Here is a 57,671-nt window from a genome sequence, read left to right on the forward strand (position 1 = left end):
ATGTCCACCCCCGGGACCTTTGTGGAGTTCAGCCGTCAGCGCGGGCTGGCGCCGGACGGCCGGTGCAAGCCGTTCGCGGCGGCCGCCGATGGCACGGGCTGGGGTGAGGGTGTGGGCATGCTGCTGCTGGAGCGGCTGTCGGACGCGCGCCGCAACGGCCACCCGGTGCTGGCGGTGGTACGCGGCTCCGCCATCAACCAGGACGGTGCGAGCAACGGCCTCACCGCGCCGAACGGACCGTCCCAGCAGCGGGTCATCCGCCAGGCCCTGGCCGACGCCAAACTCTCCGCCAAGCAGGTGGACGTCGTCGAGGCGCATGGCACGGGTACGACGCTGGGCGACCCGATCGAGGCGCAGGCGCTGCTGGCCACGTACGGGCAGGACCGGCCCGACGAGCGGCCGCTGTGGCTGGGCTCCATCAAGTCCAACATCGGCCATACGCAGGCGGCGGCGGGCGTGGCCGGAGTGATCAAGATGGTGCAGGCGATGCGGCACGGGCTGCTGCCGCGGACGCTGCACGTCGACGAGCCATCGCCCCATGTGGACTGGTCGGCGGGCGGGGTGAGGCTGCTCACCGAGGCCACGCCGTGGCCGGAGGGCGCCGAGCCCCGTCGGGCGGGTGTCTCGTCTTTCGGGATCAGCGGCACCAACGCACACATCATCCTGGAGCAGGAGCCTCCGGCCGACCCGGAGGGCGAAGCGCCGGAGGAGACGGGGCACCTGCCTTCCGGCATCGTGCCGTGGCTGGTCTCGGCGAAGTCCGAGAGCGCTCTGCGTGCCCAGGCCGAAGGGCTGCTCGCCCACCTCGGTGCTCGGGCGGAGGCAACCGCCACCGATGTCGGGTTCTCTTTGGCGACGACGCGTAGTGCCTTCGAGCATCGTGCGGTGGTGTTGGGGTCCGACCGTGCGGCTCTGGCCGAGGGCTTGGGTGCGGTGGCGGAGGGCCGGGATGTCTCCGGGCTGGTGCGGGGTGTGGTTGCGGGTGGTGATGGTCGTGCGGTGTTGGTGTTTCCGGGGCAGGGGTCGCAGTGGGTGGGGATGGCGGTGGGGCTGCTGGAGTCGTCTGCGGTGTTCGCGGAGCGGTTGGGTGAGTGTGCGGCGGCGTTGGGGCCGTTGGTGGAGTGGTCGTTGGTGGATGTGCTCGGCGATCCGGTGGCGTTGGAGCGGGTGGATGTGGTGCAGCCGGTGTTGTGGGCGGTGATGGTGTCGTTGGCTGAGCTGTGGCGTTCGTACGGTGTGGTGCCTGCGGCGGTGGTGGGGCATTCGCAGGGTGAGATTGCGGCGGCGTGTGTGGCGGGTGCGTTGTCGTTGGAGGATGCGGCGCGGGTGGTGGCGTTGCGGAGTAAGGCGCTGCGGGCGTTGTCGGGGCGTGGGGGCATGGTGTCGGTGTCGCTGCCGGTGGCGGAGGTACGGGATCGGCTTGGGGCATGGGGTGAGCGGTTGTCGGTGGCCGCGGTGAACGGGCCTTCGGCGGTTGTGGTCTCCGGCGATGCGGGCGCGTTGGACGAGCTGCTGGCCGAGTGTGAGGCGGAGGAGATCCGGGCGCGGCGCGTTCCGGTGGACTACGCCTCGCATTGTGCTCATGTGGAGGCCATTGAGGGCGAGTTGTCGCGGGAGCTTGCCGGGATCAGGCCTCGGCCGTCGTCGGTGCCGTTCTATTCGACGGTGACTGGTGGGGTGCTGGATGCGGCTGGGCTGGATGCCGGGTACTGGTATCGCAATCTTCGTCAGACGGTGCGTTTCGAGGAGACCGTCCGCGCTCTGCTGGCCGACGGTTTCCAGGTGTTTGTCGAGGCCAGTGCCCATCCGGTGCTCACGATGGGTGTCGAGGAGACGGCTGAGGAGCACGGCACCCGTGTCACCGCCGTCGGTTCGCTGCGCCGTGACGAGGGTGGCCTGAATCGCTTCCTGGCCTCCGTGGCCGAGGCGTATGTGGGTGGGGCCTCTGTCGACTGGGCTCGGACTTTCGCGGGGACGGGTGCGCGTCGCGTTGAGCTGCCCACGTATGCCTTCCAGCGGGAGCGGTACTGGCTGGAGTCCGCGGGTGCGGCCGTCAGCGAGGGTGCGGCGGCTGGGCTTGGTTTGGGTTCGGCTGATCATCCGTTGTTGGGTGCGGTGGTGGGGTTGGCGGGTGTGGATGGGGTGTTGTTGACGGGGCGGTTGTCGTTGGTTTCGCATGGTTGGTTGGCTGATCATGCGGTGTGGGGTGTGGTGGTGGTGCCGGGGGCGGCGTTGGTGGAGTTGGTGTTGCGTGCGGGTGATGGGGTGGGGTGTGGGTGGTTGGAGGAGTTGACGTTGGAGGCGCCGTTGGTGGTGCCGGAGCGTGGTGGGGTGCGGGTGCAGTTGTCGGTGGGTGTGCCGGATGGGGTGGGCCGGCGTGTGGTGGGTGTGTTTTCTCAGGTGGAGGATGAGGAGGAGGGGTCGTGGACGCGGCATGCGAGGGGGGTGTTGTCGGCTGATGTTCCGGTGGTGGTGGATGGGTTGAGTGTGTGGCCGCCTGTTGGTGCGGTGGCGGTGGATGTGGGTGGGGTGTATGAGCGGTTGGCTGGGGTGGGTTTGGAGTATGGGCCGGTGTTCCAGGGGGTGCGGGCCGCGTGGCGTCGTGGTGATGAGGTGTTCGCTGAGGTGGCGCTTGCGGAGGAACAGCGTGCTGAGGCGGGCCGCTTCGGTCTGCACCCGGCACTCCTCGACGCCGCCCTGCACACCGCGGCATTGGGAGGGGACGACTCGGAGCACGATTCCTCCCGTCCGGGCCCCGGACTACCGTTCGTCTGGAGCGGTGTGTCCCTGTACGCAACGGGCGCGGACACCCTGCGCGTACGGCTCGCTCCGGCCGGACCGGATGCCATCTCGCTCCTCGCCGCGGACACCACCGGGACGCCGGTGGCCTCGGTGGCATCGCTGGTGACCCGTGCGGTGACCCCCGAGCAGCTCCGCGCCGCGCGGAACGTGACGCATGACGCGCTGTTCCACACCACATGGCGTGAGGTTCCCGCCCAGCGTGAAGCCCCCGCGGCCACCGGGCAGTGGGCCTTGCTCGGGAGCGCGGCACCGCACCTTGACGCCTTGAGCGGCGCGGATGGCACCAGGTACTCGGAACTGGCGGATCTGATCCAGGCCATGGACGACGGCGCGGCCACCCCCGACACCGTTCTGGTCTCCTTCGAGGCCGACTCCGGAGCCCGGGCCGGCGATCCGAGCGAGGCACGGGGGATGGCCCATCGTGTCCTGGGTGTGGTGCAGGGGTGGTTGGGGGAGGAGCGGTTTGCCGGTTCGCGGTTGGTGGTGGTGACGCGGGGTGCGGTGGCGGCTGTGGAGGGTGAGGATGTGCTGGATGTGGCGGCGGCTGTGGTGTGGGGTTTGGTGCGGTCGGCGCAGGCTGAGCATCCGGATCGGTTCGTCTTGGTGGACGTGGATGAGGTACCGGTGTCGGCCGGTGTGCTTCAGGCGGTGCTGGGGTGGGGGGAGCCTCAGGTGGCCGTGCGGTCCGGGGAGGCTTTGGTGCCTCGGCTGTCGCGTGCTGTTGTTCCTGTTGGTTCTGTTGGGCGAGTTGGGTCGGGGTTTGTGTGGGATTCCGGGGGCACGGTGTTGGTGACCGGTGCCACGGGCACGCTGGGTGGTTTGGTGGTGCGGCATTTGGTGGCTGAGGGTGGGGTGCGGCATCTGGTGTTGGTCTCTCGGCGGGGCCGGGAGGCTGTTGGCGCGGTGGAGTTGGAGGCCGAGCTGGTGGGGCTGGGTGCGTCGGTGACCATGGTGGCCTGCGATGTGGCCGATCGTGAAGCGTTGGCGGGGGTGCTGGCGCGTATTCCGGCGGATCGTCCATTGCGTGGTGTGGTGCACGCGGCCGGTGTGCTGGACGACGGCGTCATCGAAACCCTGACTCCCGAGCGTCTCGACACGGTGCTCCGCCCCAAGGTCGATGCCGCCTTCCACCTGCACGAGCTGACCCGGGACCTGGACCTGGCGGCGTTCGCGATGTTCTCCTCAGCGGCCGGCACATTCGGCGGCGCCGGACAGGGCAACTACGCCGCGGCGAACGCCTACGTCGACGCCCTGGCGGCACACCGACGCGCGCTCGGACTGCCAGCCGTCTCGCTGGCCTGGGGGTTCTGGGCAGAGCGCAGTGGAATGACGGGCCACCTGGCCGACGAGGACGTACGGCGCATGCGGCGCGGCGGCATCGCCCCGCTGACGTCGGAAGAGGGCCTTGAACTGTTCGACGTTTCCGGGACCATGGCGCAGCCCGTCCTGCTGCCCATACGCCTGGACCTCCCGGCGCTCCGCGCCCAGGCGGCGTCCGGTGCGGTGCCCGCCCTCCTCCGCGATCTGCTGTCGGTTCCCGCGCGTCGTACCGTACGGCCGTCCAGCGGTGGCGCGGGGCAGTCGGAACTGTGGCGGCGGCTTGCGCCCCTGCCAACCGACGAACAGGACGAGGTCCTGCTGAACCTGGTGTGCACCCACGTCGCCGAGGTGCTCGGACACGCGGGGGCGGGCTCCATCGAGGTGGAGCGTGCGTTCAAGGAGCTCGGGTTCGACTCGCTGACCGCCGTTGAGCTGCGCAATCGGCTGAACACGGCCACCGGATTGCGCCTGCCCGCCACTCTCGTCTTCGACTACCCCACGCCCGTGGTGATCGCCCGCCATCTGCGCTCCGAGCTGGTCGAGGCGCATCCGGGCGCCACCCTGTCGGCCTCTCCGTCCGGCGCCGCCGGTACGAGCACACTCGCCACCCAGGACGAGCCCATCGCGATCGTGGCGATGAGCTGCCGCTTCCCTGGTGGAGTGCGGACGCCGGAGCAGCTGTGGCAGCTCCTGGAGCGCGGCACGGACGCCATCTCCGCCTTCCCGGAAGACCGCGGCTGGGATGTGGAGGGCCTGTACGACCCGGACCCGGACGCCGCGGGGAAGAGCTACGCCCGCGAGGGCGGCTTCCTCTACGACGCGGGTGACTTCGATCCGGCGTTCTTCGGGATTTCACCGCGTGAGGCGCTGGCGATGGATCCGCAGCAGCGGCTGTTGCTGGAGACGTCGTGGGAGGCGCTGGAGCGGGCCGGTATCGACCCGGCGACCCTGCGTGGCAGCCAGACCGGGGTCTTCGCCGGTGTGATGCACCACGACTACGGGCTGTTGCAGGGCCCGGGCGGTGGCCCCGGCTCCCCCAGCGCGGGCAGCATCGTCTCCGGGCGGATCTCCTACACCTTCGGTTTCGAGGGCCCGGCGGTCACGGTGGACACCGCGTGTTCCTCGTCGCTGGTGGCGTTGCATCTGGCGACGCAGGCGCTGCGTCGGGGCGAGTGCTCGCTCGCGCTCGCGGGCGGTGTGACGGTGATGTCGACACCGGGTCTGTTCGTGGAGTTCAGCTGGCAGCGCGGGCTGTCGGCGGACGGGCGGTGCCGGCCCTTCGCGGGCGCGGCGGACGGCACCGGGTTCTCCGAGGGCGCGGGGGTGCTGCTGCTGGAGCGGCTGTCGGATGCGCGGCGAAACGGGCACCGGGTGCTGGCGGTGGTGCGTGGTTCCGCGGTGAACCAGGACGGTGCGAGCAATGGGCTGTCGGCGCCGAATGGTCCGTCGCAGCAGCGGGTGATCCGGGCGGCGTTGGAAAGCGCTCGGCTGTCGGCCGCTGAGGTGGACGTGGTGGAGGCGCACGGTACGGGTACCAGGCTCGGTGACCCGATCGAGGCGCAGGCGTTGCTCGCGACATACGGCCAGGAGCGGGTGGCCGAGGAGCGGCCGCTGTGGCTTGGCGCGATCAAGTCGAACATCGGCCATACGCAGGCGGCCGCGGGTGTCGCGGGTGTGATGAAGATGGTGCTGGCGATGCGGCACGGCCTACTGCCGAAGACGCTGCATGTCGATGAGCCGTCGCCGCATGTGGATTGGTCGGCGGGTGCGGTGGAGCTGCTGACGGATGCGGTGGAGTGGCCGGAGACGGACCGTCCCCGGCGTGCGGGTGTGTCGTCGTTCGGCATCAGTGGCACCAACGCACACGTCATCCTGGAGCAGGCGCCGGTGGTGCCGCCCGTCGCCGAATCCCCCGACGAGCCGGGAACGTCGACGCGATCGGTGGTGCCGTGGGTGGTCTCGGGACGGTCCGAACCCGCGCTGCGAGCGCAGGCGAGTCGGCTGGCGTCGTTCGCGGGGGAGCGGCCGGAGCTGCCGCTCATGGATGTGGCGCTGTCGTTGGCGACGACGCGTAGCGCGTTTGAGCGTCGTGCCGTGGTGCTGGCCGCCGACCGGGCTGGTCTTGTCGATGGCTTGGAGGCGCTGTCGATCGGCGATCCGGCGCCGGGTGTGGTTCAGGGTTCGGTGGTGCCGGGCAAGTTGGCGGTGTTGTTCTCGGGTCAGGGCAGTCAGCGGGTCGGGATGGGTCAGGGGCTGTATGAGGCGTTCCCGGTGTTCGCGGAGGCCTTCGATGAGGTGTGTGCGCGGTTCGATGGGGTGTTGGGGCGTTCGCTGGGGGAGGTGGTCCGTGGGGATGCGGAGGGGCTGGATGGGACCGGGTTTACGCAGTGTGGGTTGTTTGCGGTGGAGGTGGCGCTGTTCCGGTTGGTGGAGTCGTGGGGTGTGCGGCCGGACTTTGTGGCGGGGCATTCGATTGGTGAGTTGGTGGCGGCGTATGTGGCGGGTGTGTTGTCGCTCGAGGACGCGTGTGCTCTGGTGGCGGCTCGTGGGCGGTTGATGCAGGCGTTGCCCCCGGGTGGGGTGATGGTGTCGGTTCAGGCCGGCGAGGCGGATGTGCTGCCGCTGCTGGCCGGTCGTGAGGCCGAGGTGAGTGTGGCGGCGGTCAACGGTCCGCGCTCGACCGTGATTTCCGGTGTGGAGGAGGCGGTGACGGAGATTGTGGGGCTGCTGGAGGCCGAGGGGGTCAAGACGAAGCGGCTGCGGGTCTCGCATGCGTTCCACTCGCCGTTGATGGAGCCGATGCTGGCGGAGTTCCGGCGGGTGGCCGAGGGGCTGTCGTACGCGCCTCCGCGCATCCCCGTCGTGTCGAATGTGACGGGTCTGGTCGCGGATGCCGAGGCGCTGTGCTCGGCCGAGTACTGGGTACGGCACGTCCGCGAGACCGTGCGCTTCGCCGACGGCGTGAAGAGCCTGGCGGACCAGGGTGCCACCACCCATCTGGAGCTGGGCCCGGACGGAGTGCTGTCCGGGATGGGGCAGGAGTGCGCTCCTGACGCCACCTTCGCCCCGGCCCTGCGCACCGGTCGTGATGAGGCCGCCTCGCTGCTCGAAGCGCTGGCTCAGATCCATGTCCGGGGCCGCTTCGTGGACTGGGCGGCACTGCTCGCGCCGGCGCGCCCCCGGACCGTCGAGCTGCCCACGTATGCCTTCCAGCGGGAGCGGTACTGGCTGGAGTCGGCCGTGTCCACGGCGGATGTGGCCTCGGCGGGGCTCGGTTCAGCGGAGCATCCGCTGCTCGGCGCCGCGGTGACGCTGCCCGACTCCGACGGATGCCTGTTCACCGGCCGGCTGTCCGCGCGTACGCACGCCTGGCTGGCCGATCATGAGGTGCTGGGGGCGGTGATGCTGCCGGGCACGGCGTTCGTCGAGCTGGCGCTGCACGTGGGCGACCGCGTCGGATGCGCCCGGCTGGAGGAGCTGACGCTCGAGGCACCGCTGGTCCTGCCCGAGCACGGTGGCGTACAGGTGCGGGTGACCGTCTCGGACGCCGATGACTCGGGGCGCCGGGCGCTGACCGTGCACTCGCGCGAGGACGGCGGGGAGGGGCCGTGGCTCCGGCATGCGACGGGCAGTGTCGCGCCCGAGCCGCCCACCTCCGCTCGCGCCGCCCTCCCCGCCTCCGTATGGCCGCCACAGGACGCCGAACCCGTGGCGCTGGACGGGCACTACGAGCGGCTTGCCGAGACGGGGCTGCGGTACGGGCCGGTGTTCCAGGGGCTGCGTGGCGTGTGGCGGCGCGGGACAGAGGTGTTCGCCGAGGTCGCGCTGCCCGACGAGGCGGAGCAGGACCCGCGCCGCTTCGGCCTCCACCCGGCCTTGCTGGACGCCGCCCTGCACGCCGTGGGCGCCGCGGCCACCGGTGTGTCGCGGGCCATCGGAGCCTCGGACGCCACCGCCGCGTCGGAGGAGATCCGGCTGCCGTTCTCATGGAGCGGGGTGTCGGTGTACGCGGCGGGCGCCGCCACGCTGCGCGTACGCCTCACCCGCACCGGACCCGATGGCATGGCGCTGTCGATGGAGGTGACGGACGGGACCGGTGCGCCGGTGGCCACGGTGGACTCGCTGGCGACGCGCCCCGTCTCCCCGGAGCAGGTCAACGCGGCGCGCGGGGCGGTGCACCAGTCCCTCTTCCGGCTGAACTGGAGCGTTCTGCCGGGCGCCGAGGCTTCGGTGAACAGCTCCGTGGCCGAGGTGGCGCCGCTGGACGGCGCCGACTGGCCCGACATCGCGGCGTTCGGTGAGGCGGTCGGCGCCGAAGGGGCCGTGCCTCCGGTGGTGGCGTGTGTGGTCCCATCCGTGACCGCCGCCGACGCCGATGGGATACGGGACGTGATCCATCGGGCGCTGGAGCTGGTGCGGGGATGGCTGGCCGAGGAGCGGTTCGCCGGATCGCGACTGGTGATCGCCACGCATGGCGCTGTGACCGTCGAGGACGATGAGGGCGGCCAGAACGACAAGGCCGTGGTGGATCCCGTGGTGGATCTCGCGGCGGCCGCCGTATGGGGTCTGGTACGGACCGCGCAGACCGAGCACCCGGATCGGTTCGTCCTGGTCGACCTGGACGGTGGGGATCGGGCACCGGAGCACGAGTCCGGGCGTCGGCCACTGCCCGCCAAGACCCTCTCCCTGCTGTCCGCGGCGGTGGCGAGTGGCGAACCCCAGGTGGCCGTGCGCGGCGGGCGGCTGCTGGCACCCCGCCTGGGCCGGGTACGAACCCCGGGGACCACCCCGACCACCCCGACCCCCGAGACCGCCCCGACCACCCGAGCTGCCACTCACTCGGCGCTGTGGGACGTGGCGGGCACGGTCCTGGTGACCGGCGCCACCGGCACGCTGGGCGGGCTGGTCGCCCGCCATCTCGTGGCCGAGCGCGGCGTACGCCATCTGCTGCTGGTGAGCCGTCGCGGCGCGGATGCCCCCGGCGCCCGCGCGCTGGAGGACGAGCTGGTGGCGGCGGGCGCGTCGGTCAGCTGGGCCGCCTGCGACGTGGCCGACCGGGACGCCCTGACCGCCGCCGTGAAGGGCGTCTCCGATCCACATCCGCTGCGCGGAGTGGTCCACACGGCCGGGGTGCTCGACGACGGCGTCATCGCATCGCTGACACCGGAGCGCGTGGACGCGGTGCTGCGCCCGAAGATGGACGCGGCCCTTGCCCTGCACGAAGTGACCGAGGCGATGGGCCTGTCGGCGTTCGTCGTGTTCTCCTCGGCCGCCGGGACCTTCGGCACCGCCGGACAGGCCAACTACGCGGCAGCCAACGCCTTCCTCGACGCCCTGATACGGCGCCGTCGAGCCTTGGGGCTGCCCGGCCTGTCCCTCGCCTGGGGCTTGTGGGACGAGCGCGACGGAATGGCCGGCGGGCTGGCCGAGGCGGATCTGCGGCGTATGGGCCGGGCCGGAGTGGACGGCCTGTCGCCGGAGGAGGGCCTGGCCCTGTTCGACGCGGGATGTGCCGGGGAACCGCCCGTGGTCATCCCGATGCGGCTGGACCCGGCCAAGGCGCGTGACGCCGACGGCGAAGTGCCCCACATCATGCGGGAGTTGGTGCGGCCTATGGCGCGCCGGGCTGCGGCGGAGGGCACCGAGGCCGCGGGTGACCTGCGGGAACGGCTCGCCGCAGCGTCGTCGGAGGACGGCGAACGCCTGGTGCTGGACCTGGTGCGGCGGTGCGTGGCCACCGTGCTCGGACACGGTGGGGCGGCCGCGGTGGAGCCGAGCCGTGCCTTCAAGGACTTCGGCTTCGACTCGCTGACGGCGGTGGAGCTGCGCAACCGCCTGGGCTCGGCCACCGGACTGCGCCTCACGGCCACGCTGGTGTTCGACTATCCGAACCCGATCGCCCTGGCCCGCCATCTCCACCAGGAGCTGACCGGTGGGGACGACGACGTACGTCCCGCCCAGCCAGCCCTGCCCACCGGCAAGGCGGACACGGGTGACGACCTGGTGGCGATCGTCGGCATGGCCTGCCGATTCCCCGGTGGCGCCCGGTCCCCGGAAGAGCTGTGGCGGCTGCTCGCGGCGGGCGACGAAGCCATTTCCGGCTTCCCCGGCAACCGTGGCTGGGATGTGGCGGGGCTGTACGACCCCGACCCGGAGGCGGACGGCAAGAGCTATGCGCGTGAGGGCGGCTTCCTGCACACCGCCGGCGAGTTCGACCCGGCGTTCTTCGGTATCTCGCCACGTGAGGCCCTGGCGATGGACCCGCAGCAGAGGCTGCTGCTGGAGACGTCATGGGAGGCGTTCGAGCGGGCCGGAATCGACGCGACGACCCTTCGGGGCAGCGCGACCGGTGTCTTCGCGGGTCTGATGTACCACGACTACGGCTCCCAGCTCCGGAGTGTCCCCGAGGGCGCCGAGGGCTACCTCGCCACGGGCGGCTCCGGAAGCATCGCATCGGGACGGGTCGCCTACACCTTCGGTCTCGAGGGCCCGGCCGTGACCATCGACACCGCATGCTCGTCGTCGCTGGTGGCCCTGCACTTGGCGGCGCAGGCGCTGCGCCAGGGCGAGTGCTCGCTGGCGCTGGCGGGCGGAGTGGCGGTGATGTCCACCCCCGCCACCTTCGTGGAGTTCAGCCGTCAGCGCGGGCTGGCGCCGGACGGCCGGTGCAAGCCGTTCGCGGCGGCCGCCGACGGCACGGGCTGGGGTGAGGGTGTGGGCATGCTGCTGCTGGAGCGGCTGTCGGACGCGCGCCGCAACGGCCACCAGGTGCTGGCGGTGGTACGCGGCTCCGCCGTCAACCAGGACGGTGCGAGCAACGGCCTCACCGCGCCCAACGGCCCCTCGCAGCAGCGGGTGATCCGGGCGGCGCTGGCGAACGCGCGGCTGTCGGCGGCCGAGGTGGACGCGGTGGAGGCGCACGGTACGGGTACGACGCTGGGCGATCCGATCGAGGCGCAGGCGCTGTTGGCCACGTACGGCCGTGAACGCACCGATGACCAGCCCCTGTGGCTCGGCTCGATCAAGTCCAACATCGGACACACCCAGGCCGCGGCCGGTGTCGCGGGCATCATGAAGATGGTGCTCGCCATGCGGCACGGTCTGCTGCCACAGACGCTGGGCGTGGACGCACCGTCGACACACATCGACTGGACGGCGGGAGCCGTCGAACTGCTCACCGAGGCCAGGCCCTGGCCCGAGACCGGCCGCCCACGCCGGGCGGGCGTCTCCTCCTTCGGCCTCAGCGGCACCAACGCGCACATCATCCTCGAGCAGGCGCCATCGGCCGAGAGCGAAAACTCCGAGAAGAGCGGGGAGTCGCCGCTCGCTGTGGTGCCATGGGTGCTGTCGGCGAAGTCCAATGCCGGTGTGCGTGAACAGGGCGGGCGACTGCTCTCGCTCGTGGCCGGGGAGACCGGCCCGGCGGTGACGGACATCGGCCTGTCACTGGTCACCACGCGCGCGGCGTTCGAGCGGCGGGCGGTGGTGCTGGGCGGTGACCGTACCGCGCTCGTCAGCGGCCTGACCGCGCTGGCCGAGGGCCGCGAGGCGTCGGGTGTGGTGCGAGGGGCCGTGGTCGGCTCCGATGCCCGTGCGGCCTTTGTCTTCCCTGGTCAGGGGTCGCAGTGGGTGGGGATGGCGGCGGGGTTGTTGGAGTCGTCTCCGGTGTTCGCGGGGCGGGTCGGGGAGTGTGCGGCGGCGTTGGCGCCGTTTGTGGAGTGGTCGCTCGGGGATGTGTTGCGGGGTGGTGAGGGTGCTGCGGTGGCGTTGGAGCGGGTGGATGTGGTGCAGCCTGCTCTGTTCGCGGTGATGGTGTCGTTGGCGGAGCTGTGGCGTTCGTATGGGGTGGAGCCTGCGGCGGTCATCGGTCATTCGCAGGGTGAGATCGCGGCGGCGTGTGTGGCGGGTGCGTTGTCGTTGGAGGACGCGGCGCGGGTGGTGGCGTTGCGGAGTAGGGCGTTGCGGGCGTTGTCGGGGATGGGGGGGATGGTGTCGGTGTCGTTGCCGGTGGGGGAGGTGCGGGAGCGGCTGGGCCGGTGGGGTGAGCGGTTGGCGGTGGCGGCGGTGAACGGTCCGTCTGCGGTCGTGGTGTCCGGTGACGCGGACGCGCTGGACGAGCTGCTGGCGGCGTGCGAGGCGGACGGGGTCCGGGCGCGTCGCATCCCCGTGGACTACGCCTCGCACTGCGCCCATGTCGAGGCCATCGAAGGCGAGTTGCTGCGGGAACTCGCGGGGATCGCTCCCCGGGCCTCGTCGGTGCCGTTCTACTCCACGGTCACCGCGGGTGTGCTGGACACCACGGGGCTGGATGCCGGGTACTGGTACCGGAATCTGCGTCAGACGGTGCGCTTCGACGAGACCGTCCGCGCCCTGCTCGCCGATGGTCTCCAGGTATTCATCGAGGCCAGCGCCCATCCGGTGCTCACGATGGGTGTCGAGCAGACCGCTGAGGACCATGGCACCCGGGTCACCGCGGTCGGTTCGCTGCGCCGCGACGAAGGCGGTCCGGAGCGATTCCTGACCTCCCTGGCCGAGGCGTACGTGGGCGGCGCTTCCGTCGACTGGGCGGGGATGTTCGCGGGGACGGGCGCGCGGCGCGTCGATCTGCCGACGTACGCCTTCCAGCGTACCCACTTCTGGCTGGAGTCCGAGGCCATCGACGCCGGTGGTGATGTGGCGTCGGTGGGGCTGGACTCGGCGGGGCATCCGTTGCTGGGGGCCGCCGTGCCGCTGCCCGACTCCGATGGGTTCCTGCTGACCGGCCGGCTCTCGCTCCGTACCCACCCCTGGCTCGCCGACCACGCGGTGGCGGATGTCACGCTGCTGCCTGGCACGGCCTTCGTGGAGTTGCTGATGCGGGCCGGTGACGCGGTCGGCTGCGACCGGGTGGACGAACTGACCCTGGGAGCACCACTGGTGCTGCCAGAGCGGGACACGGTCCGGCTGCAGGTCGCCGTCGGCGGTCCCGACGAGGCGGGGCGGCGCTCGGTCGGTGTGTACGCACAGACGGAGGACGGCCCCTGGACACAGCACGCCACCGGTGTGCTCGGCAGCGGCGGCACCTCGGCGGCGGCCGATCGTGCCGCCGGGCCCGAGGCATGGCCTCCGACAGGTGCGGAGGCGGTGGATGTCGGCGGGCTTTATGAACGGTTCGCACGGACCGGGCTGGGCTACGGGCCGTCCTTCCAGGGGCTGCGCGCCGTCTGGCGCAGGGGCGACGAGGTCTTCGCCGAGGTCCGCTTGGCGGAGGAGGCACGGCAGGACGCCGAGCGCTTCGGCCTCCACCCGGCCCTGCTGGACGCCGCGTTGCACGCGATGGCGTTCGGCGGCTTCGTCCGCCTCCCCGAGCCCGATGGCAACGTCCGACGGGACGAGGGGTCCGGCACCGGACGGGTCCGGCTTCCCTTCGCCTGGAGCGGCGTGGCGCTGCAGGCCACCGGCGCGTCCGCGCTGCGGGTGCGGCTGGCCCCGGCCGGGCCGGACGCGGTGTCGCTGACCGCGCTCGACGAGTCGGGGCGGCCGGTGGCCTCGGTGGATTCGCTCGTCACCCGCGCGGTCGCCCGCGACCAGCTGGGTGCGGCGCATGGCGCCTTCCACGAGTCGCTCTTCGGCCTGGAGTGGACGGCGCCCGCGGTGGTGTCCCCGCCGGCCGGCGCTTCCGGCCGTTGGGCCATGCTCGCCGAGGGCGACACGGGGCTGTCGGCGGCGCTGAAGTCGGCGGGCACGGCCGGTGCCCTGGCCGAGACGTATGCGGATCTGTCCGCTCTGGGAGAGGCCATCGAGGAGGGGCGAACGGCGCCGGATCTGGTGTTCGTCTTCCTGATCTCCCCGTCCTCCCCGACCCACTTCTCCTCTCCGTCCTCGCCCTCTCCGACCGCCGAGGCGGTCCGTGCCGCGGCGCACCGGGCGCTCGCGCTGGTGCAGTCGTGGGCGGCCGATGAGCGGTTCGGACGGTCCCGGCTGGTGCTGGTCACCCGTGGGGCGGTCGGTGTCCGGCCCGGGGAGCCGGTGGCCGATCCGGCCTGCGCGGCGGTGTGGGGGCTGGTGAGGTCGGCGCAGTCGGAGAACCCCGACCGGTTCCTGCTGCTCGACCTGGACGACCAGGAGGCGTCGTACGCCGCCCTGCCACAGGCCCTGTCGGGCGACGAGCCGCAGATGGCGGTGCGCGGTGGCGCGGTGCTGGTGCCACGACTCGCCCGGGTCCCCGCGGCCGGCCCGGCCACGTCCACGTCGGCCGGGGAGCGGGAGGGGGAGCCTGCGGCCACCCCGCTGTGGGACCCGGAGGGGACGGTCCTCATCACCGGCGCCACGGGGGTGCTGGGCTCCCTGGTGGCGCGTCACCTGGTGGCTGAGCACGGCGTACGCCATCTGCTGCTGACCAGCCGCCGGGGCGGCGAGGCCACGGGCGCCGCCGAGCTGGTGGCCGAGCTGACCGCGTCGGGGGCTTCGGTGTCCATGGCCGCCTGCGACACGGCCGACCGCGCCGCGCTGGCGCGGCTGCTGGGCACCGTACCGGCCGAGCATCCGCTGACCGGGGTGGTGCACGCGGCCGGTGTGCTCGACGACGGAGTGATCGGGTCGCTGACCCCGGAGCGCGTCGATACGGTGCTGCGGCCCAAGGCCGATGCCGCCATCAACCTCCATGAGCTGACGGAGGGCCTGCCGCTGTCCACGTTTGTGCTGTTCTCCTCGGCGGCGGGCGTATTCGGTGGCAGTGGCCAGGCCAACTACGCCGCGGCCAACGCGTTCCTGGACGCGCTGGCGCAGCGGCGCAGGGCGCGGGGGCTGCCGGCCGTCTCCCTGGCCTGGGGGCTGTGGGCCGAACGCAGCGCCATGACGGGGCACATGGACGACAGCGACGTCGAACGGCTCAACCGCGCGGGAGTGACCGCACTGTCGTCCGAGGAGGGTCTGGCGCTCTTCGACGCGGCGACGGCGCGAGCGCATGCTCTCGCCCTGGCCGGGGACCCCGGCCAGGGCGAGAGCACCGATGCGAGCGGCGGCGGCCAGCCGGAAAGCGTCACTGACGTGCGCCCGGAAAGCACCACCGATGCGCACCCGCTCCTGGTACCCATGCGGCTCGACATCGCCGCCCTACGAGTCCAGGCCGCCTCCCTCGGTGTCCCGCATCTGCTGCGCGGACTGGTCCGGGTCCCGGCCCGCCGCGCCGCCCATAACGCCGCCTCCGGGTCCGGTTCCGGCTCCGGTTCCGGTTCCGGGGGAGTGGAGCCGATCGGGCAGCGCCTGAACGGGCTGTCGGCCAGGGAGCAGACCCAGCTCCTGACCGAACTGGTGCGCACCCATGCCGCCACCGTGCTCGGCCATGACTCACCGGACCTGGTGGAGGACGACCACGCCTTCCTCGAACTGGGCATCACCTCGCTCACCGCCGTGGAGATCCGCAACCGGCTCAACCTCGCCACGGGTCTCAACCTGCCCGCCACACTGCTCTTCGACCACACCACACCCGGGGCGCTCGCCGCCCACCTGCGCGCCCAACTGGTCCCCGGCGCCCCGGACTCCGCGCCCCAGAGCGAAGCGTCGGCCAAGGGAACCGCACATCAGGTCACGAGTGCCGGGGCGGCCAATGCCACGACCGGATCGACGATCGAGGCGCTGTACCGGCAGGCGTGCGCCGATGAACAGTACGTGGCGGGCACCCAGTTGCTCATGGCCGCGGCCCGGCTGCGCCCGTCGTTCCGTACGGCGGCGGAGCTGACCACACCCCCCAAGCTGGTGCGACTCTCCAAGGGCAGTACGGCGCCGGGGCTGGTGTGTTTCCCGTCGCTGGTCGCCATCTCGGGGCCGCGTGAGTACGCCCGCTTCGCGGCCGGGTTCCGGGGGCGCCGCGATGTCTCCGTGCTGCCCGAGCCGGGCTTCGGCAAGGGGGAGTTGCTTCCGGCGAGCGTCGACGCCGTCGTGGAGATGCAGGCGGAGGCGGTACTGCGCTGTGTCGGGGAGAAGCCGTTCGTGCTCGTCGGACGCTCGTCCGGCGGCTGGATCGCCCAGGCGGTGGCCGGGTGGCTGGAGGCGCGTGGCAGCGCGCCCGCGGCGGTCGTCCTGCTGGACACCTATCTGCCGCGCAGCGAGGCGTTGCCGTGGATCCAGACGAATCTTTCCGGCAAGATGTTCGACCGGGAAAAGATGTTCGGCGTGGTGGACGAGGGCAGGCTGACCGCGATGGGCGGCTATCTGCGCCTCTTCTCCGACTGGGGGCCGACGCCGATCGGCGCGCCGATTCTCACGGTGAAGGCGGAGGAATCCTTTCCGGGATCCGGGGAGGCGAACGACGAGGAATCCGCATGGGGCGCCACGCTCACTCGTATCGACGTTCCCGGCGACCACTTCACCATGATGGAGGATTTCGCCGGCGTGGCCGCCGAAGCAGTCCTCAACTGGCTTGCGGAGAACGTGTGATTCGCATTGCCTGACATCCTGATAGGCTCGCGTTCATTCGAAGCGCGAAAGAAAAACGGGGAAGGCGCTCGCGGATTTCTGATGTCGCCGAAGACCTTTCCACTACTGCGGGAGGAAACATCATGACGTCCAATGTCAGCGCGGTCGGTGAGCGGGTCGGCGAGTTCTACGACCAGCTGGTGGGCATGTTCGACGCCTCGCTGTACGGCCCGAACATCCATGTCGGCTACTGGAACAGCCAGGAGGACAGCACCACCCTGGCGGACGCCGCCGACCGGCTCACCGACATGATGATCGCGCGGCTGCGCATCGGTGCCGGCTCCCGGGTCCTGGACATCGGCTGCGGCTTCGGCGGGCCCGCGATCAGGCTCGCGCAGAAGACGGGTGCCGAGGTGGTGGGCATCAGCGTCAGCCGTAAGCAGGTCGAGAAGGCCAATGAGCTGGCCGAGGCCGCCGGGGTGAGCGGCAAGGTCACCTTCCAGTACGGCGACGCGATGGATCTGGCCTTCGACGACGCCTCATTCGACGCCATCTGGATGCTGGAATCCGTGATGCAGATGCCCGACCGCACGGCGGCGCTCGCGGAGGCCGCCCGGGTCCTGCGCCCCGGCGGGCGGCTGGCGCTCACCGACAACTACGAGCGCGAGGAGATATCCGAGGAGCGGCGGCCGGTCATCGAGAACATTCTCCAGCGGTACCTCACCCAGCCGCCCGCGTCGTTCGAGACATACCCGGCGATGCTGCGTCAGGCCGGGCTGCGCTGTACGGAACTGCTCGACGTCAGCGAAAGCACCACCAAGCAGTCGGTCCGGCGGCTCGGTGAGGCCATGGCCCAGAACATGGAGCAGCTGGCGTCCAAGGTCGACCCGGAGGTCTTCAACAAGTTGAAGCCCGCCGAGGGCGAGAACATGGAAATGCCCGAGCTGGGTTATCTGATCGCCACCGCGCGGCGGCCCGAATCCGCGTAAGTCCTCGGCGCCGGAATTTCCCGGTTCTCGTCAGGGAGTCATTCAGGGGCGGGGCGGCACATTCGACCCGCCCCTCGGCGCGGCAGGGCCGCGACGGACCGCCGGGGCCACGCGGGACGGACGTCGCGTCGCCCCTGGCGTCGCCTACCGTGGGAGGCAGCCGGAGAACCAGGAGGCGAGCAAGATGACCAGCGCACCGGACTCCGTCCCGCTGCCCTCGGGGGAGCGGATCCCGCTGCTCGGCCAGGGCACCTGGCGCATCGGTGACCACGCCCGGCGCCGCGCCGATGAGATCGCGGCGCTGCGGCGTGGTCTCGACCTCGGTATGACCGTCGTGGACACGGCCGAGATGTACGGCAGCGGCGCCTCCGAGGAACTCGTCGGAGAGGCGATCGCCGGCCGCCGCGATGAGGTGTTCCTGGTCAGCAAGGTGCTGCCCGGCCACGCCGACCGCAGTGGCACCATCGCGGCCTGCGAGGACAGCCTGCGGCGGCTCGGCACGGACCGGCTGGATCTGTATCTGCTGCACTGGCGGGGGCGGATCCCGCTGGAGGAGACCCTCGAAGCCTTCACCGAACTCACCGAGAGCGGCAAGATCCGCCACTGGGGTGTGAGCAACTTCGACACCTCTGACATGACGGATCTCGTCTCCTTCCCCGGTGGCGACGGCGCCGCCGTGAACCAGGTGCTCTACAACCTCACCCGGCGCGGTGTGGAGTACGACCTCATGCCCTGGTGCCACCGGCGCGACATCCCGCTGATGGCCTATTCGCCCATCGAGCAGGGACGCCTGCCGCGCACCGGCGCGCTGCGGGAGGTCGCACGGGCCCATGACGCGACCCCCGCGCAGGTGATGCTGGCGTGGGTGCTCCGACAGGGGGTGATGGCGATCCCCAAGGCCGGGCGGGTCGACCATGTCGAGGAGAACCGCGCCGCGCTGGATCTCGAGCTGACGTCGGAGGACCTGGCCGCGCTGGACCGCGCCTTCCCACCGCCCACGGGCGCCGTGCCCCTCGATGTCCTTTGAGGCAGTTGCCGGACGACTGAGTCCGTTGTCAGAGGCCCGCGCTACCTTGCCGCCATGACGGAATTCGTACTGGTGGCGGGTGCGTGGCTGGGGTCGTGGGCATGGGACGGGGTGGTGCCGGAGCTACGGGCGGCCGGACACGGCGCCCATGCCCTCACGCTGTCCGGACTCGCCGACAAGCAGGGTGTGCCGGCCGGACAGCAGACCCACGTCCAGGACATCGTCGGCGAGATCGAGCGGCTCGAGCTGCGCGATGTGGTCCTGGTCGGGCACAGCTATTCGGGCATCCCGGTCGGCCAGGCCGCCGAGCGCATCGGCGACCGGCTGGCCCATGTGGTGTTCGTGGACTCCAACGTTCCGGTGGACGGTGAGTCGTTCCTGTCGGCGGGGCCCAGCGGCCGGGCCACGGTGGAGGCGTCGATGGCCGCGAACGACGGCTTCTGGGCGCCCCTGACCGAGGCCGACTGCCAGGGCCAGGGGCTCACCGATGAGCAGATCGCGCGGATGGTGGCCGGTGCCACGCCGCATCCGGGCGCCACGCTCTCCGAGCCTGCCGTGCTGGCGCGCCCGCTCGGCGGGCTTCCGGCCACGTACATCAAGTGCCTGCTCGACGGCGACGAGCCGATGGGCGACGTGGCCGAGCTGCTGAAGAGCGAGCACTGGCGGCTGGTCGAGATGGACACCGGCCACTGGCCGATGTTCTCCCAGCCGTGTGAGCTCGCCCGGATACTGCTCGGCTGCGCTGGGGCATCGTGACCCCGCACCACGCCTGAGCGGCGATGGCACACGGCGGGCCACGCCGTGTGCCATCGCACCGCCGGAGCGGTCACTCGCAGCCGTACCGCCAGTTCCACCCCACGAAGGTGTGCCGCAGCTCCACATCGAAGCGGCAGCTCGCCGTCCCATCCGCCTTCAACTGGACATACGAGTGGTGGGTGTTGTCGTACCAGTCGCCGGTCGGGTCGAAGACCCCCTTGTACGCGAAGTCGGCGTGCGCCTCGGAGTTGACCTCGGCGCAGTCCGTGACGCAGTCGTCCTTCGCGTTCTGCGAGGTGAGAGACCAACCGGCGTCCCACGGCTCGCGGTTCCACTCCTGGGTGGCCGTGGTGGCGCCCGTGGTGATGCGCCCGTTCGCCGTATCCCATGAGGAGGCGGTGTACAGGCCCGTCATCCGGATGTTGCAGCAGTCGTACATCTCGTTCCAGCCACGCAGCTGATGGCCGGCGGCGGTGGCTGACGTGGTGGCGCTCCCGGCAGCGGTCGCGGTGCGGGCCGAGCGGGCCGACGCCGGGCCGTGCTGGACGGAGACCCGCTCCGGCTTGCAGTCGGCGCCAATGGTGATCTGTCCCGAAACGGCCTGGCCGGGAGCCGGAGCGGGGAGCTCGCCGGTCAGCCGGACACCGTCACAGGACTTCGGCGCCGGGTCGGACTCCTGTGCCGTCGCCACTGTCGTGCCGCCCAGGAGCGCCACCAGGGAGACGGCCGACACGGCCGCGATGCTTAACCGGCTGTTCACTTCTCACGCCCCTTGATCCGATGATCCATGCGATCCGAAACGGGCAGCGCGCCTCGGTGCGGACGCGCCGCCAGGTCACGCGGATGATCGTAACGGCGGCGGTACGCGGCAGCGGGGGAGTGGGAAAGGTTGGCAGGAAGGTGGCAGGGTGGCCGCCGCCCGGCCGCGTCCACGACACCACAGGCCACGGTTGGGGTAGACTGCCCGGGTCCTGTTGTCTCCGATAGAGGTGGACGTTGCGTATCTGAGGTTCGCGATCATCGCGCGGTACGGCACAAGCCGTAGCCCGTCACGCCGTAGTCGGCCTTCTTGCCGCCCGTGACCCGCGTGGATGCGACCTCGGTGCATACGCCGTCCCCCACCCTTCGGAGGGCCGCACCCCATTCCCCGGCTTGGTCGCCGCGTGGTGCTCGCATACGTAGCCCCTTGTTCACAGCGCTTACGAATGCGAGAACACCATGGCAGCATCCCCCACCCCCAGCGCCTCCGTGACCTGCTCGGCCGTGTCCTTCCAGTGGGCGGACGGCACGCCCGTCTTCGACGGACTCTCGCTCGGCATCGGGCGGGGCCGTACCGGCCTCGTGGGCACCAACGGCAGTGGCAAGTCCACCCTGCTGCGGTTGATCGCCGGCCGGTTGCGTCCCACCGAGGGGTCGGTGACCGTCGGCGGCAGCCTCGCCTACCTCCCGCAGAACATCACCCTCGACACCACCCTCCGTGTGGATCAGGCCCTGGGCATCGCCGAGCGGCGCGCCGCGCTGCGCGCCATCGAGGCCGGAGACGTCGACGAGGCCCACTTCGAGACCATCGGCGACGACTGGGACGTCGAGGAGCGGACTCTGGCGACACTGGGCTCGCTCGGGCTCGGCGATGTCGAACTGGACCGCACCGTCGGCCGACTGTCCGGCGGGGAGACCGTGCTGCTGCGCCTGGCCGCCCTGCTCCTGGAGCGCCCGGACGTCCTGCTGCTCGACGAACCCACCAACAACCTCGACCTGTTCGCGCGGCGCCGGCTCTACGACGCCGTGGACTCCTGGCGCTCCGGTGTGCTGGTCGTGGTCAGCCACGACCGGGAACTGCTGGAGCGGGTGGACCGCATCGCCGAACTGCGGTCCGGGTCGGTGACCTGGTACGGCGGCGGCTGGTCCGCCTACCAGGAGGCGCTGGCCACCCAGCAGGAGGCGGCCGCGCGCATGCTGCGGGCCGCCGAGGCGGATGTGCGGCGGCAAAAGCGCGAACTGGAGGAGACCCACATCAAACTGGCACGCCGTCAGCGGCAGAGCAAGAAGATGGACATCGAGCGGCGGGCCCCGAGAATCGTCGCCGGTGCCCGCAAGCGGGCCGCGCAGGAGTCGGCAGGCAAGCTCCGCGATCTGCACGAAGACCGCCTCCATGAGGCGCGCGAGCGGCGTGAGGAGGCCGCGGACGCGGTCCGCGACGACGCCGAGATCCGGGTGAGCCTGCCGCACACCGCCGTGCCCACGGGCCGCACCGTGCTCAGCCTGAGTGAACTGCGCCCCCAGTACGGCGCGTTGCGCGAGGCCACCCTCCATGTGCACGGGCCCGAACGCATCGCGCTGGTCGGGCGCAACGGAGCCGGTAAGACCACACTGCTGCGCACCCTCACCGGCGAACTCGCCCCGCTGTCGGGGGAGGCCAGGACGTACGTACCGCTGCGGTTCCTCCCCCAGCGGCTGGATGTCCTGGACGACGAGCTGAGCGTGGCGGCCAACGTGGCGAGCCGGGCGCCCGGTGTCACCGACAACCACATCCGCGCCCAGCTCGCGCGCTTCCTCTTCAAGGGCGCGCGTGCGGAGCAGCCGGCGGGGACCCTCTCCGGTGGGGAACGCTTCCGGGCCGCACTCGCGGCCACCATGCTCGCCGCACCGGCCCCGCAACTGCTGATGCTCGACGAGCCGACCAACAACCTCGACCTGGCAAGTGTGCGACAGCTGACGAGCGCGCTGGACTCCTACCAGGGCGCGCTCGTGGTCGCCAGCCACGATCTGCCGTTCCTGGAGTCCATCGGCATCACCTGGTGGCTTCTGGTCGGTGAGGAATTGCGGGACGTCGCCGCCGACGAGGTCCTGGAGGTGCTCGAGACGACATCCGCGGCAGGGGAAGTGACGGAGGCGGGCTGAGATCCGCACCCGGAATTCGCAAGAGCGAAATGAGGATCCGGTGTCCGCGCAGGTTAAGGCGCATTCAAGGTTGACTCATGCGCCTCGGCCTACCTTCGAAAACGATCTCGTTCGCACGAGATATATGAACGTTTAACGGGGGGAGGGAAGGGGCGGCGCGGCCGATGTACCCGCGTCTGGCGAGATTCAGCCCGTCGCGGCGAGAGCGTGAACGACTGCTTGTTGACTCTTCAGTAATAACGTGGCTAATTTCAGTCGGCGCCGTTTCGCGGGATTGCCATGCCATACGTTCGACATGCCTTGCCCGAATTATCTCCATTTCCTGCCGCGCTAGCGATTTTGGAGAAAACATGTCAGCCGCCGTGGACGCAGGCGATCTTGTCATCGGTATCACTCCGTTCGGGGAACCGGACGCCAGACTCGCCGCCGCGGTCAGCCGCGCGGGCGGACTCGGCATCCTCGACCTGGGAACAACGGGCCGTGCTGCCCTCCAGGCATGGGAGGACATCGGCGAGTGGGTGGCCGACGGCCGGTATGGTGTGCGGGTCGCGGCGGGCTGCCGTCTCACCCCCGCGGACCTCCTGGACGACCCGCCCACCGGCGCCTCCACCGGCGCCTCCACCGGCGCCTCGCGCGGTGGCGTGCCTGGTCCCCATACGGTGGTGCTCGGCGTGGACTCGCCCTGGCCGGTGGAGGCCGTCGCCGACCACTGCCGTGTGCTGGCCGAGGTCACCGGCCTGGACGAGGCCTTTGAAGCCATCCGCGCCGGAGCACACGGGCTGATCGCCCGGGGGAGCGAGAGCGGCGGCCGGATCGGTCCGCTGGGCACCTTCGTCCTGCTCCAACGGCTCCTCGCCGACCCCCGGGTGTCCTTACCCGTGTGGGCCTGCGGCGGCATCGGCCCGCGCACCGCCGCCGCGTCCGTGCTCGGCGGCGCGGCCGGGGTCGTCCTCGACACCCAGCTGGCCCTGCTCGCCGAATCCGGGCTCCCGGAGGACCGCGCCGCCGCCATCCGCTCCATGGACGGTTCCGAGACCACCGTCCTCGACGGGCACCGGATCCTGCGGCGCCGGGGGCGCGGTCCGCATATCGAACCCGACCTGACAGTAGGTCAGGATGGCTTCCTGGCCGCGCGGTCGGCCGAGCGGTGGCGGGATGCCGGCCGCACCGTCCGGGGCATCACGGACGCCGTCCGGGAGGCCGCGCACGAGGCCGTGCGGAACGGCTCCGCAGTCGTCTCGGGACTGCGCCCCGGCGCCCCGCTGAGCACCCGCCTCGGCACCCGGCTGCCCCTCGCACAGGGCCCGATGACCCGGGTCAGCGACCAGGGCGCGTTCGCCTCCGCCGTCGCCGCCGGGGGAGCACTGCCGTTCATCGCGCTCGCCCTGGCCGGACGCGAGCAGGCGCGCACGATGCTGGAGGAGGCCGCGGCCGCGCTGGACGGACGACCCTGGGGCGTCGGTGTCCTCGGCTTCGCACCCGAGGAGATCAGAAACGCCCAGCTCGAGGCCGTACGGGAGGTCCGCCCGAGCCACGCGATCATCGCGGGCGGACGTCCGTCCCAGGCCAAGGCGCTGGAGCGGGACGGCATCGCCACCTTTCTGCATGTGCCGTCGCCCGGGCTGCTGCGCCAGTACCTCCAGGCCGGGGCCCGGCGGTTCGTCTTCGAGGGCTCCGAATGCGGCGGCCATGTGGGGCCGCGCAACAGCTTCCCGCTGTGGGAGGCCCAGATCGCTGTCATCGAGGACTTCCTCGACGAGGCCGCACACGACCCGCGTCACACGGCGGGCACGGACGGCGCCGGCGGGACGGACGGGACCGATGGCACCGGCGGCGCGGGTATCGAGATCTTCTTCGCCGGGGGAGTGCACGACGAACGCTCCGCCGCGATGGTGGCCGCGCTCGCCGCCCCGCTCACCCGGCGCGGCGTCGCCGTCGGCTCGCTCATGGGCACCGCGTATCTGTTCACCGAGGAGGCGGTGGCACACGGCGCCGTACAGCCGCTCTTCCAGCGCCAGGTGGTGGCCGCCGACCACACCGTGCTGCTGGAGACCGCCCCCGGCCACGCCACACGCTGCGTGCCCAGCCCCTTCACGGAGAGCTTCGACACCGTGAAGGAGCGGCTGCGGAACGAAGGCCTGCCGGACCGGGAGGTCTGGGAGCGGCTGGAGCGGCTGAATGTGGGACGGCTGAGGATCGCCAGCAAGGGCGTGGACCGCGGGCCCGATGGCGCGTTGGCCCCGGTGGACGAGGAAGGCCAGCTCAGCGGTGGGATGTTCATGGCCGGGCAGGTGGCCGTGATGCGCTCGGCCACCACCACGATCGCCGCACTGCACCATGCGGTGGGCCCCGGCGCCGCCGACTTCCTCACCGCACGCGCGGAGACGGTGTGCGAGCGCCTGGGCGTGGCCACCGCCCCGGCGGCCGAGGCGCCCGCACCGCTGGACGTGGCCGTCGTCGGCATGGCGTGCATGTTTCCGCAGGCACCCGACCTCGCCTCGTTCTGGGCCAATGTGGTGGGCGGTGTGGACGCCGTCACCGAGGTGCCCGCCGAGCGCTGGGACCCCGCCGTCCACTACACGGGCGACAAGGACGGCGCCTCCGCCTCCCAATGGGGCGGCTTTCTGCCACCCATCCCCTTCGATCCGCTGCGCTACGGCATCCCCCCGGCCTCGCTCGGCAGTATCGAACCCGTACAGCTGCTGGCCCTGGAGGCCGCCCGCCGGGCCCTGGACGACGCCGGATACGGCGACCCCGGCGACGGCGGCCGGGCCTTCGAGCGCTCCCGCACCTCCGTGGTGTTCGGCGCCGAGGCGGGCAGCGATCTGTCCAATGCCCAGACGCTGCGCGCCGTCCTGCCGTCCTACGTCCACGAGGTGCCGCGGGCCCTGTCGGACCAGCTGCCCCGGCTCACCGAGGACTCCTTCCCCGGCATGCTCGCCAACGTCATCTCCGGGCGGATCGCCAACCGGCTCGACCTCGGCGGCGCCAACTACACCGTGGACGCGGCCTGCGCGTCATCGCTGGCGGCCGTGGACGTGGCCTGCAAGGAGCTGATCGGGGGCACCAGCGACCTCGTGCTGTGCGGCGGAGCCGATCTGCACAACGGCATCAACGACTATGTGCTCTTCTCCTCCGTGCACGCCCTCTCCCCGACGGGCCGCTCCCGGACCTTCGACAGCTCGGCCGACGGGATCGCGCTCGGCGAGGGCGTCGCCTGCGTCGTTCTCAAACGGCTGGCCGACGCCGAACGGGACGGCGACCGCGTCTACGCCGTCATCAAGGGCGTCGGATCCTCCAGCGACGGCCGCTCGCTCGGGCTGACCGCCCCGCGCCCCGAGGGACAGCGGGCCGCACTGGAGCGCGCCTACGCCAACGCCCGGGTCTCGCCCGCCGACGTGGGCCTGGTCGAGGCGCATGGCACCGGTACCGTCGTCGGCGACCGCACCGAACTCACCGTCCTGGGCGAGGTGTTCACCGAGTCGGGGGCCACGCCCGGGTCGTGTGCGCTGGGCTCGGTGAAGTCCCAGATCGGCCACACCAAATGCGCCGCGGGCCTCGCCGGGCTGGTGAAGGCCGCGATGGCGCTGCACACGGGCATCACACCGCCGACCCTGCATCTGACCCGGCCCAATGAGGCATGGGACGCGGACCGCAGCCCCTTCGCCTTCCACACCCGGGCCCGGCCATGGGCCGCCGCGCCCGCCGAACGGGTGGCCGGGGTCAGCGCGTTCGGCTTCGGCGGGACCAACTTCCATGTGGTGCTCGCCGCACCCGGGCGCGTAGCGCCACCCGCACAGGGGCTGGACGACTGGCCCGCCGAGCTGTTCCTCTTCCGCGGGGGCGACCGGGCGGCGGCGCTGCGGGTGGTCCAGGAGACACTCGACCAGCTCATGGCCAATGACGCGGCGGGGCGGCCGTGGCGGCTGCGCGACCTCGCGCTGACCGCCTCCCGGCGGGCCGACGCCGGGAGGGAACCGGTCCGGGTGTCCGTCGTGGCCTCGGACCTGGACGACCTGGCCGCACGATTACGTCAGGTACTCGCGGGCGATCCGCCGGGCCAGGGACCGCGCGGAGCGGACGGGCCGTACATGGCCCCGGACGAGCCCGAGATGCCCGGGGGGACCGGGGAGTCCGAAAAGACCGAAAAGACCGAGGAGAACGGGGACAGCGGGGAGGCAGAGGGCGAGCCGGGGCGCGGCAAGGTCGCGTTTCTCTTTCCCGGGCAGGGCAGTCAGCGGCCCGGGATGTTCGCCGACGCCTTCGTCACCTTCCCCGAGCTCCAGCGCCATCTGCGCCATGGACGCGGCTACGCCGACGCGCTGTATCCCCCCGCAGCCTTCGACGAGGCCGGGGAGGCGGCACAGCGCACCGCGATCACCGATACCCGGGTGGCCCAGCCCGCACTGGGCATCGTCGGGCTCGCCGCGCACACCCTGCTCACCTCGGCCGGGGTACGGCCCGACATGGCGGCCGGACACAGCTACGGCGAGCTGGTGGCGCTGTGCGCCGCGGGCGCGCTCGACCCCCGTACGCTGCCGCGGCTGAGCGCCGAGCGGGCGGCCGCCATCCTCGGCGCCGCCGAGGCCGACGGGGAGGAACCCGGCACCATGGCGGCCGTGACCGCGGCCCCCGACGAGGTCGAGCCGGTGCTGCGCGCGGCCGGACTCGACGGGCGCGTGGTGGCCGCCAACCACAACGCGCCACGGCAGACCGTGATCTCCGGGCCCCGGCAGGACATCGACGAAGCGGTACGGCTGCTGCGGAAGGCCGGGCACTCGGTCAAACGGATCCCGGTGGCCTGCGCCTTCCACAGTCCGCTGGTGGCCGGGGCCGGCGCGCGGTTCGCCGAGGCGCTGGCCCGCCATCCGGTGCGCGCGCCGGAGTTCCCCGTCTGGGCGAACCGCACCGCCGCCCCGCACGGCGCGGAGCCGGACGCCATCCGCGCCGAACTCGCCGCCCAGACCGGTGCGCCGGTCCGCTTCATGGCCCAGATCGAGGCCATGTACGAGGCGGGCGCACGGATCTTCGTGGAGGCGGGTCCGGGGACGGTGCTCACCCGGCTGGTGGGGGAGATCCTCGACGGCCGCCCGCACCTCGCCCTCGCCTGCGAGGGACGGCGGTCCGGCACCCCCGGTCCGCGGGGTTTTCTGGACACCCTCGCCCGGCTGGCCGTCGCGGGCGTCCCGGTGCGTACGGCCTGGCTGTTCCACGGCCGGGACGCGGTGGCGGCGGGATCCGGCCCGCCACCGAGGCGGCCCGGCTGGACGGTCGACGGACATCTCGTCCGCACCGCGAACGGTGAGCTCCTGCCCGGTGCGCTGGCACCGGCCCGACGTGTCATGGAGGCCACGGTGAGCCAGACGGATCGGACGGATGGCGGCGAGTACGGCGACAGAGACGCCCTGATCTCGGAGTTCCTGAGGACCAGCCGGGAGATGATCGCCGCCCAGCGCGATGTGCTCCTCACCTACTTCGGCGGCGCTCCGGGCGAACGACGCGCGGCGCCACCGTCCCCGGTCGCCCCGGCCACGTCCCTGCCCGCCGAGCTCGCCCCGGTGGCCGCCGCCCCGGAGGTCCCGGCCCCGGTCCCCGACGTGGCTCTTGCCCCGCCCGCGCCCGCCACCGGGCCCGATGTGCTGCGCGCGGTCTCCGAAATCATCAGCGAACGCACCGGCTATCCGGTCGACATGATCGAACCGGATCTCGATCTGGAGGCCGATCTCAGCATCGACTCCATCAAACGCGCCGAGATCGCGGGCGAGTTGGCGCGGCGACTCGGTGTCGCGGGCGCGGACACCGCGGCCTTGGGCGATGAGGAGCTGGAGGAGCTGGCCAAGGCGCGTACCACCGCCGCCGTCACCGATTGGCTCACCGCCCGTCTCACGCCCGCGACCCCCGCACCGGCCGATGAGCCGGAGCCGGTGGCCGTGCGGATGGCCCAGCAGGTGGCCGGGCCCGTGGCCGAACCAGCGCCGGTGTCCGTGGCCGTGCCCGGCGTGGCGCCCAAGCGGATGCGGCTGGTGCCCGTGCCCCTCGGCGCACCGGACGACGGCGTCGCCGCGCCGCCCGACCTGACCGGCAGGCGCTTCGCCCTGCTCGGCGGGGACGGCGAGGGGGTGGCCGAGGCGGTGGCCGCCCGCCTCGGCGAGCGCGGTGCCGAGGCCGTCATCTTCCCCGCCGGCCACCAGCTCACCGAGGACGACGGCCGGGTGGACGGGGTGCTGCTGCTCGATCCGCTGGCCACCTCCGGCGCGCCGGTGCTGCCCGAGGCGTTCACGGTCGTCCAGTCGGCGCTGCGGCGCGCTCCGCGGTGGCTGCTGGCGCTGCGCCGCGCGGACCCGCTCGCCGCGCGCACGGCCGGGTTGCGCGGGGTGTTCCGTACGGTGGCCAGGGAGTACCCGGACACGGTCATCCGGCTGGTGGAGTTCCCCGCCCGGGCGACCGGGCTCGCGGAGGCGGCCGGGCTCGCGGAGGCGGCCGGGTCCGCCGACGCCGTGGCCGACGGGCTGCTCGACGAACTGCTCGCCCCGGACCGTACGCCCGTCGTCGTGCGCACCGAGGAAGGGCGACGCCACCGGCTGGACCTCGTGGAGACCCCGCTGGGCGCGCTCGCCGGTTCGGGTGCCGGGCCCGCCGGGGACGGCGTGGCGGAGGCCGCCGCGCTCGGCCTGGACCGGGACGCGGTGGTGGCCTTGGTCGGTGGGGCGCGGGGCATCACCGCGCGGTTCGCCGCCACCCTCGCGTCCGCCGCCCGCTGCCGGATCGAGCTGCTCGGCCGTACGCCGGAGCCCGTGGGCCGCGAGGATCCGGCCACCGCAGGGGCCCGCGACGAGACGGCCCTGCGCGCGGCGCTCGCGGCCCGGGGCGGGCCGGGGCCCGCCGAAATCCAGCGGGAGGCCGCCCGGATCCTTGCGCGGCGCGAAGTGGCCGCCACCGTCGAGGAGTTGACCGCGCTCGGCGCCCGGGTCCGCTATCGCTCGGTGGATGTCCGCGACGCCGAAGCGGTGCTCCAGGCGGTGAAGCAGATCCACGCCGACCACGGACGGCTGGACGGTGTGGTCTACGGGGCCGGTGTGATCGAGGACCGGCTGATCGCGGAGAAGTCCGCCGAGTCCTTCCAGCGGGTGTACGGCACCAAGGTGGAGGGTGCCCGGACGCTGCTGGACGCGCTGGCCGAACTGCCCGAACCCCCGGCGTTCGCCGTGTTGTTCGGCAGCATCGCCGCCGTGCTCGGCAACCGCGGCCAGGTGGACTACGCGGCGGCCAACGACGCGATGGAGACCCTCGGCTCGCGGTGGCGGGACCGCACCGGCCGCCGGGCGCTGACCGTGCACTGGGGCCCCTGGGCACCGGCCGGAGCCCACGGCGGGATGGTGACACCGGAGCTCGGCCGTGAGTACGCCCGGCGCGGCATCTCGCTCATCGACCCCGAGGAGGGCACGCTGGCGCTGCTGCGCGAGCTGGCCTGGGGCGAGGAGTCCACGGGGTCCGTCGTCTACACCGCCTCGGGCTGGTGAGCGTGACGGACGAGCAGTGGCACCGGCAGCCGCCGGTGGCCATCGTCGGGATGTCCGTGCTGTTGCCGGGCTCGCCGGACCTGGACACGTACTGGCGCAATCTGGTCGGTGGCGTGGACGCGATCAGCGACGTCCCGGCCGGGCGGTGGGACGCCGGTTTCCACGCCCCGGACGGCGGTGGCGACACGTCGCCGGCACCCGACCGGGTGTACTGCCGACGGGGCGGATTCGTCGACGAGTTCGCCCGGGTCGAGGCCGCCCGGTTCGGGATCATGCCGAACTCGGTGTCCGGCACCGAACCCGATCAGCTGATCGCCCTGGGTGTCGCGGCGGCGGCCATCGCCGACGCGGGCGGCGAGGACCGGCTGCCCGACCGGCAGCGGGTGGGCGTGGTGCTGGGCCGGGGCGGCTACCTCACCCCCGGGCTGGTCCGGCTCGACCAGCGGGTGCGCACCGCCCACCAGCTCGTACGGACCCTCGGCGAGCTGCTGCCCGACCTCGGGCCCGGCCAACTCGACCGGGTGCGCGAGGCATTCACCGAGCGGCTCGGCCCCGACCGGCCCGAGGCGGCCATCGGTCTGGTGCCCAACCTCGCCGCCTCGCGCATCGCCAACCGGCTCGATCTGCGCGGCCCCGCGTACACCGTGGACGCCGCCTGCGCCTCCTCGCTCGTCGCCGTCGACCAGGCGGTGGGGGAGCTGGCCTCGGGACGGTGCGATGTGATGCTCGCGGGCGGGGTGCACCACTGCCACGACATCACCCTGTGGAGCGTCTTCTCGCAGCTGCGCGCGTTGTCGCCGAGCCAGCGGATACGGCCCTTCCACCGCGCGGCCGACGGTCTGCTGATCGGCGAGGGCACCGGTGTGGTCGTCCTCAAACGGCTCGCCGACGCACTCCGCGACGGCGACCGCGTCTACGCGGTGATCCGGGGCACCGGCGTGGCGTCCGACGGCCGTGCCACCGGTCTGGTCAACCCGGACCCGGGCGGTCAGACCCGTGCCGTACGGCAGGCGTGGCGGGCCGCGGGGCTCGATCCGCGCGAGCCGGGCGCCATCGGGTTGCTGGAGGCGCACGGCACCGCCACGCCCGCCGGGGACGCGGCCGAACTCACCACGCTGGCCCAGGTGTTCGGCCCCGGTGGCACGCCGGGGGAGACGGCCGTCATCGGCTCGGTGAAGTCGATGATCGGCCACACCATGCCCGCCGCCGGTGTCGCGGGCCTGGTGAAGGCCGCCCTCGCGGTTCACCACGGCCGGCTGCTGCCCACCCTGCACTGCGACGACCCCCATCCGGCGCTCGCGGCCACCCGCTTCTCGGTGCTCGACGCGGCCGAGTCGTGGGACGCGCCCGTACGGCGCGCCGCAGTCAACGCCTTCGGCTTCGGCGGGATCAACGCTCATGTGGTGCTGGAGCAGCCGCCGCAGGTGCCGGAGACGCGGCGCGCCACGACGCTCGTCATCGAACCGGAGCGAGTGCTGGCGCTGGCGGCGGACACCCCGGAGCGGCTGGCCGAACTGCTGGCGGCGGACGACACGACCGTACGGACGACGGTGACGGGGCGGGACGCCCCTACCCGGCTGGGCATTGTCGAGCCCACCGCCAAACGGCTCGCGCTCGCCCGGCGCATGGTGGCCAAGGGCCGCCCGTGGCGGGGCCGCAACGACATCTGGTTCACCCCCGCGCCACTGCTCGGCGCGGGCCCGGCGCCGAGGGGGAAGCTCGCCTTCGTCTTCCCCGGCCTCGAAGCCGAGTTCGTCCCCCGTGTCGACGGCGTCGCGGAATACTTCGGGCTCTCCCGGCCCGCCGGGGACCGCTTCGGCGAGGCGGCACGCGTGGGCGACATCGGCCGCCATGGCGTCGGCGTCTTCGGCGTCGGACGGCTGCTGGACGCGGCGCTGCGGCGGATGGGGGTCGTACCGGACGCGGTGGCCGGGCACAGCGTGGGGGAGTGGACCGCGCTGGTCGTGGGCGGCCTCTACGCGGGCGAGGAGGTCGACGCCTTCCTCGACTCCTTCGACCCGGACGCGCTGCGAGTGCCCGGTCTGGCCTTCGCCGTCCTCGGCGCGGGTGCGCGGCGGGTGTCCGACGCGCTCACCGAGCGGGCGGCCGGCCGGATCGTGCTCTCGCACGACAACGCGCCCAGCCAGTCGATGGTGTGCGGGCCGCGCGACGATGTCGAGGAGTTCGTCCGGGCCATGCGCGCCGAGGGCGTGATCGCGCAGGTCCTGCCCTTCCAGTCCGGCTTCCACACCCCGATGCTGACGCCCTACCTCGACCCCATCCGAGCCGTGACGGAACGCTTCGAGCTGCTGCTGCCGCCCAGGACTCCCGTCTGGTCCGGGACGACCGCCGCACCGTATCCGGCGACCGAGGCGGAGGTGCGCGCACTGTTCATCCGGCATCTGCTGGAGCCGGTGCGCTTCCGGCTGCTGACCGAGGCCCTGTACGAGGCGGGGTTCCGTGCGTTCGTCCAGGTCGGTACGGGGCAGTTGGGGTCGCTCATCGGTGACACGCTGCAGCGGCGTGACCACTTGGTGGTGGCCGCCAACTCGCCCCACCGGGACGGGGTGTCCCAACTTCGGCGCGTGGCCACGGCGCTGTGGGCTGAGGGCGCGGAGGTGGATCCCGCGCTGCCACGTGAAGCCTCGGGTGTGAGATCGGCGCTTCCCGCGGTGCGGCTGGACCTGAGCGGTTCGCTGGTCTCGCTCGGCGAGCCAGCCTTGAGTGAGTTGCGCGGTGAGCTATTGCGGGCGGTGTCCCGGGGAGCGGGGCCGCACCGTGGGCCGTGGCCGCCGTCGCCGGATGCGGGTCGGGTGGTGCCCACCCGTTCCGCCCAGGGGGCACCTCCCGGCGGTAGCCGGGAGAGGAACGACTGCCCACCACCTGGCTGGGCAGCCGAACTCGACGCCTTGCTCAGTGAGACCGCCGCCACCGCGACAGCGGTCATCGAGGCAAGCCGCCCACCGACCCCCCGCACTCACGAGCTACGGGTCTCCACCGAGACCATGCCCTACCTCCGAGACCACTGTTTCTTCCCCCAACGCCCCGGCTGGCCCGATGAGCCGGACCGCTGGCCCGTGGTCCCGGCCACCACGATCGTCCAGCACCTCATGGACACGGCGGAACGCACGGCGGGCACCAACCCTGTGGCCGTCGCCGTGCACGGCGCCCGCTTCGACCAGTGGGTGACGGCGTCGCCACCCACCACCGTCCAGGTCACCGCGACCCCCATCTCGGGGCCGGCCCACTACACCGTCAACTTCGGCCGCGGCGCCCGCGCCACCGTGGAAGTGGCCGATCGCCATCCCGGCACCCGCCCCACGCCCTGGAGCGTCGACCCCGCCACCGAGCGCACACCCGACCACACCGCACAGCTCATCTACACCGAGCGCTGGATGTTCCACGGTCCGGCCTTCCAGGGGCTCACCGAACTCACCGCGATCGGCGCGTCGCACATTCGCGGCACGATCACCACACCCCCCGCGCCCGGAGCGCTGCTGGACAACGTCGGACAGCTCCTCGGCTACTGGATCATGGCGACCCGCACCGAACGGACCGTGGTCTTCCCCATCGGTATGCGTCTGATGCGCTTCTTCGGACCGCATCCGGCCCCCGGCACACCGGTGGAGTGCCTGATCAGGATCACCTCGCTGACCGATACCGCGCTCGAGGCCGACGCGCAGCTGCTGATCGGCGGCGAGGTGTGGGCAGAGCTGTCCGGCTGGCAGGACCGCCGGTTCGACAACCACCCCGAAACCCGGCCCGTGGAGCGCTTCCCGCAGCACAACACGCTGTCCCGGCCCCAGCCGGGCGGCTGGGTGCTGCTTCATGAGCGCTGGCCGGACCTGGCCTCCCGCGACCTGATCATGCGTAACCACCTGGGCGGCGACGAGCGCACCGCCTATGAACACCAGCCGCCACGCGGCCGCAGACAGTGGCTGCTGGGCAGGATCGCGGCCAAGGACGCCGTACGCCGATGGCTCTGGGACCACGGCGAAGGCCCGGTCTTCCCCGCCGAGATCGGGATCCGCGAGGACGCCCAGGGGCGCCCGTACGCCATCGGCGTGCACGGCCGGACCCTGCCCGAACTGGCGCTCTCGCTGGCACACCGGGCCGAGACCGGGGTCGCCCTCGTGGTGCCGCGCCACTCGAACGGCGCCGCGGGCCCCGGTATCGCCCTCGAAGAGGTCACCGACCACGATGACGTGGCCGACGCCCTCGCCCGGCCGGAGCACGAGCTCCTCGCCGCCGTGACGGCCGCGAGCGGTGGAGCACGCGCCTGCTGGGCCACCGCCTTCCGGGCCGCGAAGGAAGCGGTGGCCACGGCTGAGGAAGGCACCGGTCTCCGCGACCGCCCACGGGATCTGACCATCGCCGAGGTACGGCCCGGTGCGGACCGCCCCGACGCGCCACCGGCCCGGCTCATCGTCGAAGTGGCGGCCACCACCGCCCCCGGACAGCCCCCGCGCCGCTACGAAGTCCACACCATCACCATCGCCAACCCGCCCGGACTGCCGGACCGGGACTACGCCGTGGCCTGGACGACCGGCCCGGACCACCAGGAACAGGACGAGGAGAGCGATCAGTGACCACCGTCAATCAGACCGCCCCGTCACCCGCTGGCGACGCACTGGTCAGCGCATCAGCCGACGCACCGGCCGTGCTCGCGGAGATATCCGGGATGCTCCGGACGATGCTCGACGAATACGGCCTCGACGATATCGAGGTCACCATGGAGACCCGGTTCACCGAGGATCTGGAGCTGGAGAGCATCGACCTGGTGACACTCGCCGGCAGCCTGGAGACCCGGTACGGCAGACAGGTCAACTTCGCCGAGTTCGTGGCCGACCTCGAGCTCGACGAGATCATCGACCTCACCGTGGGACAGCTCGTCGAGTATGTCGTCCGGTGCCTCAGGGCCGTCCGGGAGCGCTGACCGATGGCGATGATCGACACCGACCACGCCACCGGCCACGACGGCCCACATACCGGGACGGACGGCGTCCGACTGCATGTCCAGCGGCTGTTCCCGCCCGACGGCCGGCCGCCCACCGCCACCGCCGTGCTCATCCACGGTCTGCTCACCGACTCCCTCGCCAGCTGGTACTTCACGGTGGCCCCGGACCTCGCCGCCGCCGGACTGGAGGTGGTGATGTACGACCAGCGGGGACATGGCCGCAGCGAGCGCCCCGGCTCCGGCTACCGGCTGGACACCTTCGTCACCGATCTGGAGCGGCTGCTCGACCGGCTCGACATCACCGGTCCGGTCCATCTCGTGGGCAACTGCTTCGGCGGAACGGTGGCGTTCGCCTACGCCATGCGCCGTCCGGAGCGGGTGGCCGGTATCGCGGTCATCGAGGCGAAGCCCGCCACCCAGAGCTGGCTGACCGAGATCAGCGGGATCCTCCGGCGCGTCGCGGAGGAACTGGTCGTCCACGAGGCCGAGTCGCTGGCCTGGGTGAGCGCCCACCGGGGCGCCCACACCGCACGGCTGGCCAAGTCGGCCGCCCGCCTGGTCCGTACGACCACCATCGCCGAGGACGTACCGGCGAGCCGGGTGGTGAGCGAGGAGCAGGTCCGCGCGGTGCGCTGCCCGGTGCTGGCCGTCTACGGCGCCGACTCCGAACTCGCCGGGCAGGAACGGTGGTTGGAGGCGGTGCTGCCCGGCACCCGGACCGTCGTCCTGCCGGGGCAGGGCCACTCGGTCCTCGCCGAGGCGCCCACGCGCATCCGCGAACTGCTGCTGTCGTGGATCGACGAGAGTGAACACGAAGGGGAACACGGGCGCCGTACGGCCACCGGCACCGCAGCGGCGGCCCTGGAGGCCGATGCCTGATGAGCGAACCGAGCAGAGCCACGGAGACCTCACCCCGCACACCACGCCGCTTTCTCTTCGTCGTGCCGCCGCTCGTCGGCCACGTCAACCCCACCGTCGGCGTCGCGGCCGAACTCACTGCCCGGGGGCACCAGGTGGCCTGGGCCGGTATGCCCGCGGTCGTCGAGCGGCTGACCGGGCGGGGGACGAAGGTCTACCGCTGCGCCGGGCCGGTGCTGGGCGAGGGCGGGGCTGGCCGCCCACCGGACGTACGCGGTCCTGCGGCGCTGAAGTTCCTGTGGGAGCGGTTCCTGGTGCCGCTGGCCGAGGCCATGGCTCCGGGCGTGGCCGAGGCCATCGGGGAGTTCCGCCCCGATGTGGTGATCGCCGACCAGCAGACCGTGGCGGGTGCCCTGGTGGCCGAACGGCTGGGGGTGCGCTGGGCGACATCCGCCACCACCTCGGCGGAGTTCACCGGCGCGCTGGACGGGATGCCCAAGATCGACGCCTGGCTGGATGGGCTGCTGCACGAGGTGCGGGGCCGGATCGGCGACCCGGACGGCACGGCCGACCCTCGGTTCTCGCCGGATCTGGTCCTGGCCTTCACCACCGAGGAGCTGGCCGGACGACCGGCCCGGGCGGGTGACCGCATCCACTACGTGGGCCCGTCGATCGCCGAGCGACCGGCCACGACGGAGTTCCCCTGGGAGTGGCTGGATCCCACGCGCCCCGCGGTCCTCATCACGCTCGGCACCGCGAACACCGACGCCGGGGCGCGTTTCCTCACCGAGTGTCTGGAGGCCGTACGGGCACGGGCCGGTCGTTTCCAGACGGTCGTCGTCGACCCCGACGATGTACTCACCCGGGCCACCCGGGACATCCAGGGCATGCCCGCGACCTCGGACGAAAACGACGTCCTGGTGCGCCGCTACATCCCCCAACTCCCCCTGCTGAAAAGGGTGAACGCGGTCGTGTGCCACGCGGGCCACAACACCGTCTGCGAAACCCTCTGGCACGGCGTACCGCTCGTCGTGGCGCCCATCCGGGACGATCAGCCGGTGGTGGCCGCCCAGGTGGTGGACTCGGGCGCGGGTATCCGGGTGCGCTTCGGCAGGGCGCGGGCCGCGGCCATCGGCGAGGCGCTCGACGCCGTGCTGGACGAACCGCGCTACCGCGCCGCGGCCGAGCGCGTGGGGGCGTCCTTCCGCGCGGCGGGCGGTGCCACCGCGGCCGCCACCCAGCTGGAGCGGCTGGCCACAGCGGGCGACCCACACGCCGGCGCGAGCGCCACCCAGGCCACCGCGAGCGCCACCACCCACGCGACCGCGAACCCGGAAGGGGAACGATGAGCGGCGAGAGTGCCATACCCCGCACACCGGAGAAGCCGTCCCGCGCCGAGACCGTTGCCGAGTTGCGCTCCCGCTACCAGGCCGATCTGGCGCGGGGCACCGAGCGGTTCTTCGAACCCCGCCGCACGGACTGCCCGTGGTGCGGCTCCACGCGGCTGGTGCGGCGGCTGCGCACAAAGGACCGGTACCAGAGCAAACCCGGCCGCTTCCGGCTCGACAGATGCGGGGACTGCCGCCATGTCTTCCAGAATCCCCGGCTGAACGACGACGGCCTGGAGTTCTACTACCGAGACTTCTACGACGGGATGGGGGAGATCGAACTCGGCAACGTCTTCTCCGGGCGGGACAAGGTGTACCGGCGGCGCGCGATGTTCCAGGAGCCCTCCGCCGAGCCCCCGAAGACCTGGCTCGATGTCGGCACGGGACACGGCCACTTCCCCGAGGTGGCCCGTACCGTCTTCCCCGGCACCCGCTTCGACGGACTGGACTTCACCGCCGGTGTCGAACTGGCCGAGCGTACGGGCCGCATCGACCGGGCCATCCGCGGCAGCTTCGCCGAGCTGGCCGAGGAGCGGCTGGCCGGGGGCTACGACGTGGTGAGCATGTTCCACTACCTGGAGCACAGCACGGACCCCCGCGCCGAACTCCGCGCCGCCCGCCGCGCCCTGCGGCCCGGCGGCCATCTGCTGATCGAGGTGCCCGACCCGGAGTGCTGGTTCGGCCGCCTTTTCGGCCGGTTCTGGCTCCCCTGGCTCCAGCCGCAGCATCTGCATTTCCTTCCGGTGGCCAACCTCCGCGAGGAGCTGACCGCGCTGGGCTTCACCGTGACCGACGAACAGCACCGCGGGCCGTCGGACACCGTCGATCTGCTCGGCGCCGTCTGGCTGGCGCTCAACGCGATCGCCCCGCCCGATGACGCCCCCTCCCTCGTCAAGCCGCCCGGCCGGCTCCGCTGGCTGCTGCGCTGCGCGATCCTGCTGGCGGGTGTGCCCGCCCTCGTGGTCGCGACGGCCCTCGACCGCCTGTTGCTCAAACCGCTGGCGGGGCTCGGCAAGATGTCCAACGCCTATCGGATGGTGGCCCGGTGTGATGCCTCCACCCGTTCCGGCCCCCGTTAAGGTGGCCCCCGGGTCCCGCTCCGGGGCCCGGGGGAGGGGTGGTGCACGGCGAAGTCGAGGCCGAGGGGGCCGGACGGTAGTGCTGCTCGGCGGTGTTGCCATCGCCCTGGGACCGGACATCACCGCCGCGCTGGACGACCGTGCGGTGGCGGCGTGGCGCACGGTGTTCACCGCGATCGTCATCCAGGGCGTGCCGTTTCTGCTGCTGGGCACGGTGGTGTCGGCCGCCATCAGCGCGTTCGTACCGGCGTAAGTGTTCACCCGGGTGCTTCCGCGCAATCCGGCGCTCGCCGTACCGGTGGCCGGTGCCGCCGGGGCGGTGCTGCCGGGGTGTGAGTGCGCGTCGGTGCCGGTGGCGGGCAGTCTGATGCGGCGCGGGGTGGCCCCGGCGGTGGCGCTGGCCTTCCTGCTGTCGGCCCCGGCCATCAACCCGATCGTGCTGGTCGCGACCTATGTGGCCTTCCCCGGCAACCCCTGGATGGTGGCCGCCCGTCTGATCGCCTCGCTGCTGACCTCCGTCGCCATGGGCTGGCTGTGGATCCGGGCGGGCCGCGAGGAGTGGCTGAGGCTGCCGAAGGGGCCGGTCGGGCACGCGCCCGGCGCGAGCCGCGCGGAGGAGTTCCGGCTCTCGCTCCAGCATGACTTCCTGCACGCCGGGGGCTTTCTCGTGGTCGGCGCGGCGGCCGCGGCCACGTTCAACGTCGCGGTGCCGCACTCCGTACTGCGGCTCTTCTCCGACTCCCTGTGGCTCTCGCTGCCCATGCTGGGGCTGCTCGCGGTGATCCTCGCGGTCTGCTCGGAGGCCGACGCGTTCGTCGCCGCCTCGCTCAGCGGGTTCTCGCCCACCGCCCGGCTCGCCTTCCTGGTGGTCGGCCCGATGGTGGACGTGAAGCTCATCGCCCTGCAGTCCGGCACCTTCGGGCGCGCCTTCGCGGCGCGCTTCTCGTGGGCCACCTGGGTGGTGGCCGTGCTGTGCAGCGCTCTGGTGGGGTGGTGGCTGCTGTGAAGCGCAACATCCAGGTGCTGCTGCTCCTCTTCCTCGGGGTCGGTCTGCTGCACATCTCCCTGCTGACCGATCTGTATCCGCGCTATGTGCGCCCGGGGCTGCGGCCCGCGCTCATCGCCTCCGGGGTACTGCTGATCGCGCTCGGCGCGGTGAGCGCCGCCCGCGACGGCTTCCCGTTCAATCGTCCGCGCACCGACGGCGACCAGAGCCACGACGGCGAACAGAGCAATGGTGACGGACACGGCCACAGCCACGCGGGCGGGCCGAAGGTCGCCTGGCTGCACGGACGGCGCGAGCCCCGCCCTGGACGCCACCGCCGTACGGCGAGTCCCCGCGCCCAAGGACCCCTACCACGACATGGTGACCGGCCCGGGCGGCGGTTGAGCCACCCCCCGGGTCCGGACACACCCCGCCGGGACTGGACGCGCCCCGCCGGGGCCGGAGGCACCCAGCCGGGGCCGGACGTCAGGGGCCCGTAGCCGTGCCGTCGGGCCGCGGCGGCTCCTCGCCGGAGGTCTCCTGGGCCTGCGGCGGTGACGGCGGCTCGGTGGCGGCCAGGGCCGTCGGTGTCCCGCCGGGCTTGCTGTTGACGTAGGTGGTGAGCCGGTGCACCTGACGTTCCAGGGCCTTGATCCGGTCCACGATGTCCTCGGGCAGGTTCGCCATCAGTCTGCCTCCTCCAGATACAGATCGGCGGTCTCCGGACGTCCCCGCTCCGGGGCGGTGACCTTGATGCCGACGACGCGGTAGCGGGCGTCCAGCCCCTCGGAGAACCACACGTCCTTGATGCGCAGCCGCACGGTGGTGCCGAGCAGCGCGGGGGTGGTGCCCGAGCCGAGGCGGATCCGCACCGAGGGGATGACCACCGTGCCGCGCAGGGCGGCGAGTTCGGACCGGGCGAACGCGTCGAGCGTCGCCTTGTCGGTGACATTGCTGTGGTCGGACGAGGTGTCCAGGCGGGGGAACCCGGCCGCGAGGAGATCCCCGGCCACCTGTTCCCCGGACATCACCGGACCGCCCGCCCCGCCCTCCGGGGTGCCGCCCCTGGCCCGCGCCGTCGTTCCGCCGCGCGTGGCGTCGCGGGGGAAGGAATACGACAGCACATCGCCCGGCAGATCCAGCATCACCGGCTGGCTGCCCACCTGGATCGTCGGAGAGCCCAGCTGGAGCAGCTTCACCCGCCGCCCGGTCACCGGATCCCGGTACACCGCGATCCGGTGCTCGAAACCCGGCTCCATCGCCGCGAGTTGCCCGATGGCCTCCTCCACCAGGGTCTCGTCACCGTCGCTGTAGGCCACCGTACGGGCCGCGGTGGGGGCCGTCGGCTCGTACTCCACGCCGATGTGGCCGCCCTCGGACCCCTGCATGTAGTCCCACAGCCGGCGGACGATCTCCAGATGGTCGAGCGCGGTGAAGCTCAGATTCGCGCGGATGTAGCGACGGCCCGCGTAGGAGTCGAAGGTGGCCGCCTGAAGCCCGACGGTGGTGAGGCCCCGGTCGTCCGTGGCCGGGGTCAGCGTCCAGACGATGCCACCCCAGCAGACCTCGTCACCCCGTTCCAGATAGACGGCGGTGCGCCCCTCCACCAGCTCCCGGACCCGCCGGGCCATCCGGGCGTCGGGCACCGGGATGGTCGCGGTCAGGGATCCCGGCTTGCCGAGATAGTCGTCGTACTCCACCTCCCTCAGAGGCAGTACGTCGATGGCCTGGTCGGTGCGCAGATCGGTGAAGACGGCGCGGTAGCGGGCGTCCACGGCGCCTCACGCCACCGGGTCCACGCGGACGAAGCGGTTGTCGAAGTGCACACGCGTCCCCGCGATCGAGGAACGGTACGTGGCCGTCGCCGTGTAGACGGCGCCGGGGGTGAGGTTCCCCACCGGGAAACAGGTGGAGATCGAGGCCCGCCCGGCACCGTAGAGGGCCGCCGCCCGGTCGTCGGTCGGGGCGAGCACCTCGGTGCCGCTCTGCGTCCTGAGCCGGAACGAGATGTAGGCGGTGGCGTCCCCGTCGGCAGCCGTGAAGGCGCCGAAGGTGAGGGACACCCAACGGGACGCCGGGGCGGTGAAGGTGGCGGTGAGCGTGGCGACGGTGTCGGTGAGCATCTCCTGATAGGTGGCGGAGGTGGTGGCTCCCCAGTCCGCCGTGTGCCGGAGCACGGCGTCGGGAATGTACTTCGCCCACTGGGCGCCGTCCCAGCGCTCCAGCCGGCCGCCCGCGTCGCGGTACTGCCCGGCATACGCCCCGTTGTGCGGCGCGCCGCCCGCGGCGGGGACGATGCCGCCGAGCGCCGCGGTGTAGCGGCGGCGGTCGGTGATGGCGGAGGCCCAGGTGATGCCCTTGGCCGCGCTCGCCCCGGCGGGGACGGCGATCTCGTAGAGAAGCTCCGCGTTCTTGGGCACGGCCGGGGCGGTGGGGGAGCCGGCCGGGGTGCCCTGGAGGAGTTCCAGGGCGGCCTCGTACGTGCCGGAGCCGTCGTAGTCGGTGTCGTAGACCCGTACGACGAGCGCGTCCACACGGGCCAGGCTGGAGTGCCCGTCGGCGACGGTCAGCAGGGTGTCGGAGTCGACGGTGACCGGATAGCCGCCCTGCGATCCGGTGGAGGTTCCCGGGATCCACACCTGGCCCGGGGAGAGCTTGGCCTGCATACCGGTGGCGGCGGTGCCGGTGAGCTGCAGCCCGCCGAACACGCATCCCGCCCGGGTCAGCAGCGGTCCGGCGGACGCCATGCCGAGGCTGACGGCCAGCCGGGTGTCCTCACGGGTCTGGCCGGTGGGCAGATGCCAGGCGGATCGGACGGTCATAGGACGGCTCCCACGGTCATCGGAGAACTCCTTGTGGTCGTACGGGATTGAGGATCGGAGCGGACGACGGGGCGGCGCGGCGCCTCACCACTCGGCGCGGCGCCAGGTGATCGTGGCGGTTGCTCCCTCCCCTCCCGACGCCGCGCGGAAGGACAGCTGAGAGGTCCCGGACGGCAGGGTGAACGACTCCTCCGGGGCGCTGCCCGGTGTGGCGGTGTGGCGGCGCGACGCGGTGCCGTTGAACATCACCGTCCCCTCGGCGGTGTCGACGACCAGTTCGTCGTCCGGGGCGAGGGTGATCGCGTACTCCAGCCACTCGCCGCTGGTCCGGTTGGCCAGCCGCGGCCGGGTGCACGGCCCGGTGAAGGTGATCAGCGGATGGGTGGGTGCGCTGCCGTCGTTCTCCACCGCGAGATCGCCGGTGGAGCCGGGCGCGCCCCAGGCCAGCGGCCAGCTGAGCGGCCAGGTCAGCCCCGCCTCGGGCCGGGGGAGCCCGGCGGTGTCCCGCCGCCCCACCGCCTCGTAACGGCGTGGATCGCTCGCCTTCCACTGGAGCGTCATCTTGGCCAGCCGGCTCGCGGCGAACTGCCGGTCGGTGGGGACCACACGCTGGGTGACCCGGGCCCGTACGGCCAGCGTCTCGCCGTGCAGGCGCACGGCGAGCCACTCCTCCTCGTCGCGGACGGCGGTGGCGGCGCGCAGCGCGCGCAGCGCGTCCCGCACGGCCTCCGGTCCGGCGTCCGGGTCGGGCGCGAACCACACCTGCGCGGTGACCGTACGGGCCTGCGCCCACTGCGAACCCGGCCAGCCGCCGTGCCCCACCGGGCGGTCCGCGTCGGAGGTGTCCAGCGCGGGCAACTCCTCCCAGCCGGTGAGCCCTTCGGCGGCGATCCAGTAGTCGGTGCCGGGGCCCATGAGAAGCCCGGCCCACTGCACCTGCCCGTCGGTGGTGATGAGCGGCCCTGGTTCGGTGGCGGTGGTCTCGTCCGCCATGTCACCCCCTCGCCTTCATCAGGAACATCAGATCCTCGGCGGTCTGCCGGGCGCTGCCGCCCGGGGCTTCGTGGTAGTGCTCGATGACGAATCCGCCGCCCGCCCCGCCGGATCCCGCCGGGGCGGGCGCGGGCCCGGTGCGGGCGAGCAGGGTGCTCAGCCGGTTCAGCGGCAGTACGGCCTCGGCCTGCCCGCCCTCGGCGAGCAGTGCGAGCGTGCCACCGGGGCGCGGCAGCACGATGCCGCCCTGGGCGAGCGTGGGGATGGTGGGGATGTTCACCCCGAACGACCGGCCGCCGATCCCCGGCACCCATGAGGGCACCGAGACCTTGACCCGGTTCAGCGCGCCGATCGCCCGGTTGACCAGCCCGATCACCCCGTTGAGCGGCCCGCGCACGGCCCCGAGCACGGCGCTGAACGCACCCCGGACGATGCCCGCCAGCCCGCTGAAGGCGCGCTGGATGCCGCTACGGGCGGAGCGGAAGGCGCCCGGGATCCGCTCCGAGAAGAAGGACAGCAGGGGCCGGACCACGGCCATGATGGCGTGGATGACCGTGGTGATGATGGTCTTGTAGATGTTGAAGTACGTCTTCACGACGGTCCAGATGACCTTCAGCACGACCGTGAACGCCGTCTTGATGCCGTTCCAGGTCGTCTGCACCACTTGTTTCGCCACGCGCATGGTGGAGCCGATGACCTGGCCGATGATCCTGAAGGCCGCCTGGACGATGCGCTGCACCGTCTTGGACTGCATCGCCATGTCGACGAGCTTCATGATCAGCGGCATCAGCAGCGCCATGATGGCCCCGAACACGTTTGACTTCATGGCGGTGTTCAGGCCCTTCTGGGCCGTTGTCACCCCCTGGAGCCCCGTCTTCATCCGCCCCATCAGCCCACCCCCGGTGGCCGCGCCGCGGCCGGCGGTGGTCATGGAACGGCCGCTCTTGGCCACGCTGCGCTCGGCGGCGTTGGCCTCTCGTTGCAGGGTGCGCATGGAGTTGGCCGACTTGTCGACGTCGCCCTTGATCCGGCCGACGGCCGAGCCCGCCTGCGTCGCGGTACGGGAGAACCTGGAGACGCTGGTATCGGTCTGGCCCACGGTGCTGCGCAGGCCGCGGAAGCCGGAGACGGATCTGTTGAGCGCTTGCAACAGCGACATCGGTCACCTTCCCGGCCCCGTCATTCAAGAGCCTGTGCGAGTCGGCTGATTCGTCCTTCCAACGCCCGGATAGCCTGTTCGGCGTCGCGGATGTTGCGCACATCCACGGCTCGCTCCTGACTGGTTGGTCTCCCTGCCGCCGCTGCGGCGCTCCGCTGGTTTCCCCGGGCACGTTGAGCCTGCGATTCGGCGTGTTCCGCCTTCTCCTCGGCGTGCTTGGCCTTCTGCGCCGCGGCGCGAGCCTCATTGGCAGCGGCCTCGGCCTTGCCACCGGCACGTTCCGCGGCTTGCTTCGCACCAGTCACGGCCGTCTCGGTGGCGGACTTGGCGGCGGTGAATTCGGCCCGGACGCGGAGGATCGTACGGGCCAGTGAGGTCCGTGTCGCCGCCACCCGATGCTCCACGGCGCTGATGGATGCCTTGAGGGCCTCCGGGTTCAGACCGCGTCTCTTGTCGAGGATTTCCTGCAGGTCGAACACCGTCTTTTCGGCGTTGAACAGCTTGAAGCCTAAGGAGGCCCCCACTCCCTCGGCCTTGAGGAGGCTGGTCTCCCCCTTCGCGGCGGCTGTTTGGACGAAGTCTTTCGCAGCCTTCGTGGCGTCCTCGACGATCTTCTGTGCGGCTCCCTGAATGACCGCGTGTACTTTGCGGTCGATCTCTTGACCAACCCAGTGCAGCGTTTCGTTGGGTCCGGCCACTTGCCCTCCTTTCAGCCCGAAAACGCCTCACCCGAAGAACCGCGCCAACTCGGCCGCCGTCGGCCCGTGGCCGACATCGGCTTGGTCGGCGGTCGGCGGGCAGTCGGACATATCGGTTGCCCCCGGCCTCGGCACCGGTACCGGCGCCTCCGGCGGGTCCGCGTACTCGTCGCGGTTGGCCGACGTGAACATCCAGTTGGCGATCGCCAAGTGGTCCACGACCGCTGCCAGCAGATGGTCCGTCAGCCCCCACTCCGCGGCCTCGCCCTCCCGCGCCCGTACGAACGCCGAGTCCGGCGGAAGGTGGCGCACCAGGACCGCGAGGCGCCGCGAGGACAGCGCCTCGCGGTGCCAGTCGAGCAGGTCGACGCCGTAGTACCGCAGCAGATCGGCCTCCAGCGCCTCGGCGTGCTCCTCCACGAGCGCGCCGAGGCTCAGCCTTCCCCCACGCCGAGCCCGGTGTCCTGGCCGTACGCCTCGAGGATCGCGGCGATGTCCTGGACGCTCACCTCGTGTCGGCACAGCCGCTGATAGCTCTCCTCACCCATGAGGAGGGCGAGCAGCCCGTCCAGGTCGTTGTCCTTCAGCTCGGCCAGCGCGTGCGCCGAGCGGCGGGGGATTTCGGTGGGCAGCGAGAACGTCTCCCCGTCCACCTCGAAGTCCCAGGTCAGGCCCAGCGCCTCCAGACGCTGGGCGCGGGCGGCGTTGACGTTGAACGCAGGCATCGCGGCGGCTCCTTCGCGATCGACTTCGGGGGGGATCAGGATCCGGCGAACGCCGGGTCGTTCATCAGCCAGGTGGCCAGCGGGGTGTCGTTGTCCACGGCCAGTGCCGTGAAGGTGACCCCGAGCCGGACCGCGGCGGTGCGGGTGAGCTGGAGCTCCTCGGTCTCGGTGACCTGGCCGCGGCGGAGGACGAACCGGTACTTGATGACATCGCCGTCGGCGAACTCCACGCCCAGCATCCGCTCGTCCTTCTTCGGCTCGGCGGCGAGTTCGTAGCGGTACACCTTGGGCTCGGCCTCCGTCTCCGTCACCACGGCGCCGCCGAAGAAGAACGGCAGGGTGTCCTCGTTGAGCTGGAGCAGCTGGAACTTCACGGTGAGGTCGCGGTCGGAGTAGACGAAGCGGGCCGGGCTGACCGACTGCCAGGTGTCCACCGGGTCGATCTTGTCCTTCTTGTTGAACTTGATGCCGTCGGTGGTGGTGTACCCGAGGTCCTTCCAGTCCGCCGCCCACGCCGTGGAGACATCGGCCGGGACGGTGGTGCCGAGCGGGGCGGTGAGGATGCGGCCGGTGCCCGCGACGCGGATCTCATTGGGGTTCATTCCGGGCATGCGATTGCTCCTTGTGGCGTGGTGATGAGGGCGAACCGTCGGCTGGTACGTGGCCTACGCCGGGCGGATGGAGAGCCGGGCCGTGGACACATAGCGGCTGGCGGCGGCGTGCAGGTAGTCGGGCAGCCACCGGGGGCCGTCCACCTCGGAGACATCGGTGACACAGGCGGTGCCGAACGTGGTGCCGCGCACGGTGAACAGCGCCGTACGGGCGGCCGTGGCGACGGTGTGGGCCGTGGGTTTGTCCGGGCCGTACACCTCGAGGTCGACCAGCGGCTGGTCCAGATGGATGTCCTCGACCCAGACGCCACCGGCCCGGGAGACCAGCACGGCCTTCCGGGTTCCGTCGAAGTCCGGCGGGGTCCGGTTGTCCACGAGTACCCCGGCCAGTTCGGGGCGGTTCTTCAGATGCTCGACGACGAGGCGTTCGACGTCGGGAAAGATCACCAAGGGCTCGGTCATGCGCGCACTCCTTGCTGTGGTCAGGGCTGCGCACAGCGAAAAGCGGCGGGGCCGTGGCCCCTCCAGGGGCACAGCTCCGCCGCTGGCACCAAGTGTGATACACCGGATGCCCATTGACAACCACTTGTCGTCACTTATCCAGAGATGACCATGGGCCCCGCAGGTCACGTACGTCGTCGCGTGGCCCGCTCGGCCGCGAACACATCCTCCAGCCGATAGAGGAACGCCTTGCCCTGACGCCCCGCGGGCCGCAGATGCTTCAGCTGCACCCACTTGCGGATGGTGGCCGGGGTGACGCCCACCTCCACGGCGGCCACGGCGGCGGTCAGCAGCGGATACTCGGGCGCCTGTGTGGTCCTCATCGGCTCACCGCCACGACGGTGGAACCTCCGTCCAGGGCGGCGGTGATCTCCTCCAGGGTGAGCGCGCCGCCGGCCGCCAGCTCCGCCCACTCGCCCTCCGGCCAGGAGTGCCGATGTGCCCGGTCCGCATGGCAGCCGCACGCGGTGTGCGGGCAGCGGCAGCCGGGGTTGATGCACAGCACCGCCCGGCGCAGCGGAAAGGCCCGCAGCGAGACCGAGGCGCACAGCGGGCACCGGCCGCGCAGCCGGACCACGGGCTCGGCGTCCCCGAGCGTGCCCGAGCAGCGCCGCGCCATTCCGCTGACCTCGTCCAGCAGATGGCGCATCAGCAAGGGGTCGGCCTCGACCCGTTCCAGCAGCCCCGCGAGCCGGGCCAGTCTGACCTCGACGGTTCCCCTGCCCGTGGGCGGCAGCCCGAGCCGGTCGTGCACGGCCTCCTCCAGCTCCACGACGCCGTCGGTGATGTCGCGTACGGTGTCGGAGACCCGCAGGCGTAATGGCGCCGAGGGTCCGTGGCGCTCGGCGCCTCCCCGCCGCCGCCCGAGGTCGGGACGGTGCGGGGAGGGCGTCAACTCCGCCTGGAGCTCGGGGAATTGCCGTCTCAGAACGGTGATCCAGTGGCTCGCTCTGATGCGGTCGGGATGCGCAAGTGCGTCATTGCTCAACAGAACCCCCCAGGTTGTCTGCTTCTTCGCTCCCTAGGGACCCCCGGCCCACGCGGAACGGTTCCCACCGGAAGGGCGCGCGGAAGCGGGGATCAGGGGGCGTCGAAGCAGGCATCAGGAAGGCGCCGCGGCGGGTGTCAGGGGAGGATCGAGTCGACGTAGCCGCCGTCCACGCGCACGGCCCCGCCGGTGGTGGCCGAGGCGAACGAGGAGCTGAGGTAGACCGCCATGTTGGCGATCTCCTCGGGCTCGATCAGCCGCTGAAGCAGCGACTGCGGCCGGTGCTTGGCCATGAACTCCCGCTGCGCCTCGTCCCAGGGCAGCTCCGGGTCCACCAGCTCGTACACGAAGTCCTCGACTCCGCCGGTGTGGGTCGGCCCGGCGATCAGCGAGTTGACCGTGACGCCGGTACCGGCGGCGTCCTTGGCGAAGCCGCGGGTGACGGCGAGCAGCGCGGTCTTCGACGTCCCGTAGTGGATCATCTCGGCGGGGATGACGACGGCGGAGTCACTGGCGACGTTCAGGATCCGGCCCCAGGAGCGGTCCTTCATCCGGGGCAGATAGCCACGGATCATCCGGACGGCGGCCAGGACGTTCACCTCGAAATAGCGCCGCCACTCATCGTCGCTGATCTCCAACGGCGGAGTGGCTCCGAAGATGCCGAGGTTGTTGACCAGGACATCGGTGTCCGGCACGGCGTCGATGACCTGGCGGGCGCCGTCATCGGTGGTGATGTCGCCGGGGGCGGAGACGAACGAGCCGCCCTCGGTGTCCTCCTCCAGCTTCTGGATGGCGGCCTCGACGGACTCCTGACGGCGCCCGTTGACGGCGACACGGGCACCCGCCCGCGCCAGCCCGGCGGCGATGGCGAATCCGATGCCCTGGGTGGAGCCGGTGACCAGGGCGGTCCTGCCGGAAAGGTCGATCTGCACGGCGCTCCTTCGTCGATGCCTTATTGCTTGCGTGCGCCTTTAGTTGCACACGCGTCATACTAGCGTAGTCCGATGCGCCGACGGCCGTGGCCGCTCAGGACCCGTGGCGGACCTCGATATGCCCCCGCAGCCTCGGATCCCGCGAGGAGGAGCCCACTTCCACGGTTCGGCGCCCAGTGCCCAGTACCCATCCATGGCCCTCGGAGTCCCATGCGGACAGCGCCCGGGCGGCCACTCGGACCGTCACCTTCCGCGCCTGTCCGGGCCGCAGATGGATCCGCCGGAATCCCGCCAGGGACCGCTCGGCCTGGTCGAGCGGCAGATCGGGGGAGGGCCCCACATACACCTGGGCCACCTCCGCCCCGGCCCGCCGCCCGGTGTTGCGCACGGTGAAGACCGCCTCCAGGCCGCTTCCGCGCCGCCGCAGCCGCAGCCCCGCATAGGCGAAGGTGGTGTACGACAGGCCGTGGCCGAAGGGGAAGAGAGGCCGCACCCCCTCGGCGTCGTACCAGCGATAGCCGACCTGGACGCCCTCGGAGTACTCCTCACGGCCGTTCACCCCGGGGTAGCGCCGGGGGTCTCCGGCCATCGGATGGCGGTCGTCGGAGACGGGGAAGGACTGGGTCAGCCTGCCACCGGGGTTGGCGTCGCCGAAGAGCAGGGCGGTGGTGGCGGCGGCGCCCTCCTGACCGGGGTAGTACATCTGGAGGACGGCGCCGGTGCGCTCCAGCCAGGGCATCGAGGTGCACGAGGAGGTGTTCAGGACGACGGTCGTGCGCGGGTTGGCCTGGGCGACGGCGGCGATCAGCGCGTTCTGGTGGCCGGGGAGGGCGATGGTGGCCCGGTCCCTGCCCTCGGTGGCGTCCTCGTAGGCGAAGAGCACCACACTGTGCGCGGCGCGGGCGGCGCGGACGGCCTCGGCCACATCGGCGGCGCGTGTGGCGGAGCCGGCGCGGCGCAGCCGGAAGGTCAGCCCCTTCCCGCCGCCCTTGGCGGTGACCTTCAGCCGGTGCTTTCCCGCCGTCAGCTCTACGGCCGCGCGGCGCACGGCGAGGCCGTCCGGGGCGGCGCTGACGAAGCCACCGGTGAAGTACTCGCCCAGGCCGGGCCGGAACGGGAACAGCTCCTCGCCGTCCAGCAGCACCTTCGGGCGGTCGGTGGGCGGACCGCTGAAGTGCAGGACGAACGTCCACTGATCGGCCTCGGCCACGGTGAGGGTGCCGTCATACGTCCAGCTCTTCCCCGCCGCCACCTTCCGCCTCTCCAGCCCGGTGGCCGGGGAGAGCGCGGAGGCGGGGATCTCCTTGCCGAACACGTCCTCGCCCAGGGCGTAGTCCACCCGGGTCGCCTTTCCGGCGCGCTCCCGGATCGCCTCCAGCGGGCTCGCGGCGTGGTCGGGGACCACATGGGCGCTGCCGCCGCCACTGACGAAGGGGATGGAGCCGGTGGGACCGACCACGGCGATCGACCGGGCGGCGGACCCGGTCAGCGGCAGTGTGCCGCGCTCATTGCGCAGCAGGACGCCGCCCGCCGTGGCGACCTTCAGCGCGGTGCGCGCCCCGGCCCCGGGGTCCCGGCCGGGCCGGGGCGGGGCGCCGCCGTCCAGCAGGCCGAAGCGGTCCATGACGGTCAGGACGCGGCCGACCGCGCGGTCCACCTCGGCCTCCGGTACGGTCCCGTCGGCCACCGACTTCCGCAGCGCGCCGCCGAAGTACGTGCCGTCCGGCATCTCCATGTCGAGCCCGGCGCCGAGGGCCGCCGCGGTGCTGTGGGCGGCGTGCCAGTCGGTCATCACCCAGCCGTCGAAGCCCCAGTCCTCGCGCAGCACCCCGGTCAGGAGCTGACCGCTCTCACAGGCGAAGGCCCCGTTGACCTTGTTGTAGGCGCCCATGACCGCGCCCGCGCCCGCCCGTACGGCCGCTTCGAAGCCGGGCAGCTCCAGCTCCCGCATCGTCCGCTCGTCGACGATGACATCGATCGACTCCCGCTCGTGCTCCTGGTTGTTCATGGCGAAGTGCTTGACGGTGGCGATCAGGCCCTCGCCCTGGATACCGCGGACCTCCTCGGCCACCAGCTCCGACGCGAGCAGGGGGTCCTCGCCGAAGGTCTCGAAGTTGCGCCCGGCGTAGGGGGTGCGGATGAGATTGACCATGGGGGAGAGCAGCACGTCCTGGCCCAGCGCACGGCCCTCGCGCCCGATGGTGCGCCCGTACTCCCGCGCCAGGGCCGGATCGAAGGCGGAGGCGAGCAGCACCGGCGCGGGCAGCGCGGTGGCATGCCGGGTGACCCGTACGCCGGCGGGGCCGTCCGCGAGCCGGAGTGGCGGAACGCCGAGTCGGGGGACACCGGGGGTGTACCCCGCCTGCCCGAGGCTGTGGGGATCCTTCGCGCCATGCAGCAGCGCGAGCTTCTCCTCGAGTGTCATCCGGCCGATGAGGGAGCTCACCCGGGAGCCGGGTTCGGGGGCGGGCCCGGTGGCGGCTCCGGGCTCGGCAGCGGACGCGGGCCATCCGCCCCCACCAGTGGCGGCGACGGCCATCGCCCCTCCCAGGAAGGACAGGGCGGAACGGCGTGACAGGGCGCCCGGCATGGCGTCACTCCATCTCTCGCGGCTCGAAGACGTATGTGTACGCAGGCGTGCTGACGTGGCTCCGGTGTCCGTCGGGTGAACACCGTGCGGACATCACATCACGGGGTCGGCCGCTCGGCGGGGTGCGCCGGGTTTCGGGATCGGGGTGTCGCCGGTCAGCGCCGCGCCGAGCCCCTGGCCGCGCAGCCGGGCGTCGGTCGCCACGGACGCCATCAGCGGGGCACCGCTGTTGTCCCGCGGACTGCTCAGGGCGCCGCAGGCCACCAGCCGCCCGTCCTCGTCCCGGATCCCGGCGCACAGGCCGATGTCGCCGCGCCGCGCCGAAGCGCAGCAGAGCGTGGACCCCGCCCGGGGGCGGGGTCCACCGTCACGAGAACACGGGTGTGCGCGGAGCGCCTCAGGTGCGGTAGGCGTAGTAGAGCGAGTTCGGGTACGAGGCGATGATGCTCGCCACGGACTTCCGGTAGGTGTTCACCGAGTGGTAGGTCATGTACGGCACCCCGCTGGAGCTCCGGTAGGTGACGATCATGGTGTGGTCCTTGGACCCGTCCTTGTCGAAGTCCATCTGCATGACGTCACCGACGCCCATGTAGTAGACGTTCGCCAGGTTGGTGGCCCGCTTGGCGTCCAGGGTGAACCAGGACCACTCGTTGGCGCCCACCCAGGACGTCGACTGGTACGAGGTGTCGTACCACCAGCTGCGGTAGTCCTCGGCGTCGCCGGACTTGTTGGCCCAGCCGCCCGCCTTCAGGGACTGGCTCACGAAGTTGGTGCAGTCCCCACCGGCCTCGTTGAACTTCCGGTAGGCGGGGTTGTAGTTCTGCCAGTACTTCTCCGCGTACGAGGCCATCGCCGCGTAGTCGTAGCTTCCGGCGGGCTTCGTCCGCGGCTGGGACGGCTTGGAGATGGCGGCGGGCGTCGCCTCGGGCAGGGCCGTCGTCCGGGCCGTCGCCACCCGCGCCGTGGCGGGCTCGTTGACCGCGAGCGGGCCGTCGTCGGCCGAGGTGAGGCGGGTCAGCTGCCACTTCCCGTCCGCCGTGGCGGTGAAGCTCAGCCGGTGGTGTGCCTGGAAGCCGGTGGTCGCGGGCTCGTCGCCGCGTATCTTCTTGTAGGTCAGCGTCGTGGTCTCGGTGGCCTGGACCGTGGCGTGCCCGGCCTCGACCCGTATCCGGTCCACCGCCACCCGGGTGTCGGCGGAGGTGTACGCCTCGCCCAGGGCCGCGAGCCGCGCCTTGCGGGTGTGCAGCGTGGACAGCGCGGTGTCCTCGGTCCGGGTCTGCCCGGCCGACAGGCGGACGTTCTTCTCGGCGAGCGGGGCCGCGCGCCGCCCCGACCGCTTGTCGTTGTCCAGCAGAGCCGCCGTGCGCTGGGTCAGCACCGCGTCGGCCAGCCGTCCGAAGGACCGCGCGGTCGCGGTGTCCACGGTGCCGGCCGCCGCCGGGCTCTCCGCCGCGCTCGCGGCGGAGGCGGGCAGGATCACGGCGGACAGGGCCGCCGTCAGCACGGCCCCCACGGCGGATCTGAAGGTCGTTGACTTCACGTGTATTTCCCCTCCACACCCCCGGACCGGACGGCCGGGCTCACCGAATCATCACATGAACTCCGTGTTCGTGGAGCTCATGTGATGATTTCGGCCGTGCGGAGGCCGGGCCCGGTCCGGCCCGGCGCCGTCACCAGGTGACGGGCAGTTCGTGCGCGCCGTAGATGACCATGTCGCTGCGCATCCGGACCTCCTCCGGGGGCACGGCCAGCCGCAGCCCCGGGAACCGGCGGAGCAGTCCGCGGTAGCCCGCCACCAGCTCGACCCTGGCCAGATGCTGCCCCAGACACTGATGGATGCCGTAGCCGAAGGCGAGGTGGCTGCTGCGGGGACGCCCGACGTCGAGCGTGTCCGGGGCGTCCACCAGTGCCGGGTCCCGGTTCGCCGCCGGGATCGAGACGGCCACGGACTGGCCCGCGGCGACGGTGACACCGCCGACGACCACGTCCTCCAGCGCGATACGGACGGGGAAGGCGTTGACGATGCTCAGGTAGCGCAGCAGCTCCTCGACGGCCTGGGGCAGAAGCGACTCGTCGGCCCGCAGCCGCTCCAGCTGCTCGGGGTCGCGCAGCAGGGCGAAGGTGCCGAGGCTGAGCATATTGGTGGTGGTCTCGTGACCGGCGATCAGCAGCAGCCCCGCGATGCCACCGATCTCCTCGTCGTCGAGCTCGTCGACGGCGGTCAGCAGGGAGATCAGATCGTCCCTCGGGTCCTTGCGCTTGGCCTCGACCAGGGTGCGCAGGAAGGTGTCGAGTTCGGTCTTGCCTGCGACGAACTCCGCGTCGGTGCGGTCCTGGCGGAGCAGCCGTGCGGCGACGGACTGGAAGAGCTCCCGCTCCTCGTACGGCACACCGAGCATCTCGCAGATCACCAGCGAGGGGATGGGCAGGGCGAAGTGCCGCACCAGATCGGCCGGTTTGCCCGCCGCCTCCAACGCGTCCAGCTGGTCGGACACGATGTCCTCGATGCGGGCCTCCAGCTCCCGCATCCGACGCACCGTGAAGTACCGCGTGAGCTGCCCCCGGTAGTGGCCGTGCCGCGGCGCGTCCATGGCCAGGAACGACCCCGGCCCGCTGCTCCGGTCCCTGCGGACCGACTCGGGCACCGGCCGCATCGCGTCGTCGCCCCGCCAGCGCTCGGCGCTGAACCGGGCGTCCCGCAGCACCTCCCGCGCCTCGTGATACCCGGTCACCAGCCAGCCGGTGCTGCCGCCCGCGAACCTCAGCGGGCTGATCGGCGGTCCGGTGAGCAGTGCGCGTGCCGGGTTGATGTAGTCGTCCCGCTCTTTCGGATACGAAGGGAGGTCGTGGAGGTCTCGCAGGCCGTCATGGGTCGTGGGCATCGGAGCGTTCACGATGGCTCTCCTTCGTGATCCTCGAACTGTCCCGGGCGGGCGTCCCGGAGCCGTCAGTCGCGGGCTTCGATAGGGAACGCTACCGATAGGGTTCCCTACTGAACAGAGGGACAGATCGGCTACCGTACGGATCTGGCCAGGTTTCCGAACAGCTGGAGGAGAGGGGCACACCGATGCCGCCGCAGCGGTCAAAGACCGTGGAAGCGCTGATCGTCGGGGCGGAGCGGGCGTTCGCCGAACGCGGCTTCCACGGGGCGTCGATCGGCTACATCTGCCAGTGCGCGGGCAGGACCACCGGGGCCTTCTACTCCAACTACGACAGCAAGCTGAAGCTCTTCCTCGATGTCTTCCGGCGGCACAGCGACCGCACCGCCGACTACATCGGGGAGCGGATCGACGAGATGGACACCGAGCGGGATCTGGCCCCCCAGCTCGCCCGGACCTTCGCCGAGATCTTCAACGGCGAGCACCTGGACGCCCGCTGGGTCTTCATCCACCTGGAATTCCGGCTGATGGCGCTCCGGGACGGCGATGCCGCCGCCGCGCTGGTGGACCATGAGAAGCGGTTCAGCCGCCGGATCGGCACCATGCTGGACGGGCTGTTCGACCGGGCGGGTCACCAGCCCGCCCTGCGGGGCACCGAACTGGCCGCGCTGCTCGGCGCGATGACGCGCGGTATCAAACTCGACCGGGGCATCTACGCGGCGGGCGGTGTCGCCGACCCGCTCTCCACCGACCAGGTGGCGATGGCGCTGGAGGGCCTGTTCCGCTCGGTGGCCTGAATCCGGGCCCGGCCCATTCACCGTGGTGCTGCGTCAAGCGGCTGAACCTTGATGTCTCCTGGGGGTCAGCCCGCCCTGCGGAAGCTGTCGACGGGGCCTCCGAAGCCGCCCTCGGGGCCCTTCCAGCTGATCGCCAGCGCGTCGTCGCCCTTCATTCCGACCGTGCCCTGGCCCCGCCCCCCGTCGCTGCCGCCCTTGCACGACAGGGTCAGGGAGGGCTTGTCCTCGCCGCCCTTCTGACCGGGCTCGAGCGTGCCGGTGCAGTCGAGCTTCGGGCCCTTCGCCGTGACCTTGCCGTCCGCGACGGTGAGGGTCTCCAGGTCGTCGGCGGACTTAGCCGCCACGATGGACTTCCAGGAGCCCGCCGAACGCTCCATGATCGTGCCCCGGGCCGACGGGTCGGAGCTCGGCGACTGCTGGGCGGCCCGAGTGGCCTTGGTGGCTCCGCCGCTCGGCTTCGATTCCTTCTTCCCGTCGTCGCCGCCTCCGCAGCCGCTGACGACAAGGCCGAGAATGACCGAAGTGACCGCCATGTGCACTGCCTTGCGCACGTGAACTCCTTTCCCCGTACAAGTGAGCACGTCAACCTAACAGGCCCCGCCACGGCCTCATGCACCCGCCCTGGCCTGCGCGGACATTCCCCCATGGGACAGACCCGCCCCGCGAGACCGGCCTGATACGTACGGCACTGTCCGAGGTCCCGTGAACGGGTCAATAAAGCCCTCGCTCGACCGACGCCGGCACGGCTGTCCGGCGGGCAGATGGCCGCGGCGGCCACCGAGAGCGGCGCCCTCCGGGTGCGACTGGAGGCGCTCGGCCCACACGCGCCACGGCCCGTGCCGGTGGTGGCGGGCACCTCGGCGCCCACCCGCGAAGCGGCGTCGCTGGTCTCGCACGCCGGGAGTCTCATCGTCGCGGGCGGGCGGTGCGCATCGTGCACCGTTGCCCGCCCGCGTGATCCGCTTTAGCGTCACTCCCTGCCGCACCGCGCGGGAAACGAAGCCCCGCCTCCCAGCGTGGCGGGCGGTCTGTATCACCACGAGGGGAGTGATACAGACCGGCGCCGTACGGTGCTCACAGCTCCGAGGGCTTCTTTCCCGCGGTGGGCGCGGTGCGCGCTCGGGGACGTGCCGGTACACGTCCCCGAGTGACGGCGAGCACCGCGCCCGACAGCAGCACCAAGGCGCCCAGGGCCTGGAGACCGCCGAAGGACTCGCCCAGGAAGGCCATCGCGCACACGGTGTTGACCACCGGGACCATGAACATCATCAAGGACGCGGACGCGGGACCCACCGTCCCCACTCCCCGGTAGTACAGGAGATTGGCCACGGCGGCCGGGCCGATGGCGAGGAACACCACGTTCAGCCAGAGGCCGGCCGGCAGCCCGTCCCAGTGCACCTCGCCGAGGTCGGGCGCGGCGAGCGCCCCCAGCAGCACCGCCCCCGCACACGTCGCGTACGTCGTGGCGCGCAGCGGGTCGATCCCGGCCAGCACCCGGGGCCCGATGAGCGTATACGCGGCCCAGCACACCGCGCTGAGCAGGTACAGCAGATCACCCGAGAGCCGGGTGGTGCCGCCGTGGGCGCTGCCACCCGCGCCGAAGAAGAACACCACCGCCCCGACGAGCCCGAGGGCGAGCCCCGCCAGCCGCCCCCCGGAGGCCCGCTCACGGCCGGTGACCAGGAGGAAGGCGCTGGTCAGCACAGGGCTGAGGACGGGGATGACGATGCCCGCGTCGAGCGAGGGCGCCAGCGACAGCCCCCAGAAGAAGAAGCCGTTGTAGGCGAAGACCCCCAGGACGCCCGCGAGCGCCGCGCGCCGCCCGCCGCCCCGCGCGGAAGCCGGGGCGGCCGCAGCCGGGGTGGTCGCAGTCGGGGCGGCCGCAGCCGGGGCGGCCGCCGGTTTGCCGAAGACCGCCACCGCCGCCAGCAGGGCGACCGCCCCGCCACCGAAGCGCAGCAGCGCCGCCACGGTGTGCGGCAGCTGGGCCACCACCGACTTGGAGCTGGAGAAGGCGCTGCCCCACAGCAGCATGGTGACCGTGAGCAGGAGGTACGGGCTCTTCCATCCCTTGTCTTCAGGCATGCCCCGAGCCTGCCCGTGGCCTCGTCTCCGGTCTTGAACGCTGGTGCGGCGCCCCGGCGCCACCCGTTCCGTACCGCCACCCTGTCCGTTCCATGAGGAATACCCCTTCCCGAGATGTGGAACCGGGTAGGTGTCACCCGTGGCACCAGAGCCCCGGCAGCCGATTCGTGATCCGGGCCGTCCACGACGGTTCCCGCTTCGGAAGGTGGTAGGTGGTCCCGTTGAACACCGCTGACCAGGAGACACCCCGCGAGCGCAAGGAGTTCCGCCGCTCCGCGCCGCACTTCGCCGACCGGATCACCGCCGACGGCCGGGACGGCTGGCCGGTGGAGGCCGGGCGCTATCGGCTGGTGGTCAGCCGGGCCTGCCCCTGGGCGAGCCGCGCGCTGGTCTCACGGCGGCTGCTCGGTCTGGAGCCGGCCCTCTCGCTGGCCGTCACCGATCCCATCCAGGACGAGCGCAGCTGGCGCTTCACCCTGGACCCGGGGGACCGGGACCCGGTGCTGGGCATCGATTTCCTCAGTGAGGCGTACGACGCCCGCGAGACGGGATATCCGGGCGGGGTGAGCGTGCCCGCGGTGGTGGACGTCCCCAGTGGCCAACTGGTCACCAACGACTACCACCGGATCACCCTGGACCTCGCCACCGAGTGGACCGCCCTCCATCGCGAGGGCGCGCCTGATCTGTACCCCGAGGAGCACCGCGACGAGATCGACGACGTGGCGGAGGGCGTCTACCGTGATGTGAACAACGGTGTGTACCGCGCGGGCTTCGCCGAGCACCAGCACAGCTACGACGACGCGTACCGGCGGCTCTTCGCCCGCCTCGACGAGCTGTCCGAGCGGCTGGCCACGCGGCGCTATCTGGTCGGCGACACCATCACCGAGGCCGACATCCGGCTGTTCACCACGCT

The 57,671-nt window shown here is 71.9% G+C and carries 33 protein-coding genes and 2 pseudogenes (2 of these 35 running past the window's edge); 15 read left to right on the forward strand and 20 right to left on the reverse strand.

Annotation, left to right across the window (positions count from 1 at the left end):
• The 4 genes from ACMTAK_RS47785 to ACMTAK_RS47800 all read left to right on the forward strand — a co-directional run.
• Positions 1-16,539, forward strand: partial view of a type I polyketide synthase gene (locus ACMTAK_RS47785; RefSeq protein ID WP_461773851.1) — the 3' portion only. 663 nt of this gene lie to the left of the window's left edge; only the last 16,539 of its 17,202 coding nucleotides appear in the window; its start codon lies beyond the left edge, outside the window; its stop codon occupies positions 16,537-16,539.
• Positions 16,540-16,661: 122 nt separating this feature from the next.
• A complete protein-coding gene (locus tag ACMTAK_RS47790) occupies positions 16,662-17,507 on the forward strand; it encodes an SAM-dependent methyltransferase (RefSeq protein WP_413811970.1) in 846 nt (281 codons plus the stop codon).
• A 184-nt stretch (positions 17,508-17,691) separates the two neighbouring features.
• Entirely contained in the window at positions 17,692-18,534 is an 843-nt protein-coding gene (locus tag ACMTAK_RS47795) for an aldo/keto reductase (protein WP_413811971.1), read from the forward strand.
• A 54-nt stretch (positions 18,535-18,588) separates the two neighbouring features.
• Positions 18,589-19,290: an alpha/beta fold hydrolase gene (locus tag ACMTAK_RS47800; protein ID WP_413811972.1), complete on the forward strand. Its 702-nt coding sequence runs from the start codon at positions 18,589-18,591 to the stop codon at positions 19,288-19,290.
• 70 nt (positions 19,291-19,360) lie between these two features.
• Here ACMTAK_RS47800 and ACMTAK_RS47805 read toward each other — a convergent pair whose 3' ends face one another.
• Positions 19,361-20,050: a hypothetical protein gene (locus ACMTAK_RS47805; protein ID WP_413811973.1), complete on the reverse strand. Its 690-nt coding sequence runs from the start codon at positions 20,048-20,050 to the stop codon at positions 19,361-19,363.
• A 458-nt stretch (positions 20,051-20,508) separates the two neighbouring features.
• On the opposite strand from ACMTAK_RS47805, the gene ACMTAK_RS52760 reads away from it, so the two are divergent.
• From ACMTAK_RS52760 to ACMTAK_RS47855, 9 genes and pseudogenes are all read left to right on the forward strand, one after another.
• A complete protein-coding gene (locus tag ACMTAK_RS52760; protein WP_461773836.1) occupies positions 20,509-22,191 on the forward strand; it encodes an ABC-F family ATP-binding cassette domain-containing protein in 1,683 nt (560 codons plus the stop codon).
• 350 nt (positions 22,192-22,541) lie between these two features.
• Positions 22,542-29,711 (forward strand): SDR family NAD(P)-dependent oxidoreductase, encoded by a 7,170-nt coding sequence (locus ACMTAK_RS47820; protein WP_413811974.1) that lies wholly within the window; start codon positions 22,542-22,544, stop codon positions 29,709-29,711.
• Positions 29,708-34,300, forward strand: a complete 4,593-nt coding sequence (locus ACMTAK_RS47825) for a beta-ketoacyl synthase N-terminal-like domain-containing protein (RefSeq protein WP_413811975.1) — start codon at positions 29,708-29,710, stop codon at positions 34,298-34,300. Before ACMTAK_RS47820 ends, ACMTAK_RS47825 begins: the two co-directional genes overlap by 4 nt.
• Entirely contained in the window at positions 34,297-34,647 is a 351-nt protein-coding gene (locus ACMTAK_RS47830; protein WP_413811976.1) for an acyl carrier protein, read from the forward strand. The genes ACMTAK_RS47825 and ACMTAK_RS47830 overlap by 4 nt, the downstream gene beginning before the upstream one ends.
• A gap of 3 nt (positions 34,648-34,650) precedes the next feature.
• The gene (locus ACMTAK_RS47835) at positions 34,651-35,547 is read left to right on the forward strand and encodes an alpha/beta fold hydrolase (protein ID WP_413811977.1); all 897 of its coding nucleotides are present in this window, start codon (positions 34,651-34,653) and stop codon (positions 35,545-35,547) included.
• Complete coding sequence (locus ACMTAK_RS47840; protein ID WP_413811978.1) at positions 35,547-36,875, forward strand: glycosyltransferase; 1,329 nt, start codon at positions 35,547-35,549, stop codon at positions 36,873-36,875. Before ACMTAK_RS47835 ends, ACMTAK_RS47840 begins: the two co-directional genes overlap by 1 nt.
• On the forward strand, positions 36,872-37,993 hold the full coding sequence (locus tag ACMTAK_RS47845; RefSeq protein ID WP_413811979.1) for a class I SAM-dependent methyltransferase: 1,122 nt from the start codon (positions 36,872-36,874) through the stop codon (positions 37,991-37,993). Before ACMTAK_RS47840 ends, ACMTAK_RS47845 begins: the two co-directional genes overlap by 4 nt.
• Positions 37,965-38,999, forward strand: a pseudogene (locus tag ACMTAK_RS47850) (permease). Before ACMTAK_RS47845 ends, ACMTAK_RS47850 begins: the two are co-directional and overlap by 29 nt.
• Positions 38,987-39,478 (forward strand): hypothetical protein, encoded by a 492-nt coding sequence (locus tag ACMTAK_RS47855; RefSeq protein ID WP_413811980.1) that lies wholly within the window; start codon positions 38,987-38,989, stop codon positions 39,476-39,478. The pseudogene ACMTAK_RS47850 and the gene ACMTAK_RS47855 overlap by 13 nt, the downstream one beginning before the upstream one ends.
• On the opposite strand, the gene ACMTAK_RS47860 is transcribed toward ACMTAK_RS47855, so the two are convergent.
• The 17 genes and pseudogenes from ACMTAK_RS47860 to ACMTAK_RS47940 all read right to left on the reverse strand — a co-directional run bounded on the left by ACMTAK_RS47860 (position 39,465) and on the right by ACMTAK_RS47940 (position 53,891).
• The gene (locus tag ACMTAK_RS47860; protein WP_413811981.1) at positions 39,465-39,665 is read right to left on the reverse strand and encodes a hypothetical protein; all 201 of its coding nucleotides are present in this window, start codon (positions 39,663-39,665) and stop codon (positions 39,465-39,467) included. The genes ACMTAK_RS47855 and ACMTAK_RS47860 overlap by 14 nt on opposite strands.
• A complete protein-coding gene (locus ACMTAK_RS47865; RefSeq protein WP_413811982.1) occupies positions 39,665-40,753 on the reverse strand; it encodes a hypothetical protein in 1,089 nt (362 codons plus the stop codon). The genes ACMTAK_RS47860 and ACMTAK_RS47865 overlap by 1 nt, the downstream gene beginning before the upstream one ends.
• Before the next feature lie 6 nt (positions 40,754-40,759).
• The gene (locus tag ACMTAK_RS47870; RefSeq protein ID WP_413811983.1) at positions 40,760-41,800 is read right to left on the reverse strand and encodes a hypothetical protein; all 1,041 of its coding nucleotides are present in this window, start codon (positions 41,798-41,800) and stop codon (positions 40,760-40,762) included.
• Between the two features lie 84 nt (positions 41,801-41,884).
• The gene (locus tag ACMTAK_RS47875) at positions 41,885-42,793 is read right to left on the reverse strand and encodes a phage distal tail protein (RefSeq protein ID WP_413811984.1); all 909 of its coding nucleotides are present in this window, start codon (positions 42,791-42,793) and stop codon (positions 41,885-41,887) included.
• Between the two features lies 1 nt (position 42,794).
• A complete protein-coding gene (locus ACMTAK_RS47880) occupies positions 42,795-43,952 on the reverse strand; it encodes a phage tail family protein (RefSeq protein ID WP_413811985.1) in 1,158 nt (385 codons plus the stop codon).
• A 20-nt stretch (positions 43,953-43,972) separates the two neighbouring features.
• Positions 43,973-44,650, reverse strand: a complete 678-nt coding sequence (locus ACMTAK_RS47885; RefSeq protein ID WP_413811986.1) for a hypothetical protein — start codon at positions 44,648-44,650, stop codon at positions 43,973-43,975.
• 27 nt (positions 44,651-44,677) lie between these two features.
• Positions 44,678-45,070, reverse strand: coding sequence for a hypothetical protein (locus ACMTAK_RS47890; RefSeq protein WP_413811987.1), 393 nt, complete (start codon positions 45,068-45,070; stop codon positions 44,678-44,680).
• Positions 45,071-45,084: 14 nt separating this feature from the next.
• Entirely contained in the window at positions 45,085-45,375 is a 291-nt protein-coding gene (locus tag ACMTAK_RS47895) for a hypothetical protein (protein WP_413811988.1), read from the reverse strand.
• 35 nt (positions 45,376-45,410) lie between these two features.
• A complete protein-coding gene (locus tag ACMTAK_RS47900) occupies positions 45,411-45,986 on the reverse strand; it encodes a phage tail tube protein (protein WP_413811989.1) in 576 nt (191 codons plus the stop codon).
• Between the two features lie 54 nt (positions 45,987-46,040).
• Positions 46,041-46,448: a hypothetical protein gene (locus ACMTAK_RS47905; protein ID WP_413811990.1), complete on the reverse strand. Its 408-nt coding sequence runs from the start codon at positions 46,446-46,448 to the stop codon at positions 46,041-46,043.
• Between the two features lie 164 nt (positions 46,449-46,612).
• Positions 46,613-46,810, reverse strand: coding sequence for a helix-turn-helix domain-containing protein (locus ACMTAK_RS47910; RefSeq protein WP_037953897.1), 198 nt, complete (start codon positions 46,808-46,810; stop codon positions 46,613-46,615).
• Complete coding sequence (locus ACMTAK_RS47915; protein ID WP_413811991.1) at positions 46,807-47,475, reverse strand: hypothetical protein; 669 nt, start codon at positions 47,473-47,475, stop codon at positions 46,807-46,809. Before ACMTAK_RS47915 ends, ACMTAK_RS47910 begins: the two co-directional genes overlap by 4 nt.
• A gap of 137 nt (positions 47,476-47,612) precedes the next feature.
• Positions 47,613-48,407 carry an SDR family NAD(P)-dependent oxidoreductase gene (locus ACMTAK_RS47920; RefSeq protein WP_413811992.1) on the reverse strand — a complete coding sequence of 265 codons (795 nt, stop codon included), beginning with the start codon at positions 48,405-48,407 and terminating at the stop codon, positions 47,613-47,615.
• A 94-nt stretch (positions 48,408-48,501) separates the two neighbouring features.
• The gene (locus ACMTAK_RS47925) at positions 48,502-50,997 is read right to left on the reverse strand and encodes a beta-glucosidase family protein (protein WP_413811993.1); all 2,496 of its coding nucleotides are present in this window, start codon (positions 50,995-50,997) and stop codon (positions 48,502-48,504) included.
• Positions 50,998-51,150: 153 nt separating this feature from the next.
• Positions 51,151-51,306: pseudogene (locus ACMTAK_RS47930) on the reverse strand (GNAT family N-acetyltransferase); the annotation flags it as partial.
• An 88-nt stretch (positions 51,307-51,394) separates the two neighbouring features.
• Complete coding sequence (locus ACMTAK_RS47935; protein ID WP_413811994.1) at positions 51,395-52,537, reverse strand: amidase domain-containing protein; 1,143 nt, start codon at positions 52,535-52,537, stop codon at positions 51,395-51,397.
• 130 nt (positions 52,538-52,667) lie between these two features.
• Positions 52,668-53,891, reverse strand: a complete 1,224-nt coding sequence (locus ACMTAK_RS47940) for a cytochrome P450 (protein WP_413811995.1) — start codon at positions 53,889-53,891, stop codon at positions 52,668-52,670.
• A 173-nt stretch (positions 53,892-54,064) separates the two neighbouring features.
• Here ACMTAK_RS47940 and ACMTAK_RS47945 point away from each other — a divergent pair, with 173 nt between their 5' ends.
• Entirely contained in the window at positions 54,065-54,673 is a 609-nt protein-coding gene (locus ACMTAK_RS47945; protein WP_413811996.1) for a TetR/AcrR family transcriptional regulator, read from the forward strand.
• A 65-nt stretch (positions 54,674-54,738) separates the two neighbouring features.
• Here ACMTAK_RS47945 and ACMTAK_RS47950 read toward each other — a convergent pair whose 3' ends face one another.
• A complete protein-coding gene (locus tag ACMTAK_RS47950) occupies positions 54,739-55,224 on the reverse strand; it encodes a hypothetical protein (protein ID WP_413811997.1) in 486 nt (161 codons plus the stop codon).
• 523 nt (positions 55,225-55,747) lie between these two features.
• A complete protein-coding gene (locus tag ACMTAK_RS47955) occupies positions 55,748-56,758 on the reverse strand; it encodes a DMT family transporter (protein ID WP_413811998.1) in 1,011 nt (336 codons plus the stop codon).
• A gap of 221 nt (positions 56,759-56,979) precedes the next feature.
• Between ACMTAK_RS47955 and ACMTAK_RS47960 the strand changes: the two genes are divergently transcribed.
• Positions 56,980-57,671: the 5' portion of a glutathione S-transferase family protein gene (locus ACMTAK_RS47960; protein ID WP_413811999.1), read on the forward strand. 328 nt of this gene lie beyond the right edge of the window; only the first 692 of its 1,020 coding nucleotides appear in the window; it begins with the start codon at positions 56,980-56,982; its stop codon lies off the right edge, out of view.

The organism is Streptomyces lacaronensis (assembly GCF_047337785.1).
Classification (GTDB): domain Bacteria; phylum Actinomycetota; class Actinomycetes; order Streptomycetales; family Streptomycetaceae; genus Streptomyces; species Streptomyces lycopersici.

Coding starts and splice junctions, on each gene's coding strand:
- ACMTAK_RS47790 (WP_413811970.1), top strand. CDS start 16,662: ATGACGTCCAATGTCAGCGCGGTCGGTGAGCGGGTCGGCGAGTTCTAC.
- ACMTAK_RS47795 (WP_413811971.1), top strand. CDS start 17,692: ATGACCAGCGCACCGGACTCCGTCCCGCTGCCCTCGGGGGAGCGGATC.
- ACMTAK_RS47800 (WP_413811972.1), top strand. CDS start 18,589: ATGACGGAATTCGTACTGGTGGCGGGTGCGTGGCTGGGGTCGTGGGCA.
- ACMTAK_RS52760 (WP_461773836.1), top strand. CDS start 20,509: ATGGCAGCATCCCCCACCCCCAGCGCCTCCGTGACCTGCTCGGCCGTG.
- ACMTAK_RS47820 (WP_413811974.1), top strand. CDS start 22,542: ATGTCAGCCGCCGTGGACGCAGGCGATCTTGTCATCGGTATCACTCCG.
- ACMTAK_RS47835 (WP_413811977.1), top strand. CDS start 34,651: ATGGCGATGATCGACACCGACCACGCCACCGGCCACGACGGCCCACAT.
- ACMTAK_RS47840 (WP_413811978.1), top strand. CDS start 35,547: ATGAGCGAACCGAGCAGAGCCACGGAGACCTCACCCCGCACACCACGC.
- ACMTAK_RS47845 (WP_413811979.1), top strand. CDS start 36,872: ATGAGCGGCGAGAGTGCCATACCCCGCACACCGGAGAAGCCGTCCCGC.
- ACMTAK_RS47860 (WP_413811981.1), bottom strand. CDS start 39,665: ATGGCGAACCTGCCCGAGGACATCGTGGACCGGATCAAGGCCCTGGAA.
- ACMTAK_RS47870 (WP_413811983.1), bottom strand. CDS start 41,800: ATGACCGTCCGATCCGCCTGGCATCTGCCCACCGGCCAGACCCGTGAG.
- ACMTAK_RS47875 (WP_413811984.1), bottom strand. CDS start 42,793: ATGGCGGACGAGACCACCGCCACCGAACCAGGGCCGCTCATCACCACC.
- ACMTAK_RS47880 (WP_413811985.1), bottom strand. CDS start 43,952: ATGTCGCTGTTGCAAGCGCTCAACAGATCCGTCTCCGGCTTCCGCGGC.
- ACMTAK_RS47895 (WP_413811988.1), bottom strand. CDS start 45,375: ATGCCTGCGTTCAACGTCAACGCCGCCCGCGCCCAGCGTCTGGAGGCG.
- ACMTAK_RS47900 (WP_413811989.1), bottom strand. CDS start 45,986: ATGCCCGGAATGAACCCCAATGAGATCCGCGTCGCGGGCACCGGCCGC.
- ACMTAK_RS47905 (WP_413811990.1), bottom strand. CDS start 46,448: ATGACCGAGCCCTTGGTGATCTTTCCCGACGTCGAACGCCTCGTCGTC.
- ACMTAK_RS47910 (WP_037953897.1), bottom strand. CDS start 46,810: ATGAGGACCACACAGGCGCCCGAGTATCCGCTGCTGACCGCCGCCGTG.
- ACMTAK_RS47925 (WP_413811993.1), bottom strand. CDS start 50,997: ATGCCGGGCGCCCTGTCACGCCGTTCCGCCCTGTCCTTCCTGGGAGGG.
- ACMTAK_RS47945 (WP_413811996.1), top strand. CDS start 54,065: ATGCCGCCGCAGCGGTCAAAGACCGTGGAAGCGCTGATCGTCGGGGCG.
- ACMTAK_RS47955 (WP_413811998.1), bottom strand. CDS start 56,758: ATGCCTGAAGACAAGGGATGGAAGAGCCCGTACCTCCTGCTCACGGTC.